The 57671-nt window shown below is 41.7% G+C and carries 51 protein-coding genes, 1 tRNA gene and 3 riboswitches (1 of these 55 cut by a window edge); of the genes, 20 read left to right on the top strand and 32 right to left on the bottom strand.

The window, feature by feature from the left end:
• Position 1: 1 nt before the first annotated feature.
• Positions 2-895 carry a GTPase Era gene (gene era, locus ACFPIK_RS08965; RefSeq protein WP_111393782.1) on the bottom strand — a complete coding sequence of 298 codons (894 nt, stop codon included), beginning with the start codon at positions 893-895 and terminating at the stop codon, positions 2-4.
• Between the two features lie 67 nt (positions 896-962).
• Between era and ACFPIK_RS08960 the strand changes: the two genes are divergently transcribed.
• The 4 genes from ACFPIK_RS08960 to ACFPIK_RS08945 all read left to right on the top strand — a co-directional run bounded on the left by ACFPIK_RS08960 (position 963) and on the right by ACFPIK_RS08945 (position 3565).
• A tRNA-Met gene (locus ACFPIK_RS08960) sits at positions 963-1035 on the top strand.
• A gap of 426 nt (positions 1036-1461) precedes the next feature.
• Complete coding sequence (locus ACFPIK_RS08955; RefSeq protein ID WP_377914371.1) at positions 1462-2583, top strand: hypothetical protein; 1122 nt, start codon at positions 1462-1464, stop codon at positions 2581-2583.
• 98 nt (positions 2584-2681) lie between these two features.
• Positions 2682-3026, top strand: a complete 345-nt coding sequence (locus ACFPIK_RS08950) for a hypothetical protein (protein WP_377914369.1) — start codon at positions 2682-2684, stop codon at positions 3024-3026.
• A gap of 128 nt (positions 3027-3154) precedes the next feature.
• Positions 3155-3565, top strand: coding sequence for a hypothetical protein (locus ACFPIK_RS08945; RefSeq protein ID WP_377914367.1), 411 nt, complete (start codon positions 3155-3157; stop codon positions 3563-3565).
• Between the two features lie 253 nt (positions 3566-3818).
• Here the strand turns inward: ACFPIK_RS08945 and ACFPIK_RS08940 are convergent, their stop codons facing one another.
• From ACFPIK_RS08940 to ACFPIK_RS08860, 17 genes are all read right to left on the bottom strand, one after another.
• Entirely contained in the window at positions 3819-4091 is a 273-nt protein-coding gene (locus ACFPIK_RS08940) for a hypothetical protein (RefSeq protein WP_377914365.1), read from the bottom strand.
• Positions 4092-4156: 65 nt separating this feature from the next.
• On the bottom strand, positions 4157-6244 hold the full coding sequence (brxL, locus tag ACFPIK_RS08935) for a BREX system Lon protease-like protein BrxL (protein ID WP_377914363.1): 2088 nt from the start codon (positions 6242-6244) through the stop codon (positions 4157-4159).
• Between the two features lie 3 nt (positions 6245-6247).
• On the bottom strand, positions 6248-8731 hold the full coding sequence (locus ACFPIK_RS08930) for a PglZ domain-containing protein (protein ID WP_377914361.1): 2484 nt from the start codon (positions 8729-8731) through the stop codon (positions 6248-6250).
• Between the two features lies 1 nt (position 8732).
• A complete protein-coding gene (gene pglX / locus ACFPIK_RS08925; protein ID WP_377914359.1) occupies positions 8733-12644 on the bottom strand; it encodes a BREX-1 system adenine-specific DNA-methyltransferase PglX in 3912 nt (1303 codons plus the stop codon).
• Between the two features lies 1 nt (position 12645).
• Positions 12646-16248, bottom strand: coding sequence for a BREX system P-loop protein BrxC (gene brxC, locus ACFPIK_RS08920; RefSeq protein WP_377914357.1), 3603 nt, complete (start codon positions 16246-16248; stop codon positions 12646-12648).
• 12 nt (positions 16249-16260) lie between these two features.
• The gene (locus ACFPIK_RS08915) at positions 16261-16827 is read right to left on the bottom strand and encodes a BREX protein BrxB domain-containing protein (RefSeq protein ID WP_377914355.1); all 567 of its coding nucleotides are present in this window, start codon (positions 16825-16827) and stop codon (positions 16261-16263) included.
• Entirely contained in the window at positions 16814-17581 is a 768-nt protein-coding gene (locus ACFPIK_RS08910; RefSeq protein WP_377914353.1) for a BrxA family protein, read from the bottom strand. The genes ACFPIK_RS08915 and ACFPIK_RS08910 overlap by 14 nt, the downstream gene beginning before the upstream one ends.
• Entirely contained in the window at positions 17581-18054 is a 474-nt protein-coding gene (locus tag ACFPIK_RS08905; protein WP_377914351.1) for a BrxE family protein, read from the bottom strand. The genes ACFPIK_RS08910 and ACFPIK_RS08905 overlap by 1 nt, the downstream gene beginning before the upstream one ends.
• 279 nt (positions 18055-18333) lie before the next feature.
• Positions 18334-18819: a hypothetical protein gene (locus tag ACFPIK_RS08900; protein ID WP_377914349.1), complete on the bottom strand. Its 486-nt coding sequence runs from the start codon at positions 18817-18819 to the stop codon at positions 18334-18336.
• Positions 18820-18993: 174 nt separating this feature from the next.
• Complete coding sequence (locus tag ACFPIK_RS08895) at positions 18994-19557, bottom strand: hypothetical protein (protein WP_377914347.1); 564 nt, start codon at positions 19555-19557, stop codon at positions 18994-18996.
• 54 nt (positions 19558-19611) lie between these two features.
• Complete coding sequence (locus tag ACFPIK_RS08890; RefSeq protein ID WP_377914345.1) at positions 19612-20301, bottom strand: hypothetical protein; 690 nt, start codon at positions 20299-20301, stop codon at positions 19612-19614.
• A gap of 166 nt (positions 20302-20467) precedes the next feature.
• Positions 20468-20857 carry a hypothetical protein gene (locus ACFPIK_RS08885; RefSeq protein ID WP_377914343.1) on the bottom strand — a complete coding sequence of 130 codons (390 nt, stop codon included), beginning with the start codon at positions 20855-20857 and terminating at the stop codon, positions 20468-20470.
• 9 nt (positions 20858-20866) lie between these two features.
• A complete protein-coding gene (locus ACFPIK_RS08880; protein WP_377914341.1) occupies positions 20867-21349 on the bottom strand; it encodes a hypothetical protein in 483 nt (160 codons plus the stop codon).
• Positions 21350-21402: 53 nt separating this feature from the next.
• Positions 21403-21499, bottom strand: a riboswitch (SAM-I-IV-variant riboswitch).
• Between the two features lie 228 nt (positions 21500-21727).
• A complete protein-coding gene (locus tag ACFPIK_RS08875) occupies positions 21728-21934 on the bottom strand; it encodes a hypothetical protein (RefSeq protein WP_377914339.1) in 207 nt (68 codons plus the stop codon).
• 1 nt (position 21935) lies between these two features.
• The gene (locus tag ACFPIK_RS08870) at positions 21936-22313 is read right to left on the bottom strand and encodes a hypothetical protein (RefSeq protein WP_377914337.1); all 378 of its coding nucleotides are present in this window, start codon (positions 22311-22313) and stop codon (positions 21936-21938) included.
• Between the two features lie 40 nt (positions 22314-22353).
• Positions 22354-22911 (bottom strand): hypothetical protein, encoded by a 558-nt coding sequence (locus ACFPIK_RS08865; protein WP_377914335.1) that lies wholly within the window; start codon positions 22909-22911, stop codon positions 22354-22356.
• Positions 22912-23084: 173 nt separating this feature from the next.
• Positions 23085-23180, bottom strand: a riboswitch (SAM-I-IV-variant riboswitch).
• 32 nt (positions 23181-23212) lie between these two features.
• Positions 23213-23869, bottom strand: coding sequence for a hypothetical protein (locus ACFPIK_RS08860; RefSeq protein WP_377914333.1), 657 nt, complete (start codon positions 23867-23869; stop codon positions 23213-23215).
• Positions 23870-23922: 53 nt separating this feature from the next.
• A riboswitch (SAM-I-IV-variant riboswitch) is annotated at positions 23923-24019 on the bottom strand.
• A gap of 303 nt (positions 24020-24322) precedes the next feature.
• Between ACFPIK_RS08860 and ACFPIK_RS08855 the strand changes: the two genes are divergently transcribed.
• Complete coding sequence (locus tag ACFPIK_RS08855; protein ID WP_377914331.1) at positions 24323-26308, top strand: tetratricopeptide repeat protein; 1986 nt, start codon at positions 24323-24325, stop codon at positions 26306-26308.
• Between the two features lie 485 nt (positions 26309-26793).
• Here the strand turns inward: ACFPIK_RS08855 and ACFPIK_RS08850 are convergent, their stop codons facing one another.
• The 7 genes from ACFPIK_RS08850 to prmC all read right to left on the bottom strand — a co-directional run bounded on the left by ACFPIK_RS08850 (position 26794) and on the right by prmC (position 33303).
• On the bottom strand, positions 26794-27663 hold the full coding sequence (locus tag ACFPIK_RS08850) for a BT4734/BF3469 family protein (RefSeq protein WP_377914329.1): 870 nt from the start codon (positions 27661-27663) through the stop codon (positions 26794-26796).
• 81 nt (positions 27664-27744) lie between these two features.
• Entirely contained in the window at positions 27745-28830 is a 1086-nt protein-coding gene (locus ACFPIK_RS08845; protein ID WP_377914327.1) for an AAA family ATPase, read from the bottom strand.
• A gap of 5 nt (positions 28831-28835) precedes the next feature.
• On the bottom strand, positions 28836-29120 hold the full coding sequence (locus ACFPIK_RS08840) for a helix-turn-helix domain-containing protein (protein ID WP_377914325.1): 285 nt from the start codon (positions 29118-29120) through the stop codon (positions 28836-28838).
• 59 nt (positions 29121-29179) lie between these two features.
• Positions 29180-30037, bottom strand: a complete 858-nt coding sequence (locus ACFPIK_RS08835; protein WP_377914323.1) for a hypothetical protein — start codon at positions 30035-30037, stop codon at positions 29180-29182.
• 3 nt (positions 30038-30040) lie between these two features.
• Positions 30041-31342, bottom strand: a complete 1302-nt coding sequence (locus tag ACFPIK_RS08830) for a site-specific integrase (protein ID WP_377914321.1) — start codon at positions 31340-31342, stop codon at positions 30041-30043.
• A 697-nt stretch (positions 31343-32039) separates the two neighbouring features.
• Positions 32040-32441 carry a DoxX family protein gene (locus ACFPIK_RS08825; RefSeq protein WP_377914319.1) on the bottom strand — a complete coding sequence of 134 codons (402 nt, stop codon included), beginning with the start codon at positions 32439-32441 and terminating at the stop codon, positions 32040-32042.
• A gap of 25 nt (positions 32442-32466) precedes the next feature.
• Positions 32467-33303: a peptide chain release factor N(5)-glutamine methyltransferase gene (gene prmC, locus ACFPIK_RS08820; protein WP_377914317.1), complete on the bottom strand. Its 837-nt coding sequence runs from the start codon at positions 33301-33303 to the stop codon at positions 32467-32469.
• Between the two features lie 54 nt (positions 33304-33357).
• Here prmC and ACFPIK_RS08815 point away from each other — a divergent pair, with 54 nt between their 5' ends.
• The 6 genes from ACFPIK_RS08815 to lolA1 all read left to right on the top strand — a co-directional run bounded on the left by ACFPIK_RS08815 (position 33358) and on the right by lolA1 (position 41528).
• Positions 33358-34176 (top strand): hypothetical protein, encoded by an 819-nt coding sequence (locus tag ACFPIK_RS08815; RefSeq protein WP_377914315.1) that lies wholly within the window; start codon positions 33358-33360, stop codon positions 34174-34176.
• A gap of 33 nt (positions 34177-34209) precedes the next feature.
• Positions 34210-35397 carry an RsmB/NOP family class I SAM-dependent RNA methyltransferase gene (locus ACFPIK_RS08810; RefSeq protein WP_377914313.1) on the top strand — a complete coding sequence of 396 codons (1188 nt, stop codon included), beginning with the start codon at positions 34210-34212 and terminating at the stop codon, positions 35395-35397.
• A 231-nt stretch (positions 35398-35628) separates the two neighbouring features.
• A complete protein-coding gene (guaB, locus tag ACFPIK_RS08805; RefSeq protein ID WP_377914312.1) occupies positions 35629-37107 on the top strand; it encodes an IMP dehydrogenase in 1479 nt (492 codons plus the stop codon).
• A gap of 111 nt (positions 37108-37218) precedes the next feature.
• Positions 37219-38259 (top strand): quinone-dependent dihydroorotate dehydrogenase, encoded by a 1041-nt coding sequence (locus ACFPIK_RS08800; protein WP_377914310.1) that lies wholly within the window; start codon positions 37219-37221, stop codon positions 38257-38259.
• Positions 38260-38312: 53 nt separating this feature from the next.
• A complete protein-coding gene (locus ACFPIK_RS08795; RefSeq protein ID WP_377914308.1) occupies positions 38313-40841 on the top strand; it encodes an FtsK/SpoIIIE family DNA translocase in 2529 nt (842 codons plus the stop codon).
• Between the two features lie 33 nt (positions 40842-40874).
• On the top strand, positions 40875-41528 hold the full coding sequence (gene lolA1, locus ACFPIK_RS08790) for an outer membrane lipoprotein periplasmic chaperone LolA1 (RefSeq protein ID WP_377914306.1): 654 nt from the start codon (positions 40875-40877) through the stop codon (positions 41526-41528).
• Between the two features lie 210 nt (positions 41529-41738).
• Here lolA1 and ACFPIK_RS08785 read toward each other — a convergent pair whose 3' ends face one another.
• The 3 genes from ACFPIK_RS08785 to ACFPIK_RS08775 are packed head-to-tail and all read right to left on the bottom strand — an operon-like array spanning position 41739 to position 43291.
• Positions 41739-42305 (bottom strand): anthranilate synthase component II, encoded by a 567-nt coding sequence (locus tag ACFPIK_RS08785; RefSeq protein ID WP_377914304.1) that lies wholly within the window; start codon positions 42303-42305, stop codon positions 41739-41741.
• The gene (locus tag ACFPIK_RS08780; protein WP_287939642.1) at positions 42289-42837 is read right to left on the bottom strand and encodes a CvpA family protein; all 549 of its coding nucleotides are present in this window, start codon (positions 42835-42837) and stop codon (positions 42289-42291) included. Before ACFPIK_RS08780 ends, ACFPIK_RS08785 begins: the two co-directional genes overlap by 17 nt.
• Position 42838: 1 nt before the next feature.
• Positions 42839-43291, bottom strand: coding sequence for a GatB/YqeY domain-containing protein (locus ACFPIK_RS08775; RefSeq protein WP_377914302.1), 453 nt, complete (start codon positions 43289-43291; stop codon positions 42839-42841).
• Positions 43292-43353: 62 nt separating this feature from the next.
• Between ACFPIK_RS08775 and ACFPIK_RS08770 the strand changes: the two genes are divergently transcribed.
• The 3 genes from ACFPIK_RS08770 (at position 43354) to rhuM (ending at position 45647) form a co-directional block, all read left to right on the top strand.
• Complete coding sequence (locus ACFPIK_RS08770; protein ID WP_377914300.1) at positions 43354-44070, top strand: pyridoxine 5'-phosphate synthase; 717 nt, start codon at positions 43354-43356, stop codon at positions 44068-44070.
• Positions 44071-44201: 131 nt separating this feature from the next.
• A complete protein-coding gene (locus ACFPIK_RS08765; RefSeq protein ID WP_377914298.1) occupies positions 44202-44960 on the top strand; it encodes an alpha/beta fold hydrolase in 759 nt (252 codons plus the stop codon).
• A 300-nt stretch (positions 44961-45260) separates the two neighbouring features.
• Positions 45261-45647, top strand: a complete 387-nt coding sequence (gene rhuM, locus ACFPIK_RS08760) for a RhuM family protein (protein WP_377914297.1) — start codon at positions 45261-45263, stop codon at positions 45645-45647.
• Here rhuM and ACFPIK_RS08755 read toward each other — a convergent pair.
• Positions 45592-46926: an amidohydrolase family protein gene (locus tag ACFPIK_RS08755; RefSeq protein WP_377914296.1), complete on the bottom strand. Its 1335-nt coding sequence runs from the start codon at positions 46924-46926 to the stop codon at positions 45592-45594. The genes rhuM and ACFPIK_RS08755 overlap by 56 nt on opposite strands.
• Before the next feature lie 91 nt (positions 46927-47017).
• Here ACFPIK_RS08755 and ACFPIK_RS08750 point away from each other — a divergent pair, with 91 nt between their 5' ends.
• The 3 genes from ACFPIK_RS08750 (at position 47018) to ACFPIK_RS08740 (ending at position 50236) form a co-directional block, all read left to right on the top strand.
• Positions 47018-47728 carry an SAM-dependent methyltransferase gene (locus ACFPIK_RS08750; RefSeq protein ID WP_377914295.1) on the top strand — a complete coding sequence of 237 codons (711 nt, stop codon included), beginning with the start codon at positions 47018-47020 and terminating at the stop codon, positions 47726-47728.
• Between the two features lie 3 nt (positions 47729-47731).
• Positions 47732-48802 carry a dipeptidase gene (locus ACFPIK_RS08745; RefSeq protein ID WP_377914293.1) on the top strand — a complete coding sequence of 357 codons (1071 nt, stop codon included), beginning with the start codon at positions 47732-47734 and terminating at the stop codon, positions 48800-48802.
• 93 nt (positions 48803-48895) lie between these two features.
• Positions 48896-50236, top strand: coding sequence for a hypothetical protein (locus ACFPIK_RS08740; protein WP_377914291.1), 1341 nt, complete (start codon positions 48896-48898; stop codon positions 50234-50236).
• 34 nt (positions 50237-50270) lie between these two features.
• On the opposite strand, the gene ACFPIK_RS08735 is transcribed toward ACFPIK_RS08740, so the two are convergent.
• Positions 50271-51347 carry a sugar-transfer associated ATP-grasp domain-containing protein gene (locus ACFPIK_RS08735; RefSeq protein ID WP_377914289.1) on the bottom strand — a complete coding sequence of 359 codons (1077 nt, stop codon included), beginning with the start codon at positions 51345-51347 and terminating at the stop codon, positions 50271-50273.
• 24 nt (positions 51348-51371) lie between these two features.
• On the bottom strand, positions 51372-52433 hold the full coding sequence (locus tag ACFPIK_RS08730; RefSeq protein WP_377914287.1) for a sugar-transfer associated ATP-grasp domain-containing protein: 1062 nt from the start codon (positions 52431-52433) through the stop codon (positions 51372-51374).
• Positions 52434-52631: 198 nt separating this feature from the next.
• Between ACFPIK_RS08730 and ACFPIK_RS08725 the strand changes: the two genes are divergently transcribed.
• Both ACFPIK_RS08725 and ACFPIK_RS08720 read left to right on the top strand, forming a co-directional pair.
• Positions 52632-54113: an MFS transporter gene (locus ACFPIK_RS08725; RefSeq protein ID WP_377914285.1), complete on the top strand. Its 1482-nt coding sequence runs from the start codon at positions 52632-52634 to the stop codon at positions 54111-54113.
• A 30-nt stretch (positions 54114-54143) separates the two neighbouring features.
• Entirely contained in the window at positions 54144-56102 is a 1959-nt protein-coding gene (locus ACFPIK_RS08720) for an alpha-amylase family glycosyl hydrolase (RefSeq protein ID WP_377914283.1), read from the top strand.
• A gap of 41 nt (positions 56103-56143) precedes the next feature.
• Here the strand turns inward: ACFPIK_RS08720 and ACFPIK_RS08715 are convergent, their stop codons facing one another.
• On the bottom strand, positions 56144-57169 hold the full coding sequence (locus ACFPIK_RS08715; RefSeq protein WP_377914281.1) for a LacI family DNA-binding transcriptional regulator: 1026 nt from the start codon (positions 57167-57169) through the stop codon (positions 56144-56146).
• A gap of 162 nt (positions 57170-57331) precedes the next feature.
• Here ACFPIK_RS08715 and ACFPIK_RS08710 point away from each other — a divergent pair, with 162 nt between their 5' ends.
• Positions 57332-57671: the beginning of an orotidine 5'-phosphate decarboxylase / HUMPS family protein gene (locus ACFPIK_RS08710; protein WP_377914279.1), read on the top strand. 368 nt of this gene lie beyond the right edge of the window; 340 of the gene's 708 nt are visible here — the first part of the coding sequence; the start codon lies at positions 57332-57334; its stop codon lies off the right edge, out of view.

The raw sequence follows: 57671 nt of genomic DNA, 5'->3' as shown, positions 1-57671 counted from the left end.
GTTAAGAGGGGTCGTACCCGAATTTTTTTAGTTTCAATTTATTCTTTCGCCAGTCTAATTCGACTTTAACGAATGTTTCCAAAAAGATTTTCTTTCCGAAAAACTTTTCCAGATCAGCTCGTGCTTCTGTTCCTACTTTCTTGAGCATTTTGCCTTTATCTCCGATGATAATCCCTTTTTGACTATCGCGCTCCACAAAAATGGTAGCTCGGATTCTAATGATATTTTCTTCTTCGTGGAAATCCTCAATACCCACTTCGGTGCTATAGGGGATTTCCTTTTTGTAATTGGTAAAGATCTTCTCCCGAATGATCTCAGAGGCAAAGAACCGTTCTGGTCGGTCAGTTAGTTCATCTTTGTCGTAAAAAGGGGGGTGCACTGGTAGCCTTTCCACAATTTCCTGTAAAATCCTTTCAGTATTAAACTGCTCTTTTGCAGATATAGGAATTACCGTGGTCGCCTGGATTCTTGAAGTCCAATACTGAGTGACTTCCTCCAATTGGCCTTCTTTGGCAAGGTCAATTTTGTTGATCACCAAAAGGATCGGGATGCCTGATTCGTTGATTTTTCGGATTACATCTTCGATTTCCTCTTCATTTTCATAGAGGTCAGTGACAAATACGATCACATCTGCATCCTCGAGAGAAAGATTGACAAATCCCATCATGCTTTTGTGAAGCTCATATTTTGGTTTGAGCATTCCGGGCGTGTCAGAAAAGACGATCTGATACTCATCCGTATTAATCAGACCAAGAATTCGATGCCGGGTGGTTTGAGCTTTGGAAGAGACTATGGATAGCCGCTCACCCACTAGGATATTCATCAAGGTGGATTTACCCACGTTTGGTTTTCCGACGATATTGACAAATCCCGCTCTATGAGGAGTTTGGGCCATTTTCAAAGATTTTTTTGCAAAGGTACTTGATTTTTGAGAGTTTGCCCTTACCTTTGCATCACAATATCGCGGGATGGAGCAGTTGGTAGCTCGTCGGGCTCATAACCCGAAGGTCACAGGTTCGAGTCCTGTTCCCGCTACAAAAAAGGCCTTATACAAACAGTATAGGGCTTTTTATTTTTCCGGGGGTTGGTTTGGGGGTCGGTTTACCGCCGGTAAGATGGGAATAAGTCGAGACTTACTCACTCAATTATCCTGGTGTGCATATACATTTTTTAATTAAGTGAGTTTGACAACCAGCCAGAAATCAAAAACCAAATCCGAAAATCCCACCCCACCCGGTTGAAAAATTTCGATTTTTTCCTGATAGGCTTTGGGGTCCTTGGTGTAGTAGAACCCCACCCGGATATCCAGACATCTTATTTTCTGAACTCCTTAAGAAGTTCATCCAGCACCTAGATCCAATAAAATTTTTCGGTCGAATTACCATCAAAAAAAGTCCAAGCCTTGGCAATCCGGAATTCGCTTTTTTGGGTCTAGCTTGTAACACCTTACTAGGTTCCCCTATGAATGATCAACACCTCTTACGAAAGGCATTAAAAAATTATGTTATTGAGGAGGGCTATCTGGCCTTTGCCGCCATGGTTTCCGACTTGATTTTAAATGCAGTCAAAAAACAACTCACAGAGCGTTATCCTGCTTTCAGGCTAGAAGGGATTCATACAGGCCAGTTTAGCTTCTTAGCCTCCTTTAAAACACCTGATTTAAGCGTCAATGATCCGGTGGATTTTCATCTGAATTTTTACTCTTGTGAACCTGCCGAAATAGACCCCAAGGAAATCTTTCTATTCGTTCATGAGATCTTTCAAAATAAGACAGTATTTGGTGAAATCATCTCCAAGAAATGGATTCAGTATGATAGCTTCTCTTCCTCTAGGTTTTTGTTCAGTTCAACGGTAAGAACCTTTGGAGGAATTCACTATCGAGTGATTCCATCCATTTCAAAGCAATCCATCTCATCTGTTTTTCCTTGGTATCCTGAGATGAAAATCTATGAAAAGCCAATTGAGGATTTCAGTCCATTCATGGCATATTCGTTTGCGAAGGTTGATGGAAAAGGCCAAGCCCCAATTTTGAAATGGGAAAAAGATCTGTCCTTCGCGTTTTTAGCTTGGTTTGAAAATGAAACAAGAGACACATACAATTCTTTCAATAGGGCAATGGCCGAATTATCTTATCAGTATAGGCCATTTAGATCAGCAGTCGTGGTTTTGATCTATCTCAAAATGCACCTCTTGGTCTATGGATCTGATCTTTATGAGGAGGACACGCTTCTTTTGATTACATTCCTTTGCGCGGTGACTTTTTCTCAACGGAAGCAAAGAGAATATACTCGACTGGGCTACCTTTCACCATTTACGTCTTTTGTGAGAGAATCAAAATTATTGATCCATCAAAAACCAAATCCTACAGGTGCTTCTTTTTGGTGGCTTTCTCATCCCTGTGATGAATCTTCCAATCTCCTTGAAAATTGGAATAAGGATGCGGCTAGTAGCACGAAATTTTTCCAATGGCTAGATCTTCTGAATGATCACTTTTCGGAGCCAGGACTACAAAAATCTGAGAAGAACCCAGAAGAATATTTAAAAAAAATATTTCTTCCTATTTTAACAGAGATGAAAAGCTGAAGGGCACAATTAGACCCCAGTTCTCGTAAAGAATCAATTATTGCTCAAGTAATACCAAAAAAATGTACCTGTCCCGGCATTGAATTCAACAGAATCCCATGGAAAAAGAAAGGCAGTTTAAGTCTACCGTTACAATTTCCTTTTCAAGTCTGAATCATAGGATCAATAAAAGATCTTGCGATTTGGAGGAATTATTGAGAGGTAGAGCCGATGCAGTCTGCAAAAGATCAGGCGCCAATCCAATCTATGAAATCAATTTCAGCTACCAGATTACCATCGAAAACGTGAAAAGAATCATCCGGTTGATTTTTGGGAAAAGCTGGTATATCGCTGATAAATATGCGAAAATCCGCATTGATGTCGAGGAATTAAATCATGGTAAATCCGCACCTGATAGGACGACAAAAAGTTTGTATTCACTTATCTATACCCCAATGAATTAGGGGAAATAATTTTCCACCTATTTTTGATTTTCCCAAGGTTTTCATAATGCTGACTGGTTCCATGAGGTTTTGGCGCCCTTAGAATCAAACCTTTAAGATCCCTTTCAAATTGAATTAAAGAAATAATTATGTGCAAAATATCTGACAAATTGAAGCTCTGCACTTGTAGTACTGTGAATGTTTATGAACTCAAGCATTATTGGGAATTATCTAAATTCCAAAAAAGTGATATAAAGGTAGTGGGAACCCTTATGCCTCCTCAACAGATTATAATTGGGGAGGATATTGACAGGCATAACCATGAAAAATTGGAAAAAATGTTGAATGATGGCAATTGCTTCGATGTTGACTTGAAATTAAATCATGGAGACTTTTTGGAGATTCATTTAACCTGCGAATATGACAAAAATGAAAATGTTCAATTAGTATATGAGTTTGTGTATAATGGAAAATGGAAGCTAAAAAAGCATTATCCTTTTGATAATGATAGGGTTATGAAACAAGGAGGAAAGGTATTAAGACCTTTTAGCAGAGTTTAACTTTGAGAACTGACAATGATGAATTACAAGTCGGCACTTTTCTCCTTGAGAAATCAAAATCTTGAAGGGAAGTATTTTGAAATCAACAACTTTTATAGAAGCAATTAAAAATAAAACTAAAATTTACATCTATAAAGTGTAACTAATTTCCAGAATGACTTAAACCTTTGAACAATTCTTATTCAATCATTCATGAAATACAAACAGTGATTTTGAATGAAGACATATCTGTGAATCATCGATATTTTATGAATTATATCTCCAAAATTATTTGATCTCCCTCATGGCCATATTTTAAAACTCCTGGTTCATCCATTGTAAAATACTTAGTGGTGAAAGATTCGCCATATTTTTTGTTTTTTTCTTTCCATACAATCACGATTTTCTCATCCGACCATTCTCCTTTATCAGAAATGAAAATCTTGGCTTCTTTGCCATCTGCTTTAATGTCAAGTGCTTTAGACAAGAAATCCTCCTGATTGTCTATGGATATTACTGGTATTTCTTCAAGTGTAATTCTTTTCATTGCTAGTGAATCTAATTTTTAGTTTGAATTATGAAAGTTTTTATCTTCTTCAAAGGATAATCTAACTATTTGTTTTTTATGAAATCAAACCCTGTTTCTAAACAAGATCTTAAGCTTTGGTCATTGGTGCCAATCTGGTAGAAATTACCGGCTAGTGATTGGAAATAATCCAAGCCTCTACCCATCACAATTCTCCAACCTGTTGAGGTAGTAATTTCCCTATCATGGACAGTGTTTGAAAACTCAAATGTGAAATCTATTTCATGCTCATATAGGCTATCGCCAATCTGCTCAAAAGCATATTTGTTCTCTTTTTCTTGTTCCAAATCATCTGCTGAAGTCACCAAATGAAGTTTCCTGCAATCCCCGATTTTCACCAAGAGTTCGGCAAATTTCAAAAAATTAGAAATCTGATGTTTTTGTCTGATGTATGGGTCTTGTATCGTGACGGATTTAGCACCTATTAAGTAATCTTTGAAGACTTCTTCATAGCTATACCCTACATCACCGTAACGGATTTTTAGATTTTTTTCAATGGCTTTTTTCTCAATGAAGACCTGGTTTTCCTGAACAGGTAATTCTTTGATAGGGATAGCAACAGGAAGATCGATCGGTTGAACCTCTGGCTCTTTTTGATTATCAGAGGAAGCATTTTGTAAAACCAATTTACTTTCCGGACAATAAATAACCTTTTCAATTCCTGCACTATTGAAGTAGGATAGATCTACACGACTGTACTCGTCATCGTCCTTCATTTTGTTCATCTGCTCCTTGACCCGTCTTCTTCCTTCGATTGCGTACTCCAAAATTTCATCAAATTCTTGATCAGTAGGATTGGCATCCGGATGAATTAGCTTGAGTAGCCCCATGGTTGTTTTTTGGATGGCCAAATCATCCCTTCCTTCTACATTAGGACCTAGCTTCATTTTCTCAGATAGAATATTACTGTAGGAACTATTGTTTTTGAACATGTGATGGAAGGCTTCCGCAAAGTAGTCTGTGATCAATCCATAGTTGGAGGCAAACCATCTTGGGTCCATTTTTGGTATTTCCCATCCCGGGAGGTAAAAAAAGAACCTATCCTGAATGGCAAAATCAAAGGCTTTAGGAAGGGTTAAGAACAAGGAATGCTTGTCGGATTTTACAACTTGATCAATAGACTGATCAATATTTCCAACAAAGGCAAAACTAGCATTAGCGATTACTTCCCGCCCTCTGCTAAAACGGCCCTTTGCCATGTAATCCTTCATGATCTGAACTGTGTCGGTATCCTTTATGTCAAGATTCCCAACCTCGTCAAATCCTATCGTGTCCCAAAATCCGACTAAGCCTACTTTTTTGCGCGCGTTGTTATAGAGTAGGGTGGCCGTACTTGCTTTACCACCAGAGATTAAGGTACAGTAAGGCGAGAATTCCGTGTAGAAGTGCGATTTTCCGGTTCCTCTAGGACCTAATTCAATGAAATTGTAATTGGCCTGAACCAAAGGAATCAAACGAGCTAAAAAATGTAACTTCAGTCTTTTCCCCTCTGGAACTCTTCCCTTGTATTCTTTGGGCAGGTTATCAATAATTTCAGGGTTAATACCTACGCTTCGTAGGACTACATCTATCCATTCATCAGTCGAAAACTGTCGTCTACCTTCTAAAAATTTATTGAAATCAAATCGGGCTAATTGAATTGGCTTGAAGTCTTCAATGTAAAACGCATAATTATCTTCCTCTATAGGATTATATGCCACGACCACTTCTGCCCATACGCCGCCTTCCAATAGTTTTTCATTCTCCTTGTAGAATTTTTCGCTTATAGCTAATCTATTCGAACCAAAATTCTCCATTTCAGCCCAATGACGCTTCTCTTTTTCAGAATACTTTACGTGGATTCGATCGATGAACTTATGTCTTCCTTTTTGCTGTACAAGCGATTGAGCTTTGTTGGCTTCGTTTGGCCTGACATAGTTTTTCTCCACTACTTCCAAGACAGCTTTTTTACCTTCTACAATTTCATCGGCATTATCGGTAGCACAATACTTTGCCAAAAGAAACTCCAACACAAACGAAGGCACATTAGCAGCCTTTTTGATATCATGAACGAGATCTTTTCTGACAACTTTGCCCGGAAAGCATTCATTTAATTTGATGTCTAATGCGTCCATAGTTTACAAATAGTTTGTGGTTAAGCTCAATTCGGAAAGGATTAATCCGGTGGAAGGAGATTTGGCAATCACTGTGAAGTCTCCATCGAAATCCTCCTCCATCGCAATTGAAAATTTCAGTGTTTTTCCCTGTTCGATTTCCAAATAACCGGTGGTGGAGTTTACATGCTCAGAAGGTGTCAAAAAGCCTACTTGCTTGTTTCCACTTATCACTTCGATCTGTACATCCAAGTTTCCTCCAAATAGGGATTCGCTGAAGGAAGCTACTTCCAAGATTGGTCTCATCGTAGTGATCTCCCCGGAAGTCTTCCCTTTATAGGTAAGGTTTACCTGAATTACTTCTTTTCGAATCAATTTCTCTGGTCTGAAGGTCATACAGGGTGTAATAACCTCCTGTAATGAAATACCCTCATGGAAGAATTGTTTCCCCTTTTCATAAGTGGCAAAATTCTTTAGAAACAGAAATTGATCTACTTCAGACTTTACTCCAAGATCTGAGGCTTTGAGTTCTAAATGGTCTGAATTGCCGGAACCTTTTCCGGCCAGGCATCTTGGTTTTTGCAAATACCATTCGCCTACCGGTTTTTCGGCTTTGTTGCCTGGCTTGTACTCATGTAGCAAGACAAACCCATGATCTGAGCCCAGAACAAATTCCTCATATCCCTTTTCTTTCAGCATACTGGAGACCTTTAGGATTTTGGTCAAAGCCTGCTCGATCAAGAACTGTGCATTGTCCGGTGAACTTTCTCCTGCCTGGTCTATTTCGGTAGTGGTTACAAAAAGTAGGTCTGACTGCATATACTTCCCAGCTATTATGTCTTTTTCCCAAGCCCAAGAAGCCTTGTCTCCATATATTCCTGCCACATACTTGACTCGTGAATCACGGGTTGAAGACTCCAATCCAGCTAGGTAGGGTTCCAATTTATCCTCCTTAACTTTAAGACTAAGGTTGGAAAAAGCCTTAGGCATCAAAGCAGCCATAGCAAACTTGGTTACCGTTGGAATGAATGCCAAGCTTGGTTGCAGCTCTGTTTGAAATGAAGATTTCTCCAGACCAGCCTTCAGTTGCTTTGCTAATTCGTAGCGCATTCCATCTACCAAGAAATAGACGGTCTTTTTTCCGGATTTTACCAAGGGCTCAACTTTTCGGTCAAAAAGATCAATGTTTCGCTGGATTGACAAGGAGCTAAGCCCTTCTTCTTCAATCAATCGGAGGAATAGATCCTGAACATCTTCCGTGAATTCTAGATAGGCGCTGACTGCGTAGTTGTGAACTGTTTTCAATAACTCGGAAACAGAAATGATTTCTGCTACATTTTTATCCAACTCTCGATGAAGCGTATCGAGCTCACAGACTTCTTGTGCATACCATTCTACCAGCGGTTGGAGGTTTTTATTTCCTTTGAGCTTTGCTCGTAATTTTTGACTCAGTTTCTTGATGTGAAGTGCTTTTCGACCAATCATCCAAGACAAGCGTCTATCATCATCATAGGTGCTCCAAATAGAGCTAAGAGATTGATTAAGAATGATTTCAGCATCATCTAAATTACCCTTCAGTAAAAAGTCTCTGAAAACCTTGAAATAGGCTGAATCTTCAAAGGCAAACGTATTGATATGACCCAAATTGGTTTCACTTGCAAAGAGCTTGGGCAGAGAGAGTTCCTCACTCACCCGCTTGGCTTGCACCACATAGAGCTCCTCCAAATCCTTCCGTTTCCTCAACTGATTACATACCTCATGTATCAGTTGTTTGGACTGAATCGTAGCTAGCGAAACATCTTTCAATGGTGAGGGAATTCCAATCGGTAGATCATGCACAAACTCGCTGTAGAGAACCAGATTCCAAAGTTCTTGGCTAATCCCTTCATACTTCTGTTTCTGTAATCCTACTCCCAAAACGGACTTGGTGAAGGTTTTGAATTCTTTCACCCAAGTCTTATCTGATTCCAAGAAAGCAACTTGATCCGCCGAAGGCACAAGGATGGCTATCAATATTTCCACATTTGAACTGGCTTTTAAGCCACTCTTTAACTTGGGGTAATTATTACCGTCCACCAAGGCATCAATGGCATCAAAGGAGGGATGGCTGTCTTCCTTGAAAAACTCCTCGATCTTGAATTCCTTTTCTGGCAAGGCCGCCAAGCACAACTGCTTGTATTCATCGGCAGCTTCATCCGGAAAAAGCCTTCCTCCGGCTGAGAAAAGAATAAACGGATCAAAGGTCAGTTCATCCTGATCCTTCTTAAGCTCAAAAGGCACATAGACTACCAGCTTTGCGTTTTCCTTTTTGGGCATTTCATGCACCCAATAGTCCAAGGCCTCTTCTCTGGCTAGGACCACATTTTCGGAGGCATCAAACACCTTGACCTCTGAACTCTGAAGGTCCAATACAATTTCTTTATAAAATAGGCAAGGATCGTAAATGACTAATCCCTTACCCGATTCCAGCTTTTTTAGAAAATGACTTTTAATAAACTCTCGGATCATATCAATCTAGTTTGAGCTGAGATGCGGATTTTATTTCCTTCACCTTCTTTTCCTTGGGCTTGACTTCACAGATATCCTCAAGGCCATGGACTATAGCCATGCTTAGATCCTTCTTACATTTCTTGCGAACTCTTTCTGGCCAGATACTGTAGGCTAAGTGAGCCCAATCATATTCTCCTTTTACCAATTTTTCCCAGCAGTCTTGAGTAGATTTCTTCCATTTTGAATGGCGGAAAAGATTGTTCAATGGTGCTGCTGTAATAAGTACTCCATCATCATGATTGGGTTTGTATGGAAGTTGTGAGACCCTTAATAGCTCTTCCTTAAAATCTTCCAATTCGGCTAGAAATTCCTTTTTATCATTCAGCTCTTTCGCAGAACTATTCATTCCTAAAACTTCAACCATTTTTGATATTTCTTTGATTTTTGGTTCAATCAATTGATTAATCACCGAAAAAAGAGTGGATTCACTTAGTTTGGGATAGTAAATCCAAACAGTGTAAGAATTTGATTTTGTGGAAATAGGCCAAAATAAAGGAGCTTCTCGTCTACTTTTAGTATATCTTAAATAGTGATAATTAAAAAATCCGGAAGGATTATTTATATAATTTTCCAAATTTCCATTGAACATATTGTTTTCAATATGGTGCCCTAAATTCTCCAAGTTGATCCCTGTTTCTAAGAAGAATGACGACAAATATTGAAATAATGAATAATTTGAATCCTTATCATTTGAAATAAAACCATTAGATAGTGTTTTGAAATTACTCCTCTCGCCAATCTCTCTAAGTAGTCGAGGATTATTTGGTAATCTATCAAAAAAAGACTTATTTATTTTGTTTTTTTCTTTGACTGCTTGATCATTCCAACGTGCAAAAACAAAACCAATAGAAAATTGAATTATTTCCTGACATACTTCCGATAGGAACACAGAAGGATCTACAAAATAATTTGTAAAAAATAAAGTTTCCGTTGGTCGATTTGTCTTATATCTTCCAATCAAATTCTTCGAATTTAAACCTAAACCACTTCCTTCTAACCAAATCTTATCATTTAAATCAATGCTTTCATAATAATTTTGATGATCACTTATTAAGCTATTCTGCAAATTTTTGATGCTGTTTTTTATATTAGATAAATCGTCTAACTGATTTAGAATTCCTTCATATTCAAGGTTAGTTTCATCAAATGAATAATATTTTCTTTTAATTTGTATTATGCGTTCAGTGTTTTGAATTACTGAGTTTGTTTTTTCTGAATCCAATTTTGGAAATGGAAGAATATTTATATATCCTACGTGCTTATGTTGACCACAATATAAATTTATAACATATTGAGCCAAACTCGAATTTAAAAATGCAAGAGTGATTAATGCATCATTATGATTCAAATCTGGAATTGCTTTGCCTTCGGAAGTGAAAATCATATCTTTCTTAAAGATATGGGCATCTATAATATCACCTCTTTTCCCAAAACAAACACCCGGCAATCCATGGTAAGAAAGATTTCTGAGTGTAACTTTTTTGTTTTTTTCAACTAATGTTGCATCTTTTCCATAGATAGTTTTCTCTCTATAAACACAATAAAACATTGAAAATGGACCGCCATTGTATAGTGTGCGATATATTTCATGTTCTTTAATTTCCCAAAAAAGCCTAAAATGTTCATTTGACACTAAATTGTGGCCTTCTCTAACCTGAGCTCCATTTCTTTCTAATGAATCAAATTTTCTAAAAAGCTCGACAATTTCTTCATTCCAATCATATCCGATAACTGCATTAGGTAAATTCGTAAAGCTGGATGATTTCATCCATTTCTGTCTGCTTACATCATTTATAGATTTCAATAGTGAAATTTCTTTATTGCTTTCACTTTGAAGATTTATAAATACGCCTATAGAATCTTTCTTCATTTTACTTTGGACTGAAGCAGTTGTTTCAACATTTGCATCAAGTACTCCCCATCCAGTATCAATTAAATGAGTTATTTTACTGATAAGTGAGTCAATTCGGAATGACTCGTAAGAACTCTTTATTAAAACCGTTCTGTCATAAATAGAGCCTAATTCTCCACTTTGTTTTAAGAGGTCGGTCATTCTAGAAAAAAAGCAACAAAGAATGTTTTTTCCCCAATTTGGATAGTTTTCATTAAAATAATCCTCTGTTAAAATAGATCCTGCTCCAAACGGAGGATTCATCACAATTACATCATATCGCTTTCGGCATAATTCAATAAAGGCAAAGCCTCTTGCGGTATCTTCTGCAAAGAGTAATTTTTGAAATGCATCTTCCCCTTCTGCATTTTCTGCAAAGGATTTTAAGGCTTTGAGTACTTCTTCCTCTGCAGTATCAAAAAAGTCTTTGGAGATTTTTTGTCCTTTGCCGTAGATGGCCGCCATCTCAGCCACTTTATTCTCCTCTTTGCTTCCGAAAAGGGATGCCTGTGTGGTTGAGTGTTTAAACTGCTCGTATTCCTGTCGGGCTATTTCGATCTCTTTCTTAAGCTCTTCCTCGATCTTGAGCAGAAGCCCCGTTTCCCCTGCCAATTGCATTTTATCCCAAATAATCCTCACTAATTTCCCAATCGGTCCGGGGAGGGATTTAGAAAACTCACTTAGCAGTTGCTTATCCCCAGGAAGTGGTTCTGCAATAACCAAATTACTTTTGCTGATGGAAGGTCGATCTGCTGGTTGAAGATTCAGTGCATCAAAACTCTTTTGAGCGCGCAACCACAAACTTAGACCTGCAATCTGGATTGCTCTGGGGTCAATATCCACCCCGTGAATATTGTATCGTAAAATTAATCCCGGGATTTCCTTGATAAAGTCCTCTCGAAGGTATTGATCCCGCAAGTCTCGAAGCAGAGCTGGATGATGATCCCATGCCTCGATATAGATCTGCTCAAAAAGATCAAAGCCATACAGCCCAAAGTGCATAGAACCACAGGCAGGGTCGAGAAAGAGAATCTCCCGGGGATCTTTGAGGGCTCTGAATTCCACATAATGTGCTCCATCTACTTTGGTCTCCGGAATAGCTTCCCCTTTCTCCAAAAAGATTTCTAAAGATTGCTTGACCATGTACTGGCAAAGGTCTTTCAGGGTGGTTGTTCCCTTGGTCATTTCATACCACTGCCTACCCAAGCTATTGTCCACCAAGAACTGTACGACATAGCGGGGGGTAAAAAATTGGTTTCTGACCGCCAGCTCTCGACTATTTCGTGGAGCATCAGATGCATCCCGCATTTCCGATATTTCTTCTCTGCTATTGTAGTATTGGTAGATCCAGCCGATCGTTTCGTCTTCTTTCCACAGGTTGATAGGTTGGTGTCCAGATTCCCGATAGATATTCAGCTCTTCCTCATTGATGATCGTCAACAAATCCAACAATACCCGCTCCGAAGGAAACAATAAAGCGTATGGGGAGAAGCGGTCAAATACCGCAGGTAGATCGATGGCCAATTCGTCAAAAACATGACCGATATACCATTTGTACCGGGTGAACTGATCGGCTGTTTTAGCTCCACCGGTTAACTGATCATAGACCAAAAAACCCTCCGAATTATAGCTGTTGCGAATAGACTCCCGGATGATGTTTCGTTCCTCAGACATTCGGAGCGCAGCGAAACGGTTAAGAATGGTAAAAGCCTGTTCACGTACTAGTTGTCGGACTGCTTCTGGGGCTTTATTGTCACCAGCAATGGTAGATTCCAAATAATGCAGTCGCTGTCTCAACAGCCTAGCCGTTTCGATGACGGATGCCTCTCTTGAAGTAAGCTCCTCTACCAGAAGACAGGTACCGTTCGGTCGAATACCATAAAATTGTTGAAGTTGAGTTTCAAATTCACTCATCAACAGTTTCTTCGCAGCCTGTACGAAGGATTTGATTTTATTTCTAGCTCCTTGGGATAAAGACATCTTACCAGTTTATTTCAATTTCATTACCTGCATTTAATTCCCCTCTTACTGCCTCCAAGGCTGAAATCAAGTCATCGAGTTGACGCTCGGATGAAATGGTCTTGGAGAAGGTGGATAAATCTTTTTTTACTTTTTTCGCTCCATCAAGAGGTTTTGCTGGCAGCGGTTTTGATTTGAGATATTCCGCTTGCTGTTCTCTGACATACAGAATCTTGTTGGTAACCACGTAATTGGAATTCAAAACTTCCTTGATCCCTTCGAGCCCTTGTTTGTTTTCAATGACCAATCCGTCAATCTCTTCAGAAAGGATATCTTGTTGTTCAGAGGTTAATCCATACCAGTTTTTTCCGGACTTAATTTGTTTTACCTCAGCTTCAATTTTTTCATTTTCTGAAGTCAACAATTTTTGGCAATAGTCAGCACAAAGGGTTTTGATATTGGAAATGGCATCTTTCAGATCCGAAATACGATTGAAAAATGAATGGTCAGAGAGAATATCCTCAATGGCCTCAAAATCTTTTCGGGTGTTTTCTTTGAGCTCTTTGGGTATTCCAGAATCTGGTAAGGCCTCAATACTGTCTTTCAAGGAATTTGCCTCTTTGAAGGCGTGCTCCATTCCTTGTTCAAATCCCTTGTGAACACTGGCAATCCATTTCAGATTTTCAAACAAATCAGAATCAGGTTTGCCTAATCGGAATGCCGCGTCAGAACCTTCCCCTTTCAGAACCTCGGCAATCCCATCCTGTACTTCTTGCGCTTTATCCTGGCCAGGAAGCTTGAGGTAATTTAGCTTTGTTTTTATGGAAGAGTACTTGGTTTGAAACTCTGGGAAATGTCTTCTTACTACCTCTGCTATTCGGTCTTGCAGCGGTGGCACTTGATCTCCTGTCAAATGGGTTAGCCGCTGAACCGATAAAGCTAGCATTGGATTGGAGGGTTTTTCGGTAGCTTGATAGGCAGAAATTCCTACTTTGTTGAATCCATTGACATTCTTTAATGACTCAATTGCCTTAGGACCTTTTACTTTGATGTCTTGACCACTTAGCCTGAGTTTGATGTCTGAGGCGAGGAACATAGCCGACACTAAAAACCGCGTGGTGTCTTTACTCCATCCATAGGGCGCAGAATCAAAATGGTCTAAGAGTCTTTTACCTTCTACATGATCTTCTCTGAGAATATACTCTCTAATCGATATAATCGCTTCTTTATCCAGATCTACTGAACCATCACTTTTGATTAAGTCAAAATGATTAAGTGTTTGGGGAAGCATTTTCAAATCAGTATAAGAGAGTAACTTTTCAGCATCACTTCCTCCAATAAGAAGTGGTGCTTGTTTGTACTTTTCAAAAACCAATTCAGCCACTTCCTTTAACCTGCTATTCGCGGATTCCTTGAATTTATTACCATACGATATGACAGGTTTATTTGTCCCCCTGAAGACAAATTCACCTTTTTCAAAGCTCTGAATGATAACTCTACGGACGGAGTCCTTCAGCCTTTTTGCCTCTTGGTCTTGGCTGTTTAGGTAATCATTGATCTCCTTATCTTCGTATCTATTTCGAGTATTATAGATCCCCTCGCATTTGACAATTTCGATGATTTCGTTGGTAATGTCTTTCTCCATCTTGCCTAGGAGAAAGAATCTAGATGACTGAGACTTATCTGTGCTGGATTTGAGAAGGTCCTCCAATACTTTTGAATATTCTGTTGCACTCAATAGCAGTACTTCCAACTGAATTTCCTCATTGGTCTCCAATAATTTAAAAACCTTTCCATCCTGATTAAAATTGACACCAGATCTGACAGTTTTAGTATTCAGCAATCTGGCACTAGGTACAGGAGTGAAGATATCCGTCAAGATGGATTCATAGATTTTCCTAATATCACCAGTTGAGGGAAGAATTTTATTTTTCTCCAGCTCAATGCTGATGATGGCATCAGTCATGAACCTTAACTGTCCATCAATTTCATTGAGTGTACATCCCGGGGTACTTTTTAATTCGTCAATGATCAAACTAACCTCTGCAAAAACAGAATCACTACTGACATGAGGGTGCATCAGTGAAGCCACATTTTTTGTGGAGAGGTGAAAATCATCAAGTAACTGTAATACCGCAATGGATTTGGAGACTTTGGCCTGGTCTGAGGATTCTCCATAAAGAGTGGTAATCTTATCCACTGCTCCAACGATATGGCTGTAGGATTTTCTGATATCAGCCTTCAATACATCATAGATATGGTAGGTAGTAGCCAATTTCCCCACTTCAAATTCTGCCAAAGGATTGCTTTCGGACGCTAATTTTTCGGTGAGAATGTCTTGAATGACTTTGATTGCGGAACGCAGACCAACCCCGCCCGTAATCTTTGCCAATCGGCCAAGAAGAGAAATGATGATCTCAAAGTGTTGCGGCAAAAATGGATACAGGTTGATGAAAAGTTTTTCATCCAACTCGTCTTTTACGTACATCGTACGCTCACACTTTTCTAGCTTGGTATAATGGCGAAGCTTTTCTCCATTTGCCTTGTAAAGATTCCGTAATTGATCAGAGAAGTTGCTGGACTTTCCTAGAATCCTTTGGGTACATATTTCTTTAATATCAGAAGCTTCGATTTCAGCCTTAATTGGGAATCGAGCATTCAATTTATAAAGCTTATCAGAATTAAGCCTTGCATTGGGATTATCTTCAGTGAGCGTTTGTTGTGCTGTGGCAAGGAGCCAAGCTTTCCCCCCTCCGATATCTTTCAGATTCTCCAATGTCCCTTGCATGGACAAAATCAAACTATCCTTGGCCGAAATGTATTGGCCCACTTCGTCCACTACAAAAACTATATTTTCCTTTCCGGTGATGTTGCGAATTGTGGAAAGCAATTCTTCTACCTTTTGCTTATCCGTTCGCATATCATCTACTCTGGTAATCTTAAATGACCTGCTATCAGGCCAAATTTCAGGGTAAATTTCAGCTGCAAGATTACTGGCAATTCCTTTTGCCCTAAGAAGATCACTGTTCTTTATTTCATCCCAATCTTTTCCATGTTCTCTCTTAATCTTATCTACAAAGATTTTGAGTTTACCATCTTGCTGAAGCATCTGTTCCAAATAGGCCAATTGGCTATCAGTAGAATATCCCGCCAGCTGATTAACCTTTGCAATTAAAAGCTCCAAGATTGGAGGAAGTGTACCACCTTTTATTTGTTCAGTGGCACAGTCTAAAAGAATGACCGCAGGATCATACTGGTTGACAATATTTTTAAATAATTGGGAAGTAGGAAGAGAATTGATTCTGTTTGACAACCTATCGAGGAATAGTTGATTCTCAACCTTTAAATCTTTTTGAAGTCCATAGCCTAGGTATTTTGCAAAGGAGCTTTTGCCTGAACCATAAAACCCTGAAACCCAAATTCCGATCTCATGTGAGCCCCCTTCCATGCCACGATGTAAAGAATCCAAGATCTTATCAAAATTCTCTTTGAGCTTTTCTGTAACCACATACTCAGAAATTTCATTTTTTAGATTGATTTCTGAAGCGTTACCAAAAGTGACTACCTTCTCTATAGACCGGTAGATGTTCTTGTCTGAGCCAAATATTTCTTTAATCTTCGTCATTAACTTAACTCTTTAAAAGTGCTTTGATCTATAATTTCCATCTTCAGGATAGAAGCCCAAAAACTTTAATGCGGAACCGGAAACTTCTCCAGGATACATGATAATCATAGGAACTTCGATTTGATTGTAAATTTTCTGTTCAACAGGGCCGAACCTGGTAAAGGGGTGAATTGCCTCTACATCGGTGATAAACAAAACTCCGTTTTTTAGTTGCTTGACTTCCTCTTGCTTAGAAAGGATAGCATTCTCAATGACTTGTTGGTTTTTAAGGTTCTCGCCCAAACTTTCATATACGTCTTTCATTTCGTATTCATCTTCGACAGCATCCTTACCCGCCTCAATTCGATAGTCATCTTGGCTGAAAAAAGACTTTAATACCTCATGAAGAGATAAGGATATTGGCTCAAGATCCCGATGCTTTGCAAGATCCAGCCAACCTTCATTCAACCTTTTCTTTACACTCTGGATGTCGTCTAGACTAAAGGTCAAATAACAAATGGTTTTATCACCGCTATGGTCATGAGCTTTGGGCTGAACCAAGTAGTCCAGTAAATCGCTATATCGTTTATCTGCATTCATAGTCTATAAATTCCTCCATGGTTTTAAAAACCCACCCAATTTTTAGAATCTCTCCCGAGTATTGAAAAATGAATGTTCCTTTAAAGGAAATTCTTTCAATTTCTTTAATCAGCTGATGAAACTCGAATCCCAATAAAGACCAAATTTCATCTTCGACAATTTTTTGATCACTATATCCCTTGAAGTGAAGTTCGTGCAAGAAAAAACTACACACTTTTGTATTAGGAGAAGTTACTTTTAGAAATCCTTCCTTGTCCAGTAGTCCAAAATCATTTAAACAAGAAACCAGGTAGGAAGAAACTCGTGAAATCATTGAATCACTCCAGGCTGGGGCTTTTCCATCAGAAATTGCCCTTAAAAGGAAGCTCCTCGAAGTGTCCTTTGTGATCTTTTTTGAATGTTTCTCTTTCCGTAATTCCAAAACAAAATCAAAAAGGACCTTATTTGCCCGGCTCGTGTAAACGAACAGGATGGACTTGAGTGAATCCAGGCTTAGTCCGCTTTCCCGCAATAACTTTAAGTTTTTAACTGTATTTTCATTGGCTTTCCAATATCGATCAAAGAATACCAGGTTGATGATATCTTTCGTTCGATGCTCAGTAGACTTATTGAGGATATTATGGGAAATACAACGAGTTATGAATTCGGACTTAGATTCGCCAATTTCATAAAACTCGATAAGCGCCAGAGTTTCATTGACCAATCCCGATCCTTTAGCGAGGTTACTGTTGTAATTGAATCTTGGTGAGGTCATTAATTCAGATATGGGTGAACTTTGTAATCATGCTCAAAAGCAGAAAGGTAATGAGCTGCTAGGACCTGAATGATGTCTGAATCTATCCTTTCTGTTGATCCAATATTAATAGGACCATGGTGTCGCTCAATTGATAAGTCCTCTGAAAGGCTTTTCAAACATTCCAAAGCACCGTCATACGTAAGGGATTTATCCTCTACTTGTATTTTTGCCATTTTGAATAGTTTCTCTTCCACCTGAATCGGGAGTCTGAAGAGATGGTAATAATTAGCCCCTACCTCTGAATCAACCAGATGCCTGATTGGATCGAGGTAAAAATTCATTTTTTGGTTAATGGATTTTGGGAAGATGTAACCTAAGAAATCCTTTGAACTAGACTCAAAGAATTGAGTGTTCCACCACTTTCTATCTTCCATTAAGAAACCAACGACGGTTCTTAATTCAGAAATTTTTACGAAAACGCTTTCTTTCATATCAAACCTTAATATTCAGGGGTGATCTTCATATAAATGACAAAACTTTACTCTGAGCTAAACTTTTTTTTGAAATGAAATCAGAAAAATTAACCGTGAAGCTAATCTGAATCCATTTCCTCACTTCCAATTAAGTGATTAGTATCTATTGAGCTGAGACCAGAACTAAATCTTGTCATTGGAAAAGTAGCACTATTTTTATAAGAACTCAATCTAAACTTATCCTAAAAAGTAAATAATTTGAAGGCGATTTTTTGGTCACGACTTTATATGAAAATTTCACGAACAAACCTCAAGCAAAGCCTTTATTCTTTTGATCAAACTATTGAGATCCTCTTCCGGATTCTCTGTATAGTAAATTCTGTAAGAAGATGTTTGACCTGGGCCGCCTTCAAATTCACCGTATTCTGGATAGATAAGGTCATCCAGAACTTCAAAGAGTAATAAATTATAGTTAGGTATGTCAATTTCCCACTCATTTTTTTCCGCATTGAAGTTACATCGGTCTTCATACAGGATTTCCTCCCAAAGGGCTTGAAGGGTTTCATTTTCAAATTCTAATGGATTTGCAGGATATCCACACTTATTTATTTGGGATATAAAAAATTCAGTGAGAAGTTCTTCTAAATCAATTTTATCAAAAATATATCCACCGTCAAGTGAATCAAAGGTCACATCGTAAAGGGCAAATAAATGTTCACAGTTTTCTTCACTCTCGCAATATGGACAGGCAATGGGTTCTTCAGTATCTGGATTGGTTATCATAGTTTTTTAATTAAAGTAGTAGTAAAATGATTTCAATTATTTTGAATGATTCGGTTTGATGGTATTAAGCTTTTTATGATTCCGATTCCTTATGGGATTGGCATAAATGGGATCAAGGCTTTGGAAATAGGGTAAAATCTAATTTCCGGATACCTTGATCCTGGTTTTCAAATTTTAATAAAACGGGATTCCGAAGGAAACATCCCCGTCCTTAGTGGTGTATGGATTTTCCAGAACAGATCCATCAAACTCACCCTCTGTAAATCCAAAGATGAAAGGCAAGGAAACATCATCAGGCCCTTCTAAGATGCAAAGGCAGGTTTGCAGCCAATACCCGGTATCATGTGCACGTTGTATGCTCTCTTCCTCCAGGTCCCACTCTAATTCGCGCGATGTTTTTTTCTTCTCATAGTCATCTTCCCAATTTTCGTCTTCTTCACGGCGTTTTTTTTCTTCTTCATCAATCTCCTCTTCCTCTTCGCCATAATCATTTACCCAATTCTCATAGGTGTATTCAAATGCCCAGTTTTCGGTTACCTCAATCATTGAATCATTTCCACCTAGTTCAGTGAAAAGCTCAAATGCGTTGTTTTCCGCCAAGGCTTTGAACTTGGGTCTTTTCTTTCTTGTGTCTTCAAAAATGATTCTTCGGCGGTCATCTATTTCCTCTATAGAAAGGAGTTCGTCCCAGAGTGCTTGGATTTCTTCCGGGGTATGGGTTGGGTTTTTCTCTGCCATTTTAGTGTTTGTTTTCGATTTATTTTTAGAGAATTGGGAAATTTCGGTTTTGGGTTATGTTTCTCGATTTAACCTATTCAAAACTTCAATTTTGAAATTTCTTAGTTTCTCAAGGACTTCTTCCAGGACTTTAAAGTCCAAGATATATAGCAGCGATCCTGATCCTGAAGAGAGGTAGGTATCTTCATGTCTCGGGTTGCCTGTCAAAAGGGATTCTCCAAATAATTCAAAAATGGCATTTGTCCGGTTGTAGGAATAGGGTGAAAACATGGAATATAGTCCGGTTTCTTCTTCCTCAAGCGCTTCATTTTCTTGGAACAAGGAGGAGATTTCATCTGTCAGTGTAATGATTTCATCAAACTCTGGTTCGGTCCATTGGAACTCCCCTTCCCACAAGAGTGCCAGTATGTGAGAACAGCTAAAAACCATAGCCCCCGCGTTATTAATGCCGCCACAAACAGGACAAAGCTCATCACCTCCTTCTTCTTCAGAATTTTCGTCGTCACTGTCATCAGATGCTAAATAAAACCCTTCTAAGGAAGCTAATGGAAAAGTGGAATCGAAAGGTAAAATCAAATAGCTCCTCGCTTGGCTAATTAGGCTAAATGAGCCTAAAGTGTTGCCAAGGCTCAAGCTTGCTCCTGTGAATGAATCATCTTTGTCAAATTGTAAAATCACATAAGACGTTATGCCTGTAAGATCAAGCTGGGAATTTAAAACCTCGTGGTTGACTTGAATCAACAACCCTTCTAGATCAGAAGAAATCCAATTTTTTACTTGAATGCTGGTTTCGGTAGTGAGGAGTTTGGTGCAATGAATTTTACGATCCTCTTGGTTTTTAAACCAAAGAACCACCTCTTGAGAAGCTAGTGATTTCGTCATTTTTATTTTTTGTTTATGGAAAGTCAAATTAATACCTGGACCAAGCCCAGTTTCCTGTTTCTAATATGATACTCTCGATCCAGTCAAGTCCTTCCAATTCAGGTATGTCCCGGTAGAGATATCCTGATTCAAATGGATTGGAATAACAGTTTCGCTCATAGGTTAGCACATAGTCCCATTTTTCGACTAATCCATTTTTTTGGAGTATATCAACTGCCACATGCTGGAGGTAATCCCAAGGAAATTCCATTTCTGCCATCACCCAGACTCTTCCATTCGTCACTCCGGGCAAATTGTACTTAGTGGAAAATTCAAAAATGGTTTGTTCGGTTTTTGGATAGATCGCTCCAACACGGATAACCAATGCGGAGTGGAGTATTCTAAGCCTCTCATCTTTAACTATTTCAACATTTATCATACTTCTAGGTTAGAGTGTCAAGTGGTAGATATCAGATTCATTTCTTTGGATATTTGAAGAGAAAAATCCTCCAGGTTCAGGAATGTCCTCATGCAAATCGAAGGAGGTACAGTCCTTGGGTAATCCTTCAAAGATTAAGGTGAACTCATGGGGCTTACGCGGTTTTAACCGAGTCCATTCAGGATAATAGCTGATGTTTAAAGCAGAAAGTAGCTTACATACTGTGGAAGATCCCTTGGGTTTGAGAAAGGTGCTTGGCCAGATCCGTATCCGCGGATCAAAATATGGAGAGGGATCGTTTATGCAGTGAATGATGGTTTGTCTTTCCACCAAAGTATATTCCTCTGCCTGCTGCCTTAACTCGATTTCAAACTCTATTTTAGGTTTAGGAAGTATGATTACTTCAGAATTTTCCCAAGTGGAAAATTGCGCCGGGAGTTGATTCGGATCAGTAAATCCAAAACAATGGTAATGTGATTTTTTTAAAGACATGATAACATAGTTTTTGGTTAGGACTAGTTACCATCAAGAAAATTGGGGGATTTGCAGGTTAACACTTTTGGTCTGCAGGGACCCTCATCATTTTACCACCGTGGCGTTTGACTCGGTTGGTACCAGGTTTCCTGGTTCTTGATGATTTTTCAATTTAATTCAAGCTATTTGAAATAGTTAAAGGAGATCATATTCTATTGGTAAAATAGGGCTACATAAACGCCTCCAATCCTTTTAGTCTCTCGTAAGTCTCTTTTATCGACTCCCCTCGTTCTGCGGCTTTCTCCAGAGTATTTCTCCAATGCACCGGATAGCTCATTATCTCTTTTGTCTGTTCTAGTGTCAGTTGTTTTTTGATGCTTGGGTCTTCTGATTGATTCATTTTTTTATAGAGTTAGGTTGAATGACTTTGATTTGGATGTTGGGTCGCCGGTGCTTGATATCTTCTTTGTCTGCCCAGGGTCTAGTATAGAAAATCTGCTCGGCACAGATACGCTGGATAATCCTTGAAGTGTAATGACTGAGAGGTACGGGCAGGTCTTCGAACGTCACTTCGAAGACCATTTTGCCCCGGATTAAGGCCATCTTATCCGTTGGTTTGGTGTAGCTGAAACTGAACGATATGTTCAATTGGAAACGCAGCGTTAAAGGGTAAAATCAAAATCTGCTTTGCCTGAGTGATGATACCGAAGGTGCCGGCTGATCTTCCCAAACTTAAACTGGCTCCTTGGTAAAGACCGTTTTCGTCAAACTGCAGCGCTACATAAGGTGAAGCTCCGGAAAGATCCAATTGGGTATTCAACAGGGAATGAGAAAAGGAAATCAAAAGCGCCTCACTGTCTGTAGGAAGAATTTCCACGATTCGTAAGCTGGCAGCATCGGTTACCAAATGGCTGCAAGAAAAGGAGAGCGTACTCTGATCTCTTAAAGTGAGGGTTAGTTCTTTTTTACTTGATGTAGACATAGTGGGATTGGTTTTAAATGAATTTTGATTCAATGTTAAGTTAGTTTGACAACTCAATTATTGCACTGACCAATTCGGAGATGATGTTCTTTTTGCTCACGCCATATCCAAATCCTGAGCTTCCTTGCCGCCGGAACTTCACGACAATGGCACCATCCCTCAGATCTATGATTTCACCTGAAAAATTCATCAGGCCACCGGTGGCGGGGTTATAAGAATATTCAAAAGTCAGCGCATATACCGTGGGCAAGGTGATACTTTCCTGGGTGTCCACGGTGACTTTTTGATCACTTTTCACCTCCAAATTCTGACCTGTGGAATTGATGCTGGCAGATGATTTACTCTCGGCTGAAATCGTTCTTTCCGCTGCTGTTGGAGAGATTACTTTTAGGTTTATTTCAGAAAACATCAGCTCGCTTTCAATTTCTGAGCGGATCATCAGCGGGTCATTATCTGCCAAGATGGTAATCGATGAGCTTGGTACAAATTCATCCAAAACGACTACATCGATTTTTCCGCTCTTTGATTTTTTCTGGGAGTAGACATTGGCTTGGAAAACCAAGGTAAAGAGGACGATTAAAGAGATTGCTTTTTTCATTTTTTTGAAGTTTTAATTGTGAGTAATTGGTTTTAAAGTATTGATAGAGAATAGTTTGAGATTTATTTCCACAAGGGATTTTAAACAGGGAAGCACTGGATTGAAGAGGATCAATTCAGAATTCCAGATTTTATCCGGTCTATCAAGAAAAAGTAAGAGGGTATGCAGGGGAGGTTTTTCAACTGTTTTGGCTTGCACTGCCCCCATCGTTTTACCACCGTGGCGTTTGACTCGGTTGGTACCAGGTGTCCTGGTTCTTGATGGATGTGATATTCTGGAAGTCTTTTACTCCCTAATTAATTTATTTTCTATGGATTGGGTCTTCATCCCATTCATGATGGGAATTGTCGAATGCTTTAATTCGGGCAAAAACCTTGGGAGAATTTGCTGATGGCCATTCTTGAAGTTTCCTTTTTAAATCATCCGATAGCTCAGATTCTAATGGCTTATAATTTTTGAGATATGGATAGTTAAATTTCCCAGGTAATTGGTTTTGAATCGTTTCCTGGCCCTTTGTTCGTGATTTCTCAATTTTCGTATTTGAGGGTTTTGAAACTTTGCTTGATTTTGAAAAGCCCTTTATTCGCTGAATGGGAATGCCAAGCGCCAAATCTATTTGAGTGGGTTTAATGGAAAGAATGCTTACCCTATGAAATAGACGGATTGCAATTCTGACTGATTCTTTATCCTTGCATCGCTTATAAAGCTCCAATCCAAGAAAGTCATAGTCTAGCCCAAAAGAATCTCCAGGACCGTTTTTTATTTGGTAGATGATAAAATTTAAGGTTTTTGCCAGCTTTACTTTATCAGGAACATTTCCTCTCGATTCAAAGTAAGCCAAGATTGTAAGCTCAACCTTTTTCGAACTAGTTGAGGATTTAGGCAGGATTTTGGGATTCATTCTCCCAAGAATCGAAGAGGATTTAACAAAATCCTGAATGAAATTGGTTGATTTCATGATAACATAGTTTTTGGTTAGGACTAGTTACCATCAAGATGTTGGGGGGATTTGCAGGTAAACATTTTTGGTCTGCAATGACCCTCATCGTTTTACCACCGTGGTGTTTGACTCGGTTGGTACCAGCTGTACTGGTTCTTGATGATGATGCAAACATGAATTTATGGCATGTTAAAGCAAACTGAAATGATGATGATTGACCAATAAAGAAGAAGGACGGTTAAAATTTGATTTAACTACTAAAGCAATGCATGAATTTAATCCGGATTTTATCTTGACTTCAGCTAATTAAGAGTATTAAAAAGCAGAATAATTCTCTTTCATAAATTTGAATCTTATTTTTCTCCCACTATCAAGTCTCAATGGGTCATGAAGAGAACTTCGATTTGCAAAGCATCAAATCGAGGGGGGCTCTAATTTTACGAAAACGGGATTAGTGTCTACCTTTACCCTATGAGAATCACTTACCCCAGAAATCAGTTTTTATCCCAACTTTTTCCCGCGATTGACATCACTAATGATGAACAGCTGATTCACGCATTCCGGAAGTACTTGACGTTGGGTGAATATTCACCAAAGGTAGAGCTGACCGATTCTGAAGTGGTTATTGAAGTCCCCTCTGATCTTTTGTTAGGTAACTCCAATAAGTACAATCGTGCTACTGATCTTTGCAATAAGGGGAAATTCGCCGAAGCCAAACCGATTTTGGTATCACTGATTGAGGAGTTTCCATTGATGAGTGAGTACCACCGAACCCTTGCACAAGTCTATGAAGAGGAAGGAGACCATGAACAAGCTATCGATATTCTGATCGAGGCTTTGAGATGCGACCCTAAAAATCATTGGGCATTGATCCTAATGGGCAACATCTATTCACGTTATAAAAACGATACGGACACTGCGATGACCTTCTTTGACCAGGTGATCCATGCAGATCCAACCAATTACATTGCATTAAATAATATCGGTGGAGCATTGCTTCAGACGGGGAAGATAGATTTGGGGGAGAAGTATTTATTGAAAGCATATCAAATCAAGCCCAACTATCCTAATATTACCTATGCGCTTGGAATCGTTGCTGAAATGAAAGGTGATAATCAAAAGGCATTTGACTATTCGTTTCAAACGCTCAAATGTTCGGAGTCGGGAAATAATCCGGTCTATCAAAACGCCTTAAGAACAGCCTTGGAAGCCGCTAAGAAAATCTCGGATTCGAATTCAGGTAAAGAAGAACTGATTGACTTTATTCAGGAATTGGAGGAGAAGACGGGAAAAGAAATCCGCATGGAAGAGGATGAGACCATTCCAACGGTTGCCAAAGTTGAAATTGCCGAAAACCACAAGCGGGATTACCACCTGATCAAGTACAAGAAGTCTTCAGCTGTAGACCATTTGATCCTTCATGAATTGATTCATATTCTATTTTATCACGAAGCCCGTCAAATCAATGAGAACAAGCTTTTTACCTCCAAAAATGGAAAGCTTGCGGAATTCAAGAAGGAATACACGAAGGAGATCAATGGTTTGATCAAGAAGGGATATTCTGGGGAAACTATCAGTAAGCTGTTTGAGCAGCTGTTTCATGGGATACTTCAGCAGGTATTCAATGCTCCGATAGATTTGTTTATCGAGGATCTCATTTTCCATAGATTCCCAACCTTACGGCCACAACAGTTCTTGTCTTTGTACAAAATGGGAATTGAAGCTTATGAAGCGGTTTCCAATCCTAAGGCAGTGGATCTTATTCCGAGTGAAATCGTTTCCCAATCGAAGGTTTACAATGTCCTTGGGGCTAAGCATACCGATGACCTAATGGGGACGAGGTTGGAGGAAAAGTATAAAGTTTCCTTCAAGGAAAAGGAGTTGGTCAATTCATTTTGGGAGGAGTTTTTGGAATACCGACAAGACAGGCAAGCAGGTGAAGAATATGAGTTAGTTCAACATTGGGGTGAAGACTTAGGCTTAGCATCCATGTTTGAATTGGTAGAAGAAACCGTAACACCTAAAAAATCCGCTGCATCCATAAATCCTGAAGACTTAATCTCTTCCATAGAAAATGATCCAGGCTCTCTAGCAGACTATTCTGCTCAAGAGGAAAAAGAAATGAATGCTTTTAAAGCAGCACATTCAAATAAGGATTTGAATTTGGCTGTGAGCTACCATATGCTGAATGCCTTGGAGTATTTCAATGATCTGAGTAAAGTCAAGGTAAAGGAAATTGCTTTTGAAATAGCACTTCTCGCCCAAACAGGAATAGATCCAAAAAAGCAGGGTTATCGCTTGAACAAAATACCCAACAAGAAATTCTCAGGTTATAATCTGCTTGCCTATTACTATGTGAGTTGGGCTATCGCTGTACCCGAGATGCTTTCCGAGCTGCAAATGCCATTCGAAAAGGAATACGAGTTGGCTAAATCTATTTTCAATTTGGGCAAATAGATTTTTTCAAATACCCGGATAGAAGAATCAGCCAAGAAAATCCATAGTAGTATTTTCTATCCAAAACAAGTGAAGCCAGAGGGAAGATCAATGTGGCGCTTTAATGATGTATCTAACCAAACTCGACTTCAAGGACAGTCCCTTCTCAGTAAAAGAAACAAAAGACTTTGAGTAGAACTGATTGGACCGGTTAGACTGAAGGTACCCTTTGTTCTCCAACGACTTTAAAAAGCCATAAGTAGTGGCTGGCTTTGCTTGATTGTTATTGCATACCTCTTGCTTTGATACCACTTGGTGTTGCTCCAGCAACCTTGAAGTAAGTATAAAAACGAATTTCTCTCCTGGTGTCAATTCTTCATTGCATTCGGTTAAGAAATATCGGATACCTGCTTCAATGTGCTGGAGATTTATTTTCATAATTGATATAATATAGATTTAGTGATTTGGTGGAGGGGTTAGGTCATAAATATATGCACTTCGATTTTTCAATTGTATATGGGTGATCTTGATCCATTTTCAAATCCATCTCTCAAAGCTTTGATTTCTTTCTTTTGAACACTCTCGTCATCTATGGTGCTGAAGTTGTTCAAGTAGTTTTCAATTAATTTGTCAAGAATTCTTGCGTCAAGCCTTCCTGCTGCAACAAGTCCTCCCGCTATTCTACCAACTTTTAGTCTTTGGGAGTGAAATTCTCCGGGTTGGGAGGATTCAAGTTTATTGATTACCCAATCCTCCAAACCTGATCCGTTATTTCTTTTTATTTTGAAGATTGGTGGAGGGATTTTTATACGAGGTTTCTTCTTTAGAAAGGTTTTAGCCTGATGGTTAAAATGGGCTTCATTGTCATAAGAATACCCCCTGAGTGATGCAATATTTTTGGGTTTCTTATCCAGTTTTATCCCCCAATTTCTAAAGAAGATTTCTTCTAGTGCGTCAAAATAGAATTTGTGCCCTTCAGGGTCAGCTGGAATTGGAATCAGTCCCCAATACCCGGTACCTGAAACTGATTTTCCTAGATAGGCTATTTCGGGCAGTTTCATCAATTCTATTTTCAAATCATACCAATTAATAATGTGGAGGTTATCCTGTCTATCCAAATCGATCTGAATAAAACCAGAGTGTTTGATTAAACCAGATTCGCAGCGTTTTGAAAATTTTCCGCTTGGAGTAATTGCGGGAAGAGTTCCTTTTAACTCATCCCGCTTTGATTTGCATTCTGTGTTGCGGATTTCTTCAACTTTTGCTCTGAATTTTTCAGAGGTTAACCAGGTAATCAAATTCACAGGTCGTGCATTTTTTGTTTCCCAATAGTTGGCAAAGCAACTCACCTCAACGTCTAAAACAGATTTATTCATGGTTTCCAGTTTCTTTATCCTAAGGCAGGGAAACTTGGAAACCTAGGTTTCAATCAAGTTTCCTGGGTTTCCAATGGAAACCTACCAGCCACTTTCTCTTCCTTTCTTTAATAACTTTGATACGGACCCTTTCCCTAAATATCCGATTATGGGGGCTATTTCTTCTTGAGATTTTCCTTCGACCCTTAGTTTTTTTGCTATAAGGAATTTTGCTTTTAAATCCTCTTCATTGCCTTTTTTCACTAAATCCGAAAATGGGATTCTTGTACCAGTGGGTTTGAACCGAAATGAAGATTGATCAAATTCAAGCTCTATGCTTTCAGACTTTAAATGATTAGGCAGATAATTTCCTTTGACTATGCAGAAATGTCTTAGATTTGGATTTGCCCGATCTTTTCTCAATTCTATGACAAGTCGCATTTTTGCTTCAAAACCTTGTCCACTTAGAAGGTTGTTTTTACTTGGTTCCAGATCTTCTGTCCGCTTTCCTGTATGATGTAGGTAGACAAATAGGCATTGATGTTTATTGGCTAGTCTTTGAAAATCATTCAAGTAGTTTCGAATTCTATGAGTGTCCTTCAGTTCTTGACCAAATGCATCGGAAAAGCAGTCTATGATGACCATATCAACGGGGTATGTAGAGATTTCCTTTTTCAAATTTTCAAGTAGGTTTTCATCATCAAAGAGAAAAACTAGATTCTCCATTTTTTCTGGAGGAATCCCAACCGCTTGTTTTTTGATCAAGGATGATATACTAAGCTCATCGTCTTCAGTAGATACTATAATCACTCTATGGTGAATTGCCGAGATGTCAAAACCTATAAATTGCCTATTTCCGGAAATTACATCCAGAGCAAGTTGTCTGAGCAAAGTACTTTTTCCAGTATCAGAAGATCCTGCCAGAGCAATTAGTCCTATTTTTTGGATAATTGGATGAATCAAGCATGGGAGTTCTATTATGTCATTTTCAAACAATTCCCGAGCGGTTTTAAACCTTGAAATCGAAGAATTATTTGTTGATATAGTTTGATTGTTAAGGCTTGAGTTTTCTGGGATTTTAACCTGAATTTGTGTACTTTCAGGATCTGTTATTGATTGGATACCTTTAGCGGCTGGGGAGTTAGTTGGACATGAACCGACTGAATCCCAATGTTTTTCTGGGGTCATCGTGATCAATATTTAACGGTTCTGACTTGGTGTAATGATTTTTCGATTTCGCTCTCTTTATAGAGGACACGACCACCTATGATGTAGGATTGGATCATTCCCCGCTTTGTCCAATCATTTAATGTGACTAGAGAAATTTTCAGTTTGTCGGCAGTTTCTTTTCTGGAAAGAAGAGTTTCGCCTTGGCCAGATTTTAAAACAACTGGAGAGCTATTCTTTACAGCCTCTTCAACTGTTTTCTGGATAATCTCAATTAGTTCTTCTTGACTAGTTAAAATTAATTTGTTCATTTCTTTTGAATTTGATACGATTCAAAAGTATAAAGCCAAAAAGTTACTGATCGCTGATATTAGACTTTGGTATAAAGTGTATAATCTTTGAAAGTAATTTCTCCGAATTCTGATTTCGCCTTCTTAACTGCACCCGTAGAAATTTTCAAGTTAAAATCGTCTTGAGCGATTTTTTCGATCTGTTTTTCAGAGAACTTCATTTTAAAAAAATAAATCCCAATAAACTTGATGGTATTCGCAAGGTGAATTTTCCCCATATCTCCCTTACCAATCCAGCATTTCAAGTCTTCTGTTAGTAGACTTTGCTTGTATAGGAATTTTTTCATTTTAACATATTCCGTTAATCCTCCAAAGTCTTTTTGGAAAAGCTCCTTAAGGGAAAGAATTTTCACTGAGCTATATGTTGATTTTTCTTTGGGGATTTTCAGTTTAGGGACTTTATTGGATGTTAAAGCATTTTTAGGGGTTTTATCTAAAGAAATTTCACTTGATGTTTGAGGGCCAATTATTCCAAGTTTGGAATTTTGCTTTGAAATATATTCTATTAAAAAATCTTCTGGGATTTCCGGCCGTGGTAATATCAAATATGTCTCTACCTCTTTGCCTAAAAAAATTAGAGGTTTAAGCTCCTCGCGAAGTTTTTTATTGCTCAGGCACCACTCATAAAAGTTAGAACCTGACAAGTCGCTTTTAATTTTAAACTTTTCTACAAGTTTCTCTTTAAGGAAGTTCATATACTCCTCTAGGATAACCTGAGGATTTTCATTGATGTAAAACCCATGTGATTCGTATGGTCCTTTTTTCAGTCCATTCAACTGGAAATCAAGATTTTGTTTAAACTTTCTTTGCCACTTGTCAAATATCTCCTTTGGATTATCCTCAGTGTAGAGAACTTCTTCCCCATCAAATTTTTTCATTACTTAATCTAGCTGTAGATTTATTTTATTCCAATGCTCAAGTAATTGTATTGCGTTTTCCTCCGGTGTTACTTTGATGTAGAGAAGGAAAGCTTTTTCGGTGCGGTGTCCGGTGATTTTCATCAAACTGACAGCCGGGAATCCACTTTTATAGACGTTTGTCGCAAAGGATCTCCGGGCGGTGTGGGTGGTGACAAGTTCCCATTTCTCTTTTTCTGTGAGCGTCTCCAATCCTCCTTTGATTAAATCCACTTCCACGGGGACTTTAAGGCAGTCCACTGCTCCCGCGATGTCTTTTAAATAGTCATTCATTTTTTGATTACTGATGGCAGGGGGAAGGCTGTTTGGATATTTACCACTGTATTTGGCCATGATTTCTTTGACCATCCAGTGAAGGGGGATCATCACTTTTTTCTTGCCTTTAAACATTTTGATTTCCAAAAGTTCGCCCTTGATATTCTCAGGCTTGATTGCTGTGAAGTCGGAAAATCTCAGTCCTGTCCAGCATCCCACTACGAATAAATCCCGGACGCGCTCAAGGTGTGATGACTGTGAAAAATCTTTTTTATAGATAGCTGTTATTTCTTCCTTAGTCAGATAAATAGAGAATCCCGGTACTTTGTGAGCTTTGAACTGTTTTGACTGAAAAAATAGATTAGTATTATATCCGTTTTCAGTGGCATAAGTCAGGAAGGTCTTAATCACTTGAATGTATTTTCCTACATTGTTGAGGGTGAAGTTTTTCTTATTCAATGATGCAACGTACTTGGAATAAAAATTCTTATCAATTGATTCAAAAGTTAGGTGATACTTCTTTCCAAAGTCTTTCAGATTCTCATAAACGGTGTTATACTTTTGAATTGATCTTTTATCAAACTTCTTCCCGCTTGCGGTCAGTCTTAATCCCGATTCTGAATCATGGATAAAAGCCTTGAACAACTCAATAAATGAGGGTGGTCGTTTTTCTTCCTCAGGAGTTATTGATGGATTTAAATCTCTTTTTAGTTCAGTATTTATTCGTGTGGTTAATTCTTTAGAGAATGGAGCCCTTCCTAATTCCACTTCCAGTTGAAGAAATGCCTTTTCTGCAGAGGCTTTAATGTATTTTAGGTTTTCATTAAAAACCTTTGCTTCAGGAAAATCTTTGACCAGTCGGGCTAATTGTTCTGAGCTATTCCAAAATTTAGGTTGTATTGCTTTGCCAGTAGGGTATTTTATTACATCTCCATTATATCGGATGATTAAAACAATAGGGGTTTCTTTAGCTGTATTCTTTTGCCTTAAGTTGAAATTAAACTTTGCCATCCTTTCTATCATTTGATTGGTTAGCTAAATATAGGAAGAAAATGGTCGGGGGTCGGTTCGGGGGTCGGTTTTCTTTAACTTGATTTACTTTATCTATATTTGATTTAACTTAAAATCGACTCAAATTTGATTTTAAGCCATTTTTTTGACATATATGGTAAGAGTAGATTAAGAGGTATTTAGCCCTGTTCCCGCTACAAAAAAGGCCTTATACGAACAGTATAGGGCTTTTTTGTTTTTCGGGGGATTTCTTCAGGGCAATTATGGATGTTTATGGCAAACACTGTTTTACATCAAAAAAAAAGAGGAGTTGTGCTCCTCTCTAGTCGTTTCCTTCTCCTTCTGCAAAGTATTTTGCATACCGCTCCAAATCCTCGTCAAGACAAAGTGGAAGATAATTTAAACGGAACCGCTTAAGCTTTTCTTCTCTTTTTTGCCTGATATCATTTAGTTTGAGGTCAATTTTGTCTTGATGAGACTTCCTCAAAAAGTCAATTTTTTGCCTCAGTTTACGTATTTCTCTCCTTTTCAAATTTTGGTCGAATTTCTTTTGTCAGATACTGGGAATATTGAATCCATTCCCAAACGGAGCAAATAGTTTGCTAGCTTCTTTATCTCTTGCAAATTAGGACGACAAAGGATAAAAAAAATACCCACAATTGGGTATTTATGCTTTTTATTATCTGTTTTATGAATTTTATTGCTTTTTCAGAGTTTCCAGGTACCAATCAAAAGAATATTTCCCTCCACCCAAAATTAAAATCCCAAGATAAGCGGTGAAGTAAACTAAGGATAATTCTTTTTCCCCAAAAGGATCATCACCATGGGCATAAAAGGCAGCCACTAGCATGGTGATCATCAAGGGAATTGTAGCCAGTCTAGTTTTAAAACCAATCATAATGAGGATTGCACACAAGAACTCGGAGAAAATAGCCAAGATTAAGCTGATCTCAGGCCCTAGTCCAAATGGATCGGCAAACTCTACTGGGCCTTCGCCCAAAAGCCTTCCAATCTTCGAAATGCCATGTGTCAACATCATTCCGCCAGCTAACAGCCTGACTCCTAATATGCCCAGTTCTCTAAGCTTGTTGTTTTTCATGAATAGGTAGGTTTGATAGGTAAAATTAATTCCAATTTGCAGTAATCATTCGTTCTTTTCCATTAAGGTCAGAATGGATAGTTACTCGGTCATAACCTTCTTTTTCCAATAAAGCCTTAATTTCGATTGCTGCTTTTTCATAAATCTCAAAATAAAGACGTCCACCTTTTTTCAATAATCTTTTTCCCTTTTCCCCGATCACGCGATAGAACACCAAGGGATCCTCATCAGGCACAAAAAGGGCTAAATGCGGTTCAAAATCAACCACATTCCGGTGCATTTCAGATTGATCTTTTTTGGGGACGTAAGGCGGGTTGGAAACTAAAATATCCAAGTCAATGAGGGGAGGAAGGTCATTGAGGATGTTGCATTTCAAGAAATTCACCTCTGCATGCAGCTTTTTTGCATTTCGTCTTGCCACTTCCAGCGCCCCTTCTGAAACATCCAATCCGTACACCTCTGAGTCCTTCATTTCCAAATTTAACGTGATGGGAATGCAACCTGTGCCTGTACCTATATCCAAAATCTTTTTTCCTCTTCCCGGATTCTCCTTGATAATAAGGTGTACCAATTCCTCGGTTTCGTTTCTTGGGATCAGGGTATCGTGGGTAACTTCAAATTCCCGTCCGTAAAAAGGACCGTATCCAAGGATATATTGGATGGGTTCGCCTGTTTTCAAACGCTCTAGATCGGTATGTAAGGCTTTAGGAAGATCTTTTTCCTCCAAAAAATGCATCATGTCCACTCGCCGCATTCCAAGATGATGTTCCAAAAGCCAATTTACAAGGCTTTCTGCTTCAGTTTTGGAATAGAGGCTAAGTTGCGAACTCCAAGATTTAACCAAATCGGAAAATGTTCCCATAATGTAGCAGATGATGAATAGAAAACGTAAAGTTAAAAACTAACCTAAGATCCCATGAGAAAAGTACTCCTTGCCATATGCCTGTTTTTTGTCAATCTTTCGTTAGGTCTTTCTCAGACAGCAGTTTGGACAGAGTTTGACGGCGCGTATTGGCAAAAGTTTGATGGTTTATCGGTGAATGGTGAGAATTATCTCATTCGATCCGGAAGTTTCCGACCTTTCTTGGGAATGGGCTTGGGAAAATCCTGGTCTCTTGGCTTGATGGGCGATTTTTTGGCTTACCGGGACAGAGAAGCAGATGTCTCAAGTTACTTGCCTGTATATAATCCAAATTCTCCTCAACCAGAAAACCCTGAAATAATTGGTTATCAACAGATCAACAATTTTACAGCGAAATCCAATGCATATTTTTCATTTGGGATGTTTCTGCGAAAAAGCGTCCAACTCGGAAAAAGAACCTCGTTGAACCTTTCGCTTTATGGATTAAAGGGAACCGGAGCCGAAGGCAATTATGAAATTTTTCCTGAGTTTTATCCAGGCTGGAATTGTCCCATGTGCTTGTCCTTTGTTCCAGGGCCATTGGAATTTCGATTCAAGGAAGAAAGCTGGCGGTTTGGACTTGATTTTGGATTCAACTGGGTCTTGAGTTCTTGGATGGCCTTTGGTCTAAAGGCAAACTTTTTTGAATTCAGGAAGCAGATTTTAAGCAGTTACCCACAGATTAGCAACGGTTTTGAGCTTCCTCAATGGCCCAGTGGCAATTCGATGAATTATGGATCCCGAATTGGTTTCGGATCGGCTGTAGTTAGAGAGGGAATTCGGGTATCGATCAATTTTACCCCCTTTTCTTCAGGGAAAAGCGAAGCTCAGTAATTACCCTTACCTTTGCAGCAGAATCTTCCCCAAATGAAATTACACAATAATACCATCCGAGGCGTACATACAGCCCTGCAAGCCATTTTTGAAGAAGGTCAATACGCTGATAAAGTCATCGAGCGGACACTGAAGTCCAACCCAAAGTGGGGGGCTAAAGACCGATCCTTCATCGCGGAGACTACCTACGAAATGGTGAGATGGTGGAGACTGATCAAGCATCTCAGTCCTTCTTCCAACTACTGGGATTTGTTTGGGACGTATTGGATCATGCAGGGCAATGCCTTACCGGATTGGGAGGAGTTTGAGCGACTTCACCCGGAGAAGATCAAAGGAAAATACGAAGCCATAACCGATCCTGGACTGCTGGAATCCATCCCTGAATGGCTTCAAAAGTTGGGCTCCAAGGAATTAGGAGAAAAATGGGAGCCTGAAATTCACGCCCTAAACGAGGAAGCAGAAGTAGTGCTTCGCGTCAATACCCTAAAAACTACTAGGGAAAGGCTGAAAAATCGACTGGCTGAAGATGGAATCAATACTTACATCGTCAAAGGTTATCCGGATGCATTGATTTTGGAAGAGCGGCAGAATGTGTTTCGCCATCCCGCTTTCAAAGAAGGACTTTTTGAAGTTCAGGATGCAAGCTCACAATTGGTGGCAGCAGCCTTGGCTGTGGAGCCTGGGATGAGAGTCATCGATGCCTGTGCAGGTGCAGGAGGTAAATCGCTACACCTAGCCGCTTTGATGGAAAACAAAGGAAAAGTGATTTCCATGGACGTGGAAGAGTGGAAGCTGCAGCAAGCCAAACTCCGTGCAAGAAGAAATGGCGTGTCGATCTTTGAACCCAAAGTGATTGAAGGCACCAAAACCATTAAGCGTCTGAAGGAATCTGCAGATCGATTGCTGTTGGATGTGCCTTGTTCTGGTCTAGGAGTACTTCGCCGTAATCCGGACACCAAATGGAAACTTTCACTAGAATCCATTGAAAAAGTGCAGCAAACCCAGCAGGAGATTCTCCAAACCTATCCTTCCATGCTGAAAAAAGGTGGACAATTGGTCTATGCGACCTGTAGCATTTTGCCTTCCGAAAATGAGCTTCAAGTCAAAAAATTCCTAGAAAGTGAAGCAGGGAAGGAATTTGAACTGATTGAAGACAAAAAAGTATTGGCTCAGGAAAGTGGCTTTGACGGGTTTTATATTGCGGTACTTCGAAAAAAATAGAAAATACTCTAAGAACTTACCTAGTGGGCAAAAGCCCATTTTCGAATTCCATCCTTCCGAACAGAGAGATGGAATTTTTTTATGGAATCCATTTGGTTTCCAAACCTTATTTTAAAACAGACAGGATTTATTCCCTGTAAAATTCATTTATTTTGTTTTTTTCTGGTACGACAAAAGTTTTTGTGTGTAACTTTGACGGGCAAATAGGGTTACCTACAACCAATATTTGCCATGAATCCAAACTCCTCGAAGTTTCTTTACGAAGCACTCACCTACGACGACGTGCTTCTTGTTCCAGGTTATTCTGAAGTTCTCCCCCGAGAAACCAACACTTCCACCTGGCTTACCAAAAAAATAAGACTTAACATACCTCTAGTATCCGCTGCGATGGATACGGTGACTGAGGCTGAATTGGCTATCGCCATTGCACTTGAAGGTGGATTGGGCTTTATTCATAAAAACATGTCCATCGAAAAGCAGGCTGCCCAAGTGCGCAAAGTAAAGCGTTCTCAGGCAGGGATGATTCTCGATCCGATCACTTTGGACATTAATTCCAAAGTAAGGGATGCAGAAGCTATCATGCGCGAATTCCACATTGGAGGCATTCCTGTCGTGGACGAGCACAAAATCCTCAAAGGCATCATCACCAACCGTGACCTCCGATTTATCAAAGATCCCAACAGATTGATTCGTGAGATCATGACGAGCGAAAATCTGATTACTGCCAAATCCGGTGTTTCACTGGAGCAAGCAGAGGAAATTCTTCAGGAATACAAAATCGAAAAATTACCCATCGTCGACGATGAGTACAGACTAACAGGATTGATCACTTACAAAGACATCCTAAAAAGAAAAGATAAGCCCAACGCCTGTAAGGATGAGTTTGGCCGATTGAGAGTGGGCGCGGCTGTGGGTGTGACGGCAGATATTGTGGAGCGAGTAGAAGCACTTAAAAATGCCGGAGTGGATGTCGTTTCCATCGACACCGCGCATGGCCATTCCAAAGGGGTAATCGATACTTGTAGAAAAATCAAAACAGCATTTCCTGATTTGGAAGTGATTGTAGGAAATATAGCAACTCCTGAAGCAGCGATCGCCTTGGCGGATGCAGGCGCTGATGCGGTAAAAGTAGGTGTAGGTCCAGGTTCGATCTGTACTACCCGAGTGATTGCCGGTGTGGGAGTGCCTCAGCTTTCTGCAGTCTTCGAATGTGCGGAAGCCCTCAAAGATCGTGGTGTTCCCGTCATTGCAGACGGTGGTATCCGATATTCTGGAGATTTAGTTAAAGCAGTGGCAGCAGGAGGAAGTTCGATCATGATCGGTTCACTTTTGGCAGGCACAGAAGAGGCACCGGGTGAAATGATCATTTTCGAAGGAAGAAAATTCAAGTCCTATCGTGGTATGGGCTCCTTGGAGGCAATGGAATCTGGTTCGAAGGACCGATACTTCCAGGATGCCGAGGACAATATCAAGAAATTAGTGCCGGAAGGTATTGTGGGCCGTGTTCCCTACAAAGGACTGGTCGCGGAGGTCTTGTACCAGTTGGTAGGCGGTCTTCAAGCAGGAATGGGATATTGTGGCACCAAGACCATCGAGGACTTACAGAAAAATGGCAAGTTTGTCAAAATCACCACTGCAGGAGTGAAGGAATCGCACCCGCACGACGTGAGTGTGACCAGAGAAGCGCCTAACTATAGTATCAAATCTTAATCTTCAGAAACCGGTTCTCAAAGGGCCGGTTTCGTTTTTTGTTCTCCTCCCAATGCCTATTTTCGGGACGGAATTCCTGATCTAACCAACCCACCAAAAACCCTCGATTCTGTGTACAAGTCGCTGCTCAAACCACTTCTTTTTCTCAAAAAACCGGAGGATGCCCATCACCTTACCTTTGATCTGACCAAACTCACTTTCAATCTTCCGGTCATTAATTCGTTAGTCTCATCGAATTTTAAATTGGAAGATCCACGGCTTGAGCGGGAGGTTTTTGGGCTGAAGTTCAAAAATCCGGTGGGATTAGCAGCAGGATTTGACAAAGATGCCAAGCTGATCGATGAGATGGCCATGTTGGGTTTTGGATTTATAGAGATCGGCACCCTGACTCCCAAGCCTCAAGAAGGAAATCCCCAACCTAGACTATTCAGACTTCCCCAGGATGAAGCTCTGATCAATCGGATGGGATTCAATAATGGGGGAGTGGCTGAGGCGGTGGAGCGATTGAAAAAGCGAAAGTCAGATGTGATTGTGGGAGGAAATATTGGAAAAAACAAAGTGACTCCCAATGAAAATGCAGTGGATGATTACCTATATTGCCTAGAAGCACTTCATCCTTATGTAGACTATTTTGTGGTCAATGTCAGTTCACCAAACACGCCTAATCTTCGGGATTTGCAGGAAAAAGAACCTTTAAAGCAACTGCTCTCTGCTGTAAAATCGGCAAACGACCAAAAAGTCAAGCCAAAACCAATACTTCTGAAAATCGCTCCTGACCTCACCGATGGACAACTAGACGATATCATCGAAATCGTACAAGAGACCCAAATCCATGGGGTCATCGCGACCAATACGACCATCGACCGTTCGAAACTGAGCACATCCAAGTCTGAAGTAGAGGCAATAGGAGCAGGAGGAGTGAGTGGGAAAGTGTTGGGAAAAAGAAGTACGGAGGTCATCCGATACCTGCATCAAAAGTCAAATGGAGCTTTTCCAATCGTGGGAGTGGGGGGAATTTTCTCCGCAGAGGATGCCATCGAAAAGCTGGAAGCCGGTGCAAGCTTGGTTCAGGTTTACTCGGGCATGATTTATGAGGGTCCAAGCTTGATCAAAAAGATCAAGAAGGGACTTCTGGCATATTTTTCCCGGTAAGTTGGCTTTCTTCTGCCTTTTGGCTAAACTTAATCTCGTACTTTCATCCTTAGATGGCATCCGAATCACCCAAAACCAATACGTTTCGTAAAAAAACCGAAAATGGAAAGAAGGCTCCTTCTGAACCGAGGAAGCCTTTATTTACTTTTGGGAAAATTGATACGAGGCAGCTAAGTCTGACCTTTGGGATCATCTTGATTTCGATCAGTATTTTTTTGTTTATCGCTTTTGTTTCGTACCTGCTCAATGGTCCTCAAGACCAAAGTTTGGTCATGAATAATCCGGATCAGGAAATCCGCGAATCTGCTAGAGAATCCAAAAACTGGGTGGGATACCTTGGTGCTCAAGCTGCCAATTGGATGATTTATCGCTGGTTTGGAGTGGCTGCTTTTCTTTTCCCGCCTTTTCTGTTTCTACTGGGATTTAAGTGGACATTTAAGTTTTCGTTGATTTCGCTAACCCGATATTCGGTTTTTGCTTTGTTCTTTACCGCTTGGTTGGGATTGCTGACTGGCTATGCGGTCATTTTGGTGGAGGGATATTCCTATTGGAGTTTCCTTTCCGGGGGATTGGGCTATGAACTGGCCAAGCTTTCGCATGACTTTTTGGGAATGGGCACCTTCATCCTTATAGCTGGAGCTTTCTTGATTTTCGTGGTTCTATTCTTTGGCATACAGCAGTTAAACTGGTTTTCTCCGAAAGAAAAAAGTGAAGATGACTTGTCATTGGAATCCAAAGAAAAAGGCATTTCTCCCAATCCTTTTGCAAGCCCAGACCTTGAAGAGGAAATGGAGCCAGAGGAGGAGGATATTCTGGATGATGGTAGTGAATGGGAGGTGAAAACAGGCCCCATCGACCTTTCTGAAGATGAAAACATCAAGCCTACTTTGGCTACTAACTCGCCCGAGCTTTCATTTTCATTCCCAGAGGATGAATTAGAGGAAGAAGATATTTTCGATGTTCCCCAAGTCAACCTGTTGGAAGAAGAGAATACCTCTCGATCGGTAAAGGAGGGTAATTTTACTGTTCAAAAGGCTCCGGAACTCGAGAAAACTGCGGAGGAAGTGGAAAACTTGGATCCGTATGATCCGACCTTGGATTTGCCGAGATACAAGTATCCGACCTTGGATTTGCTCAATGACTACGATGTGAAAAAAGTGACGGTCACCCGTCAGGAGTTGGAGGAAAACAAGGATAAAATCGTTACCACCCTCAAAAACTTCCAAATTGGAATTCAGGGAATTCAAGCTACCATTGGGCCCACTGTGACCCTGTATGAAATAGTCCCTGACCCGGGAGTGAAAATCTCCAAAATCAAAAATCTCGAAGATGATATTGCCTTGAGCTTAGCAGCATTGGGGATTCGTATCATCGCACCGATTCCGGGCAAAGGTACCATCGGTATCGAGGTGCCTAACAAAAACAGGGAGCTGGTGCCTGCAAGGGCGGTTTTGGGAACTGAAAAGTTCATGAAGTCTGACAAGGACCTGCCCATTGCTTTGGGAAAGACCATTTCGAATGAAGTATTTGTGGCCGACTTGGCTAAAATGCCTCACCTGCTCATGGCAGGTGCCACAGGGCAAGGAAAGTCCGTGGGCTTGAATATGATCTTGGCTTCGCTGATTTACAAGAAGCATCCATCCCAACTCAAATTTGTCCTAGTCGATCCAAAAAAGGTGGAATTGACGCTGTTTAATAAAATCGAACGACACTTCCTTGCCAAGCTTCCTGGATCAGAAGAGGCCATCATCACTGATACCAAAAAGGTCATTTACACGCTAAATTCCCTGTGTATCGAGATGGACAACCGCTACAATCTCCTCAAAGATGCCGGTTGCCGAAACCTCAAAGAATACAACGCCAAGTTCATCGCTCGCAAGCTCAATCCTCAAAAAGGGCATTACTTCATGCCATATATTGTCTTGGTGATTGACGAGTTGGCTGACTTGATGATGACGGCAGGAAAAGAAATCGAAGCACCGATTGCACGATTGGCGCAATTGGCACGGGCGATCGGGATTCACCTAGTAGTGGCAACCCAGCGTCCTTCGGTCAATGTGATCACAGGGATCATCAAGGCCAACTTCCCCGCGCGACTTTCATTTAGAGTGACTTCCAAGATCGACTCCCGAACCATCCTCGATGCAGGTGGCGCAGACCAGCTGATCGGTCAGGGGGACATGCTCCTTTCTCATGGATCTGAAATGACACGTATCCAGTGCGCCTTCCTCGACACACCTGAAGTAGATCATATTTGCGACTGGATTGGAGAGCAAAAGGGCTATTCTTCTGCGTATTTGTTGCCTGAGTTTGAAGGGGAAGATGGGGATGGATCGGCAAAAGACATCGACTTGTCGGATAGGGATCCGCTTTTTGATGAGGCAGCGAGATTGATTGTGCTCCATCAGCAAGGCAGCACTTCCCTGATCCAGCGAAAACTCAAGCTTGGCTACAACCGTGCAGGTCGAATAGTAGACCAATTGGAGGCGGCAGGAGTGGTTGGACCGTTTGAGGGCTCCAAGGCAAGGGAAGTACTTATTCAGGATGAGGCCAGTTTGGAACGGTTATTGAATAACCTATAAACGCTGTTTTCCCAGTTCCGGCAGCGTGATTCCATGAAATTCAACAACCTTCTTTTCTCTCTTTTTTTGCTCATTGGCGTAGCTTTTCAAGGCTTCGCTCAGAAAGATCCCAAGGCAAAAGCTGTCCTGGATGGCATGAGCCAAAAGTACCAAAGCATGAAAGGCTTCACGGCAAGCTTTGATTACACGTTTCAGGATGGAGGTGGTGCCGGTGATCGACAGACCGGTGAGATTGCGGTAAGCGGAGAGAAATACCGACTCAAACTTCCTGATCAGGAAATCTACAACGACGGCAAGACCGTCTGGACCTTTATCCAAACCAATTCCTATAAGGAAGTTACCATCAATGACGCCACGCAGATGGAAGGGGAATTAACGCCCTCCAACATTTATAAAATGTACCAAACCGGCTTCAACTACAAGCTTTTAGCAGATAAGACCTATCAAGGAAAGGCTGTGAGTGTGGTGGAACTGACTGCGCTCAAGGCTAATGCCCCCTTTAAGCAGGTGAAGCTAATGGTGGATAAGGCCACCAAAGACTTGCTCGGCTGGGAGATGTTTGACGGTCAGGGAGGCGTATTTTCGTACTCTTTTAAAAACATGAAAGCAGCTCCAACTCTACCCGCAGATTACTTTGTTTTTGATGTGAAAAAGCACCCCGGGATCGAAGTGATTGATTTGAGGTAAAAGTGATTTTTCTGAACGTCCCAAATTTTTTTTCACAGTGCTTCTGACGTCCAATTTGGTACTAATTGAATTAGACCGTCCTATCAAGTTTGGTAGTCAATAACTAATCTTTTTATCACAACTAGGTATATTATCCGATAATTTCCCTACTGTACTAGTAAAAATATCCGATATTTTCTCTACTTAAACTAAATAAATTAGTTAAAAAGCTTAGGATTTGAGCGTTCGGAGCCAATTTTGAATAATAGCTTTCCCGTATTCAGTAAGGTAAGCTTCGGGATGGTATTGGATTCCCAAAATGGGCAGTTTTCGATGTGCCATTCCCATGATTTCACCGCTCTCTGTCTCTAAGATCGACTCCAGACAATCCGGAAAATCGGTCAATTGGAGCGAATGGTAGCGGGTGACCTGAAAACGTTCAGGAAGATTTTGGGTGAAAAAGTGAGGTTGGGTCTGTCGGATGGTGTGGACTTTTCCATGGGTGGGAACGGCGTTTTTGACCAGTTTGGCACCGAAAAATTCCCCGATCGCCTGATGACCGAGGCAGACGCCGAGGATGGGGACTTGATCGACATACTTTTTCAGAATGGGTATCAAATTGCCTGAAGTGGCGGGTGTCCCTGGTCCGGGCGAAAGGATCAAGCCCTTGAAATCGATCTCTGCGATTTCCTCCAAGGATACCTCATTCCGTTTGATAATCAACTCTTGACCGGTTTGCCGGATCAGATCGGCGAGGATGTGACTGAAGGAATCAAAATTGTCAATCAGCAGCAGCATCTTTTCTGAACTCTTTCACGATCTCGTCCATGGTCTCGATGACTTGCTTGACTTTGGGGAAAATAGGTTCCAGCACCCAAATTACACTCGGGGCGAGTGGCTCAATGTATTGGAGATATTCGCTTTTGGCCCGCCATTCCCGCGGCATTTTCAGGTCAAATTGTAGTGAAAGCCACATAAACAGGCTGATGAAAAATCCGGATTTGACTATTCCCAAAATTGCGCCTGCAATGCTGTCAAAACCACCTAGTAGGATCATGTCCATCATTTTTTTCAATACCCAACCCGCCAGATTCACAATAAGCAAGGTTAGAAAAAATACAATCAGAAAGGCCATAATCGGAAAGGCGAAGGTGAGTTCGTCCAGATTTGCAGCAAGCCATTTGCTCACTGGATCCATGAAATATACACCTAGGATAATAGCCAAAACAAAGCCTATGAGCCCCACAATACTCAGCAGCAAACCTTTCTTGTAGCCCTCATAGGCTCCCAATCCGATCAGGATCAATATAACAATGTCAATCGGTGCCAAATCAGCTGTTCAGCAGGGATTTTACTTTTTCAGAAATTGCCTTTCCGTCAGCTTTTCCTGCCAACTGCTTGCTCGCCACGCCCATTACTTTACCCATGTCCTTTGGACCGGCAGCACCGGTTGCAGTAATGATTTCTTGGATGGCTGCTGTCAGCTCCTCATCGGTTAAAGCCTTTGGTAAAAACTCTTGGATGACGGCCAACTCAGCCAATTCCACTTCCAAAAGGTCAGCTCTGCCTTGCTTCTCATAGATATCGGCGGAGTCTTTCCGCTGCTTGGCGGCTTTGGTCAGGAGTTTCATCTCGTCATCCTCACTCAAGGTTCCGGAAAAACCCTCTTTGGTCTCCTCCAACAAAATCATCGATTTGATGGCTCGCAATGCGGTCAATCGCACCTTGTCTTTGGCAATCATGGCGGATTTTATTTGACTTTCTACATTCTGCTTTAAACTCATTCGTCCTAAGTTTGTGTTACTACTTCAATACCGGGTAAAAATACCCCTTTTTCCTTGCCGATATGACAAAGCTGAGTGTAAATATCAATAAGATCGCGACCCTGCGCAATGCCCGGGGAGCCAACAATCCCAACGTGGTCAAGGTGGCCTTGGACTGCGAGCGATTTGGTGCACAGGGGATTACCGTGCATCCACGGCCTGACGAGCGGCACATTCGCTACCAGGATGCAGTGGATTTGGCAAAAGTGGTGACGACTGAGTTCAACATCGAGGGCTATCCCGACCAGCGATTTATGCAACTGATCCGTGAAGTGAAGCCTGCACAGGCAACCTTGGTCCCCGATCCGCCGAATGCCATCACCTCCAATACAGGTTGGGATACTATCGCTCATCAGAGCATGCTGAAAGATATCGTGGCCGAGCTCAAAGAAATCGGCACGCGTGTATCCATTTTCATCAATCCCGAGGCAAAATACTTCGAACCCGCCAAGCTGACGGGCACCGACCGTGTCGAACTCTATACCGAGCCTTATGCTTCAAACTACCATCCGAACCGGGAGAAAGCCGTGAAGCCCTATGTGGAAGTAGCCCAACTCGCTCGAGAATTGGGCTTGGGGTTGAATGCCGGACACGACTTGGACTTGCAAAACTTGGCCTACCTCAAGCAGCAGATTCCATTCTTGGAAGAAGTCTCCATCGGCCACGCGCTAATCTGCGATGCGCTATACTACGGATTGGAAAATACGATTCAGATGTATAGAAGGCAGTTGGAGATTTGATTGAATTGAAAGATAGAAAAACTAGAAGTTGGAAGGTGGTAATGTTGGAAAGTTGTAAAGTTTCCTCGTATCGATGGCCTTCACTCTACCAAAGATCTCGTAAATCGTATTTCGTAAATTGTACTTTCAAAATGAAGCTTAACTTCAGAAAAAGTGGCACCGGCCCTCCTCTCGTCATTCTTCACGGACTTTTTGGTTCGCTGGACAACTGGTTTTCCATCGCCAAGGAATTGGTCGAGTACTACACACTGTATCTTGTCGATCAGCGAAATCACGGAGACTCTCCCCATTCCGAGGAATGGAACTATGCTGTGATGGTAGAGGATTTGAAGGAATTGCTGGATGACGAAGGCCTCGAGAAAATCTATCTGATGGGCCACTCTATGGGTGGGAAGACGGTCATGAAGTTTGCGGTCACCTATCCCGAGCGAGTGGAGAAACTAATCGTTGCTGACATCGCCCCACGATTTTACCCCATCCACCATCAGACGATCTTGGAAGGATTGAATTCCCTGAATCTGAACCAAATCAAATCCCGCAAAGAAGCCGATAATCAGTTGGCACAGTACATTCCGGAACTAGGAGTAAGGCAGTTTTTGCTGAAAAGTCTGACCCGTGACAGTGAAGGCTTTGCCTGGAAGATCAACCTGAAGGTCATCACCGAAAAGATTGAAAACGTCGGAGAAGCCTTGGCTGAAGGTGCTGTATTCGAAGGTCCAACTCTTTTTCTTGCAGGTGCCAATTCCAACTACATCCAGCAAAAGGACCTGCCAGATTTGGAGGCCCACTTTCCGAACTATGAACTGGAATTTGTCGCCAATGCAGGCCACTGGCTTCACGCAGAGCAACCCCATTCGGTGGTGGAGGAGATGAGGAAGTTTTTGGGGTAGAAAATCGAACTGTCGCAAGTCTTGCGACAGTTCGATTTGTTTTAGCGCTCTTTTTTTGATAGTTCACTTTAAAGAAAATTCATTTTTATTTATAAAATGATTTACCTTAAACAGAAATAAATCCCACTTTTTAAAATGAACAGTTCGCTCGAGATTTATCAATCCGCTGGAGAAACTCAAATCGAAGTCTGATTTGAAAACGAGACGGTCTGGCTCAACCGTTCCCAACTCTCAGTACTTTTTGGTAGGGATGTCAAGACTATCGGAAAACACTTAACCAATCTGTTTAAGGATGAAGAATTGGAAAAAAATTCAGTTGTCGCAAATTTTGCGACAACTGCAAGTGATGGAAAGAATTATCAGGTCGAACATTATAATCTCGATGTAATTATTTCTCTCGGCTATCGAGTAAAATCCAAAGAAGGTACTCATTTTCGACAATGGGCCACCCGACGATTAAAAGACTACCTCATTAAAGGCTATGCTGTCAATCAGCAGAGACTTTCTCAGCTTCAGCAGTCCTTCAAATTGATTCGTGAAGCAGCTCTTTCAGAAGATTTTTCAAAGTCCCAAGTCAGGGAAATCATCGATATCCTACTGTATACTGCTACTGATCACTGCAAAATGAAACTCACTTCACCTTCCTCCCATGCTTCATCACCAGATCTACATCCTGTAGCAGGTTGATGTAGCGAAGGACATCACCACGCACGGCGATGATGTCTGCGTATTTTCCTTCAGAAATCGTCCCGTAGTCTTTGTCCACTTTCATGGCCACCGCAGGCCAGTAGGTGGCTGCTTTGATGGTCAATAGCGGATCCATGCCGAAGTGATTCACCCAGACATCGAGTTCATTCCAAGTGCTTTGGCTGTGAAACTTCATGGGAATACCGCTGTCCGTGCCTACGAGCATCACCACGCCACTTTCTTTCAGTTGCGCAAACTTCCGGTCCAGAGTCGGCTTTCTCACAGGAGTCAATTGGAAGTAAGACATCCTTCCCGGAAAGCGAAGCGAAGCCCGGATATCCCGAATGATCGAATCCGGCAAACCTAAGTGCCAGGAAGTATCATCCAGTTTTTCGGGATTGTCCCGGACATATTCGTAGTTGAACAAGCCCTCGACGGTGGGGGTCCAGAAGAGTGGCCCAAGGTTCATTTTGGCCGCCCGTTCTTTCATCATCCGCATGATGTCTTCGGGATATTCCGGCGCTGAACTCAAGCCTGTATGCTCAAAGTTGTCCACGCCGATCTGCAGTCCGATGCGGATTTCGTCGGGTCGATGAGAGTGGCCTACGACCATTTTCCCGTACTTATGCGCTTCATCGACTACTGCCTTGGCTTCCTCGAGGGTCATTTGATCCTGATCGATCAATTTGATCACATCCACCCCGGCATCGATGAGTTTTTTGACTTTGGCCCGTGCATCGGCGGCCCCATTCACTCCCCAGCGGAAGGCTTCCGTGCCGGGATAGGGCGCTTTTTGGATAAATGGCCCGGATACATAGATCGTCGGACCGGGGATTTCGCCTCGATTGATCCGCTCGCGGACGTTAATGCTCGCTTCGAGTGGTGCGCCAAGGTCTCGTGCACTGGTCACTCCTGCCATCAGCAACTGATGCGCCGAGGAAGGCATGATCACAGATTCAAACACATCGATGTAGGTACTGTCCCAATGGGTGTAGTCGCTGTGACCGTTGAGCATCAAGTGCACATGCATATCCCAGAGTCCAGGAAGCACGCTCATTCCCTCTGTGGAAATAACTTCTGCACCTGCCGGAATCGCTAGGCTGCCCACTTGCCCCACGGCCTTGATCCGCTCTCCTTCGACGATGATGACCGAATTACGGATGGGCGTACCTCCGAATCCGTCGATCAGGGTGCCACCGACGAGGGCTTTGAGGTTTTGGGGGAAAGCTTGAAAGGAAAGCAAATACAGCAGTCCAAGTGTAAGTATTCTAATCTTCATGTCAGATTTAAGGATGGTGATAAAGATCAAAAAGGTAATGATTTTGACTGTTTAATTTTAACTTTCGCCCCCATTATCTCCCAACGATGAAATGCCCAAAGGAAAGCTTTTCTTAATTCCCAGTGTCTTGGCCGAAAACACCGCCCATTGGGTGATTTCGCCTCAAGTGCAGGAGGTCATTGCCCATACCAAGATCTTTTTGGTCGAAAATCCACGTTCTGCCCGACGCTATATTTCCAGCTTAAAGCTTGGAGTAAACATCGAGGAGTTGCACATGGAAGTTTTGGACAAAGACACCAAGCCTGAGCAGCTGCCCCGCCTGATGCTTCCGTTGATCAATGGAGCGGATATCGGGGTAATCTCTGAGGCTGGCTGTCCGGGCATCGCAGACCCTGGAGCCTTGGCTGTAGCCTATGCCCATCAAAAGGGAATTCAGGTCGTGCCCATCTCCGGGCCGAGTTCAATGTTTTTGGCGCTCATGGGTTCCGGGTTCAATGGGCAGTCCTTTGCTTTTCACGGCTATTTGCCTATTGATAAAAAAGACAGAACTGCCGCTATCAAAAAACTGGAAGCTGAATCGATTCGAGAAAAGCGCGCTCAGATTTTTATGGAAACGCCCTTTCGCAACAATCAACTTCTCGAGGATTTGCTATCGACTTTGGCCCCGCTTACCAAGCTTTGCATCGCGAAAAACCTCACCGCAGCGGATGAAATGATCCAAACCAAGACCGTTGCCGACTGGAAAAACCATCCCGTCGACCTGCATAAAGTTCCCACTGTTTTTGTCCTTCAAGCCTTCTAAGCCATGTTTACCATAGACGCGCACCTCGACCTGAGTATGAATGCCCTCGAGTGGAATCGTGACCTCACCCGACCTGTTGCAGAGATCAATGCCCGTGAAAAAGGCCTGAGCGACAAACCCGACCGAGGAAATGCGACCGTCTCTCTTCCTGAGTTGCGCAAAGGAAATGTCGGTTTGGTAGTGGCTACACAGATCGCCCGCTTTGTGGCGCCGGAAAATCCCCTTCCGGGTTGGCACTCTCCAGAACAAGCTTGGGCACAAACTCAGGGTCAATTGGCTTGGTATCGTGCGATGGTTGAAAAGGGCGAAATGACCCAAATCCGAAATTGGAATGAGTTGGAAGCGCACTTGGCTCACTGGAATCAAGGCGAGGACAAAAGCCAAAAGCCGGTGGGATTTATCCTTTCACTCGAGGGCGCTGATTCGATTGTGAGCCTAAGTTATTTGGAAAAAGCCTACGAAAGCGGCCTTCGTGCTTTAGGTCCGGCACATTATGGCCCTGGGCGCTATGCCTTTGGGACAGATTCTTCCGCGCCTTTGAGTCAGCAAGGAAAAGAGTTGGTGAAGAAAATGGATGAGCTCGGGATCATTCTGGATGCCACTCACCTCTGTGATTTGGCATTTTGGGATGCTTTGGAGATTTACCGTGGGCCTGTATGGGCAAGTCACAACAATTGCCGTGCACTCGTCGATCACAACCGACAGTTTTCCGACGAGATGATCAAAGCCCTGGTCGATCGTGGATCAGTAATCGGAGGCGCCTTTGATGCCTGGATGCTGAGCCCGGGTTGGGTGAGGGGGAAAAGCACGCCCAAAGAGCGAAATGTGACTATTTCTACCGTGCTAGATCACCTAGACCATATTTGTCAAATTGCCGGCAATGCCAATCACATCGGGATCGGGTCGGATTTAGATGGGGCATTTGGCACGGAGCAAAGTCCTGCAGATTTGGAGACCATTGCCGATTTGCAGAAGATCCCGGATTTACTTCGAGGGAGAGGATATGCCAATTCGGATGTGGATAAGGTGATGCATGGCAATTGGTTGAACTTTTTAAAGAAAGCTTGGGCTTGAGCCAAGAATAATTGTCTTTTTTGATAATCAATAGATTGCATAAGTTCTCCTTATTGGATTATTTGCAGTAGAAAAACCACCAGATTTAAGCTTATGAATTTCAAACATTTACTCGCTCTTGTTTTTTTAACCCTCTTTTCACTTACGGCATTTCCTCAAAAAATCCAGCTTGTTGCTAACCATTCTGATGCAAAGTTCACTTTGCTGAATGACTATGATGATTCAGACAAGCAGGAATTGGGAACTGGCTCGGTTGAAATCAAATTGGAAAAAGATTCCAAAAACCGGGTGAAAATCTCCAAACCTGGCTATCAATCCGTGATCAAGGAATACAATAAAGACCTCAAGTGGGATAAGGAACAAAAAATAACCTTGGATACCCGTCAGGTAGACATTACTGCTGAGCCTTTTGATGCCGAAATTTTGGTAGATGGAAGAGTGATCGGGACCAAAGCTATTTACCTCTATATTCAGAAAGATAGATTTTTGACTGTGGAAGTGAAAAAGCCTGGTTTTGCTACTGTTACCAAGGTTTACTACAATCAGCCGGACAAAGAAACACCTCCATTCAAAGACCATTTTACGCTGAAAGATCGTCAGGTCAGATTGGAAGTACAGCCTGCTGATTCCAATGTTGCAACCAATGGGATAACTCTGGGCAGAGGCAATCAAGATATCAAGATTCCTTTTGGAGATTGTGTGACTACTACTGTGACCAAAGAAGGATTTGTGAGCTATGAAAAAGTTTTCTGTAACAAGGAAGGAGATCCAGAACCACCAATTAGAGAAAGGGCCGTTTTGGAGGACCGAATGGTGAAAATCACTACTGTTCCAAACGATGCAGTGATCGAAATTACTGGTCAGCGGGTTGGAGTTGGGTCTTATGAACTGAAAATCCCCAGAGGTAGATGTGTCTCGATCGTCGTGTCCAAAGATGGTTATGTGAAATATTACAAAGACTACTGTAATCAGCAGGAGCGAACAGTTCCTCCAATTTCAGAAGCAATAGAGATGGTTAGAGACCAAGCTTATGACAACTCAGTTTCTTCTGATTTGGCTAATGTCAGGATCACAGTGCCGGTAAAGGCAGGGATAGCAGCCGAAGAATCCTGGAAAATTTTATCTTCTATCGTGACCAGATACTTTGATATTTTGGAGACAGTTGACTTCAACACAGGATATTTGACGACTTCGTGGCAAGTTGAAAATTTCAATTCTTCTGTCATCAGAACCCGTGTGATCGTAAGCTCTGGAGGTAACTCAGATCAAATTACGTATGCGGTTAAGTTGGTGAGTCAGGTAGCTGAGCTCAACGATCCATCCAGAAACTTGAAAACTGTCACGGTGAAGGATGATGAAGCCTTTAAGGACTGGTCAAGAATTATGAAAAAGTATCAGGGCTTAATCGAGGAAATTCAAGCACGATTGCAGTAATCTTCGTTGCATTTAGAACATTCAAATCCCGGGTTTAACGCCCGGGATTTTTTCTTTTCCAAAAATCCTCGAACCCCAAACCCTTGAAATGCGGTCCTATTGCTGCTTCGTCCATGTTGAATGCAGGAGTCACGGTGTTCCATTCCATGATTTTGATCTGATTGTTTTTGTCCACGGTCATATCCCATGCGATCAGTCCAAAATGTGGATTTTGGTCATGAAGTTTTTCACACAGCTTTTTTATTTCAGCGTATTTCGGGATTTCTACCCCGTTGATAGAAACTCCCGTTTCAGAATGTTTCGTAAGAATTTGCCAATCTCCACTGAAGCCAAAATCATGAGTATACCCATCCTGTATTCGGATTGCTATCCGAATACAATGATCCTCATAGGTAAAAGGAGTGCCGGCTAGCCCAAGTCGAATACCCGATTGCACCACTTTAGCTTCTTTTTGAGGTGCTTTGTAGGTAGTCACTCTCAAGCTTGGAACACTCGCCGGGCTTAGTCTTTGAAATACCTCATGAGCCTCAATCGGCGATTGAATCACAAAATCTCCAAGCTTTTCAAAGTCCAGTTTTGAAAATTGATCCGCATCTAGTTTCATCACTCCACCGCCACGTGAAGTATTGTCCTGCTTCAAAAACACGTTTGGATGTCCATCAAAGAGAGTCTTTCTTAGTGTTTCTTGAGTTGTTTTCTCTCCTGAAGCCATTAGCCAATTTCCTTTCACATAATAGGCCAAATCAGGAAGTTCTTCAGCATTCAGGAATTTTTGGGTTAGGGTTTTTATTTTTCCAAGTGGTTGAAGGCTGCCATTCAAGGTAGGACAAACGATTCTAGCCCAATAATCCAATGGCATCCAACCTTCTTTAAATTCACCCCGACAAGCAGTGAATACCTTAAGCCATGGAGAAAATGAAGCTGAACCTAGCACATCTGCGGCGTAAGTTTCAATTTCTGTTTCCTGCTTTGTCGTTAATGTATGATCAGGAAGTTGCTTAATTAGAGCTTGATAGGCTTTTGGAGCGCTTCGATTGTAATAGGCATCAGTGGCTTTATTTCTTCTTTTTTCCTGATTTTGTCTGTATAGTTTTTTAACCAAAGAGATCATAGATGTTTATTTTGGGTCTTGTGCTTAGTTCTTCCAAAGATCTTCCCAGCCTAACTCTTTAAAATGTGGTCCTATGCTGGATTCGGAGTATACAATTCCCGGTTGGTCGGTATTCCATTCCATCAATTTTACTTGGCCCTGATCGGTAATGGCAGCATCCCAACCGATGAGTTGTATGTGTGGAAATCTCTCATGGATAGATTCACAGAGTTGAGTCGCTTCTTTAAAATAGGGGATCGTTTTTCCTTCGAAGGGTACTTTTGTATCAGGATGAGTTTCTAATAATTGCCAATTGGCTGTGATTGCCGAAGGATATAATTTCCCAAAATTGGGATCAACAGGTATTCTCATGGCACCTTTGGTATTGATGTAATTCATTCCTTCCCTACCTATTCGGAGTCCACAAAGTCGGGTCTCGGCTGGTTTTTGGTTTTGCTTTACCGTAGTGATCCGCAATGTCGCTACCGCTCCCGGACTGATTTCTTCCATAAAGGGGTGTTGAAAAATAGGTGCTTGAATCACGAAATCTCCCAGTTTGTCAAATTCGATTCCATCAAAATCCTTAGGATAAAGCTTTAAAATTCCATTTCCCTGAAAAGAAAAATTCCGCTTTAAATACACAAAAGGATAATGTTCAAAACAAATGGATTTTACTTCGTCGAACGTCGTCCCCAATCTCTCGGCAGTCAGCCATGTTCCTTTGATCAAATAAACCAAATCAGGTAATGTTTCGGTCTGAAGTAGCTGTTTGGAAAGTGTTTTGTAACTGCTCAAATCTTTTAAATCTCCATTGATCGCAGGGCAAACTACTCTCCCCAAGTAATTATCTGGAATCCAGCCTTCCAAAAACTCCCCTCGGAATGCGCTGTAGAGTTTAAGCCATGGAGCAAAATCAATAGATCCCAAAACCTCTACTGAGTATTCTTCAGCTTTCTTTGAATCTACTGAAGAAAGCTTTTTTCCTTGATCAGCTAAGACCTGAAGTCCGTTTTGCACCCGTTTGATGTGACTCTGATCGAATATTCGATTCCATCTTTTTTGGCGGTATGCTCTGAAGCGTTTCTTGAGTAAATGGAGAATCGACATAGGCAGACGGTTAGTTTTCTAATCTCAAGTTTGATTTTTATTTCTCCCAAAAAAATTTTTTTTCGAGTAAGCCGAAAAATCAATCGATTTCCTAAAGCTTTTTATTCCTACTCCAATTTAGGGGTGTTTTTTGGAGTCCTATTCTTTGTATTTTTTGAAGTTTTATATCGGGCTGGAGCCCAAAACCCAAGTAACCTCATGCGAAAGCCTCAACTATCCTTCTCCCAAATCATCAACATGAATGTTGGTTTTTTTGGGATTCAATACAGCTTTGGTCTTCAGCAAAGTGCTGTCAATCCGATCTATGACATGTTGGGCGCCGCACCTGACGAGATCCCCTTGCTCAATCTGGCAGGACCAATGACCGGCCTGCTGATCCAGCCGATCATTGGTGCGCTCAGTGACAGCACTTGGAGTGATAAGTATGGGCGAAGAAAGCCTTATTTCTTTATCGGAGCCTTGCTATGCAGTATCTGTCTCTTCTTCTATCCATTTAGTAGTTCGCTATGGATGGCTGCTGGATTGCTGTGGGTGCTCGATGCTGCAAATAATACCGCCATGGAGCCGTATCGCGCCTTGATCGCAGATTCACTTCCGGAAGAGCAATATGGAAAAGGTTTCCTGACGCAGAGTTTTTTCACCGGTTTGGGGATTACTCTTGCTAACATTTCCCTGTTTGTCTTCCAGATTTTCTTCAAAGGCGCCATCGGTTCGCTGCCGATGTGGGTCTATGCGTCTTTCTTTCTCGGAACTGTCTGCTCGATCACCTCGGTGATGTGGAGCATTTCTAAGACGCCAGAGTATCCGCCTTCACCTGAAGAGTTGGCTGCTTTGAAAGAGCGAAATCAAGGCATGCCGCACCCAGCAGTGCAGTTTTTCCTGTCCATTCTGACTACTCTGGTGGCCTATACGGTCTTCTTGCTGCTGTTGATTCCTACGATTTTTGATCGTGGATTAATCCGTAGAGTGATGAAGTGGGCCGAGCAAAATTCCACGACCCGAGTGCTTTTTGCCCAAAATCTGGAAATCATCGAATCCATCATTCACATGCCTTCGGTCATGTGGAAGCTGGCGCTTGTTTACCTTTTCCAGTGGTATGCGCTGTTCTGTTACTGGCAAAATGCCTCCAAGAGTATCGCTCTTTCGGTATGGGATGCTACCCCGTCTAGCGACCCTGCCAAGTATGAGGAAGCTGTCGGATGGGCAGGCTTGGTCAATGGCTGGTACAACATCGTTACGTTCCTCTCGGCATTTTTTCTAGCACGAATGGCACAACGGTTTGGCCCCAAAAAGGTGCATTTCATCTGCCTTCTCATGGCTGGTGTGGGATTGATTCTTTTCCCCATGATCGAAAACAAGTACTTGCTATTTGCCCCAATGACTGGTTTTGGAATAGCTTGGGCTAGCATGATGGGTGTGCCCTATCTGCTGGTAGTGAATGAGATCCCCAAAGAGCGCTATGGTGTCTATATGGGAATCATCAACATGATGATCGTGATTCCCATGATCCTGCAGACGCTGACTTTTGGTTTTATCTCCAAAAACTTCCTAAACAATGACGCAGGTCAATCCATTATTTTCGGAGGCGTCCTGTTGTTGATTGCTGCCTTGGCTACGCTTCGAATCAAAGAAAACAAATCCATTGATCCTACCGCTGCACCCGTTTCAGCAGGACATTAATTCCCTTATCAAACCAATTGAACCCATTCCATGTACCCGGAATCGATTATATCTGAAAAAATCCACCATCTCTTCCAAGAGTATTCCATAGACCCTGTCAAAAAAGACAAGCAATTTGCTGAGCGTCTTCAAGCACATTTACCAAAAATCCATCGGCTTTTCGGGGAAATTTATGGGGGATGTTTTGACGTTGAGCAGCAATTTGTGGACTTGCTTCGCAGTCTGATTCTAGCACACCAAGGCCGGGAAGCTGGGTTGAAAAAGCTGGATCAGGAAAAGACAAGTCAGGGCGTGTGGTTTCTTAGCAATCAGCTTGCAGGCATGAGCTTGTATGTGGACCGATTTGCAGGAAGTTTGAAAACCATGCCGACCAAGCTTTCGCATCTCGAGGAGTTGGGTGTGAATTTCCTTCACCTGATGCCGATTTTCGAAAGTCCTGCCGGAGAAAGTGACGGTGGCTATGCGGTTTCGAATTTCAGAAAAGTGGATCCTCGGTTTGGAACTCTGGAGGATTTGATTTCCCTTCGGAAAAAAATGCACAGCCAAGGCATGTACCTCATGCTGGACATTGTGCTCAACCATACATCGCATCACCACGAGTGGGCCCAAAAGGCCAAGGAAGGTGATTCCTATTACCAAAGCTTCTTTTATACCTATGACAATCGCTCGATTCCGGATGAATTTGAGCGGGATATGCCTGAGATTTTTCCTGAAAGTGCTCCGGGCAACTTCACATGGAGTGAGGAAATGGGCAAATGGGTGATGACCGTTTTCCACAAGTACCAATGGGATCTGAATTACACCAATCCGAATGTCTTTCGGGCCATGCTGGATACCGTACTTTTTTACGGGAACCTTGGCGTTGACTTGCTGAGAATCGACGCTCCGGCATTTATCTGGAAGCAGCTAGGTACTTCCTGCCAAAATCTTCCTCAAGCACACACTTTGCTCCGATTAATCAAGCAGTGTGTGCAGGTGGCGACTCCGGGCATGGCGATTTTGGGTGAGGCAATTGTAGCCCCTAAGGAAATCATGAAGTACTTCGGCACAGGGGAGTTTATCGCTCAGGAGTGTGATTTTGCCTATAATGCTACTCAAATGGCCTTGCAATGGGACATGTTGGCCTCGGGAGAAACCCGAGTCATGCTCAACGCCCAAGGGGAAATTCTCAACAAGCCTTACGGTACCTCTTGGATTACTTACACTCGGTGCCACGATGATATTGGACTGGGATATGATGACTACATGATTGCTCAGGCTGGAAAGGAACCCTATTACCATCGCAAGTTTCTCAAGGAATATTACTCTTTCTCTGGTGATCAGTGGATGAGTCCGGCGCGAGGAGCCCTTTTTTCCTCCAATCCCAAGACAGGAGACGCTCGGATTTCAGGAACTTTAGCTTCCCTCTGTGGCTTGGAAAAAGCACTCATAGAAGGCAATGGGCCTGCAATAGACCAAAGCATCCAAAAAATCCTCATGATGCAGGCGCATTCGATCTTGTTAGGTGGATTGCCGATGCTGTTTTACGGAGACGAAGTCGGCTACACCAATGACTACAGCTATCAAACTGATCCGGGAAAAAGCTACGACAACCGTTGGATGCATCGTCCGGTGATCGACTGGGAAAAGGTCAACCGAAAGAAAGTGGAGGGCACTGTTGAGCAGCAGATTTTCGAAGGAACCAAAAGATTGCTTCAGGTCAGAAAAGCACATGGACTTTTCAGTGACATTAGTAATATTTCTTGGATGAGTCCACACAATATCCATGTGGCAGGTTTTGTCCGTAGAATGGGAAATGAACGGATGTATTGCCTATTCAACTTTTCGGACAAGGCGGCTTACCTGACTTGGTATGCTTTCCGCGAGCAAGGAGAGGGAGCTGGAAAACTTTACGATCACTGGACTCAATCGGAAGTTGCCCTAGGTCCGGATCATGAGCACTTGATTTTGGAACCGTACGGTTTCCGGATTTTGGAACCAAAAAGTTGATGAATCCTGGCAGATTTTGAAAATCTGCCAGGATTTTTTGCTTAACCTTTCACCGATGATTTGCGAACCACTAGCTCAGTTGGGAGCTTGACGAGTTCATTTCCTCCCAAATCCTGATGCTTCAACAAATCGATTAGCATCTCGGAGGCCTTACTTCCCATAGTATAGCCAAATTGGTCCACTGAGCTTAGGGAGGGTGTCGTAAAATCAGAAAGCATCCAGTTACTAAAGCCCATCAAACCTACCTGAGTTGGGATCTGATAGCCGGAGGATTTCAGGTAATTCATAGACCCCAAAGCGACCAGATCGGTGATGCAAAAAATCGCATCCGGTGGGTTTGGACTTTCCATCAAGCTTTTGGTAAAGTCATAACCTTCTTGTTCGGAGATGTCAAAGCAAGGACGAACCCACGCCTCATTGAAAGTCAATCCGTGATCTTCAAGAGCCTTTTTGTAGCCTAAAAATCGAGCATTGGCATTTTTTACTTCCATTCGACCGCTGAGATGGGCTATTTTGCGATAGCCCTGTTTGATCAGGTGTGCCACTGCCTGATAGGCTCCTTCAAAATCATCCACTACCAATTTTGGCCCCACTAGGAAGTCGGTGATTTTGTCAAACTGGACTACCGGTTTGCCTTCTTCCAAAAATGCCTGAAGGTGATCTGCTTCCTGTGTTTCGTTGGAGACAGAGATCAGAAGACCATCGACTCCCATGCCGAGTAAGTATTGGCTGGCAAGTATTTCGTCTTTTAGATGGTCGTAAGATTGTGCCAAAAGGATACTGTATCCATGTTTCTTCGCTGTTTCTAAGGCGCCGTTGATGGTCGTGGAGAAAAAATGATGTACGATCTGTGGTACGATCATCCCCAAAATGGAGGTTCGATTTTTCCGAAAATTGACAGCCATGGTGTTGGGCGTGTAGTGGTGCTTTTCGGCGTATTCTTTCACCATTTGGATGGTTTCTTCCGAAAGGGAAGGATATCCATTGAGGGCTCGGGAAACCGTGGATGGGGAAAGTTTGAGGTCTCTCGCTATGTCTTTTAAAGTGATTTTTCGCTTTTCAGCCATGTTCTGGGTTTTTGTTTCTGGTTGATAAGTCGGCCAAGTATTTTCACCTTAAAGTAATCATAATCCCAAGCAGTTCTTCCATTCAAAAGGCCTTTCATTGAGATTTTCAGAAAAATCGTGGAGAAAATTTTATATTCCACCTTGACAATAACCCCAAAACCTATGAAACCAATCGTGCAGATCTCACTGGATCTGACCAATATTGATGAGGCGCTCGAAACAGCTGCTTTGGCCTTGCGTGCCGGGGTGGATTGGCTGGAGGCAGGTACTCCCCTGATATTAGCCGAAGGACTGCATGGAGTCCGAAAACTGAGAGAAGCTTTTCCCGGAATTCCCATTGTAGCCGACCTCAAAACCATGGATGGGGGCTATCTGGAGGCCGAAATGATGGCCAAAGCCGGAGCCACTCACGTCGTCGTCATGGCCCGTGCCCATGCCGAAACCATCAAGTGTGTGGTCAAGGCCGGGAAAGACTTTGGTGTCCAAGTCATGGGTGACAACA

It is taken from the genome of Algoriphagus aquatilis, from assembly GCF_042657405.1.
Classification (GTDB): Bacteria; Bacteroidota; Bacteroidia; order Cytophagales; family Cyclobacteriaceae; genus Algoriphagus; species Algoriphagus aquatilis.
The sequence above is the reverse complement of the archived record's forward strand: the minus strand, read 5'-3'. Positions and strand labels throughout refer to the sequence as shown.

Excerpts from the sequence above, each read along its gene's own strand:
- guaB (WP_377914312.1), top strand. The coding sequence starts at position 35,629 with ATGAATCCAAACTCCTCGAAGTTTCTTTACGAAGCACTCACCTACGAC.
- ACFPIK_RS08870 (WP_377914337.1), bottom strand. The coding sequence starts at position 22,313 with ATGTCTACATCAAGTAAAAAAGAACTAACCCTCACTTTAAGAGATCAG.
- ACFPIK_RS08835 (WP_377914323.1), bottom strand. The coding sequence starts at position 30,037 with ATGAAAAAATTTGATGGGGAAGAAGTTCTCTACACTGAGGATAATCCA.
- pglX (WP_377914359.1), bottom strand. The coding sequence starts at position 12,644 with ATGTCTTTATCCCAAGGAGCTAGAAATAAAATCAAATCCTTCGTACAG.
- brxC (WP_377914357.1), bottom strand. The coding sequence starts at position 16,248 with ATGACGAAGATTAAAGAAATATTTGGCTCAGACAAGAACATCTACCGG.
- ACFPIK_RS08955 (WP_377914371.1), top strand. The coding sequence starts at position 1,462 with ATGAATGATCAACACCTCTTACGAAAGGCATTAAAAAATTATGTTATT.
- ACFPIK_RS08795 (WP_377914308.1), top strand. The coding sequence starts at position 38,313 with ATGGCATCCGAATCACCCAAAACCAATACGTTTCGTAAAAAAACCGAA.
- ACFPIK_RS08725 (WP_377914285.1), top strand. The coding sequence starts at position 52,632 with ATGCGAAAGCCTCAACTATCCTTCTCCCAAATCATCAACATGAATGTT.
- ACFPIK_RS08720 (WP_377914283.1), top strand. The coding sequence starts at position 54,144 with ATGTACCCGGAATCGATTATATCTGAAAAAATCCACCATCTCTTCCAA.
- ACFPIK_RS08900 (WP_377914349.1), bottom strand. The coding sequence starts at position 18,819 with ATGATAACCAATCCAGATACTGAAGAACCCATTGCCTGTCCATATTGC.
- ACFPIK_RS08830 (WP_377914321.1), bottom strand. The coding sequence starts at position 31,342 with ATGGCAAAGTTTAATTTCAACTTAAGGCAAAAGAATACAGCTAAAGAA.
- ACFPIK_RS08880 (WP_377914341.1), bottom strand. The coding sequence starts at position 21,349 with ATGTCTTTAAAAAAATCACATTACCATTGTTTTGGATTTACTGATCCG.
- ACFPIK_RS08845 (WP_377914327.1), bottom strand. The coding sequence starts at position 28,830 with ATGACCCCAGAAAAACATTGGGATTCAGTCGGTTCATGTCCAACTAAC.
- ACFPIK_RS08825 (WP_377914319.1), bottom strand. The coding sequence starts at position 32,441 with ATGAAAAACAACAAGCTTAGAGAACTGGGCATATTAGGAGTCAGGCTG.
- ACFPIK_RS08750 (WP_377914295.1), top strand. The coding sequence starts at position 47,018 with ATGCCCAAAGGAAAGCTTTTCTTAATTCCCAGTGTCTTGGCCGAAAAC.
- ACFPIK_RS08815 (WP_377914315.1), top strand. The coding sequence starts at position 33,358 with ATGAGAAAAGTACTCCTTGCCATATGCCTGTTTTTTGTCAATCTTTCG.
- ACFPIK_RS08905 (WP_377914351.1), bottom strand. The coding sequence starts at position 18,054 with ATGAAAGAAAGCGTTTTCGTAAAAATTTCTGAATTAAGAACCGTCGTT.
- ACFPIK_RS08850 (WP_377914329.1), bottom strand. The coding sequence starts at position 27,663 with ATGAATAAATCTGTTTTAGACGTTGAGGTGAGTTGCTTTGCCAACTAT.
- brxL (WP_377914363.1), bottom strand. The coding sequence starts at position 6,244 with ATGGACGCATTAGACATCAAATTAAATGAATGCTTTCCGGGCAAAGTT.
- ACFPIK_RS08945 (WP_377914367.1), top strand. The coding sequence starts at position 3,155 with ATGTGCAAAATATCTGACAAATTGAAGCTCTGCACTTGTAGTACTGTG.
- ACFPIK_RS08775 (WP_377914302.1), bottom strand. The coding sequence starts at position 43,291 with ATGAGTTTAAAGCAGAATGTAGAAAGTCAAATAAAATCCGCCATGATT.
- ACFPIK_RS08875 (WP_377914339.1), bottom strand. The coding sequence starts at position 21,934 with ATGGCCTTAATCCGGGGCAAAATGGTCTTCGAAGTGACGTTCGAAGAC.
- ACFPIK_RS08930 (WP_377914361.1), bottom strand. The coding sequence starts at position 8,731 with ATGATCCGAGAGTTTATTAAAAGTCATTTTCTAAAAAAGCTGGAATCG.
- ACFPIK_RS08855 (WP_377914331.1), top strand. The coding sequence starts at position 24,323 with ATGAGAATCACTTACCCCAGAAATCAGTTTTTATCCCAACTTTTTCCC.
- ACFPIK_RS08730 (WP_377914287.1), bottom strand. The coding sequence starts at position 52,433 with ATGTCGATTCTCCATTTACTCAAGAAACGCTTCAGAGCATACCGCCAA.
- ACFPIK_RS08950 (WP_377914369.1), top strand. The coding sequence starts at position 2,682 with ATGGAAAAAGAAAGGCAGTTTAAGTCTACCGTTACAATTTCCTTTTCA.
- prmC (WP_377914317.1), bottom strand. The coding sequence starts at position 33,303 with ATGGGAACATTTTCCGATTTGGTTAAATCTTGGAGTTCGCAACTTAGC.
- ACFPIK_RS08840 (WP_377914325.1), bottom strand. The coding sequence starts at position 29,120 with ATGAACAAATTAATTTTAACTAGTCAAGAAGAACTAATTGAGATTATC.
- ACFPIK_RS08940 (WP_377914365.1), bottom strand. The coding sequence starts at position 4,091 with ATGAAAAGAATTACACTTGAAGAAATACCAGTAATATCCATAGACAAT.
- ACFPIK_RS08740 (WP_377914291.1), top strand. The coding sequence starts at position 48,896 with ATGAATTTCAAACATTTACTCGCTCTTGTTTTTTTAACCCTCTTTTCA.
- ACFPIK_RS08755 (WP_377914296.1), bottom strand. The coding sequence starts at position 46,926 with ATGAAGATTAGAATACTTACACTTGGACTGCTGTATTTGCTTTCCTTT.
- ACFPIK_RS08735 (WP_377914289.1), bottom strand. The coding sequence starts at position 51,347 with ATGATCTCTTTGGTTAAAAAACTATACAGACAAAATCAGGAAAAAAGA.
- ACFPIK_RS08770 (WP_377914300.1), top strand. The coding sequence starts at position 43,354 with ATGACAAAGCTGAGTGTAAATATCAATAAGATCGCGACCCTGCGCAAT.
- ACFPIK_RS08910 (WP_377914353.1), bottom strand. The coding sequence starts at position 17,581 with ATGACCTCACCAAGATTCAATTACAACAGTAACCTCGCTAAAGGATCG.
- ACFPIK_RS08765 (WP_377914298.1), top strand. The coding sequence starts at position 44,202 with ATGAAGCTTAACTTCAGAAAAAGTGGCACCGGCCCTCCTCTCGTCATT.
- ACFPIK_RS08785 (WP_377914304.1), bottom strand. The coding sequence starts at position 42,305 with ATGCTGCTGCTGATTGACAATTTTGATTCCTTCAGTCACATCCTCGCC.
- ACFPIK_RS08915 (WP_377914355.1), bottom strand. The coding sequence starts at position 16,827 with ATGAATGCAGATAAACGATATAGCGATTTACTGGACTACTTGGTTCAG.
- ACFPIK_RS08865 (WP_377914335.1), bottom strand. The coding sequence starts at position 22,911 with ATGAAAAAAGCAATCTCTTTAATCGTCCTCTTTACCTTGGTTTTCCAA.
- ACFPIK_RS08745 (WP_377914293.1), top strand. The coding sequence starts at position 47,732 with ATGTTTACCATAGACGCGCACCTCGACCTGAGTATGAATGCCCTCGAG.
- ACFPIK_RS08810 (WP_377914313.1), top strand. The coding sequence starts at position 34,210 with ATGAAATTACACAATAATACCATCCGAGGCGTACATACAGCCCTGCAA.
- ACFPIK_RS08885 (WP_377914343.1), bottom strand. The coding sequence starts at position 20,857 with ATGATAAATGTTGAAATAGTTAAAGATGAGAGGCTTAGAATACTCCAC.
- ACFPIK_RS08895 (WP_377914347.1), bottom strand. The coding sequence starts at position 19,557 with ATGGCAGAGAAAAACCCAACCCATACCCCGGAAGAAATCCAAGCACTC.
- ACFPIK_RS08715 (WP_377914281.1), bottom strand. The coding sequence starts at position 57,169 with ATGGCTGAAAAGCGAAAAATCACTTTAAAAGACATAGCGAGAGACCTC.
- lolA1 (WP_377914306.1), top strand. The coding sequence starts at position 40,875 with ATGAAATTCAACAACCTTCTTTTCTCTCTTTTTTTGCTCATTGGCGTA.
- era (WP_111393782.1), bottom strand. The coding sequence starts at position 895 with ATGGCCCAAACTCCTCATAGAGCGGGATTTGTCAATATCGTCGGAAAA.
- ACFPIK_RS08860 (WP_377914333.1), bottom strand. The coding sequence starts at position 23,869 with ATGAAATCAACCAATTTCATTCAGGATTTTGTTAAATCCTCTTCGATT.